Raw genomic sequence first — 57,671 nt, forward strand, 5'->3', positions numbered from 1 at the left:
AACCCAATAAATCCGGATAACGCTTGGATCCTCCGTATTACCGCGGCTGCTGGCACGGAGTTAGCCGATCCTTATTCGTACGATACTTTCAGGCAGATACACGTATCTGCGTTTACCCTCGTACAAAAGCAGTTTACAACTCATAGAGCCGTCTTCCTGCACGCGGCATGGCTGGTTCAGACTTCCGTCCATTGACCAATATTCCTCACTGCTGCCTCCCGTAGGAGTTTGGTCCGTGTCTCAGTACCAATGTGGGGGGTTAACCTCTCAGTCCCCCTATGTATCGTCGCCTTGGTAAGCCGTTACCTTACCAACTAGCTAATACAACGCATGCCCATCCTTTACCACCAAAGCTTTCAACTCCGAAAGATGCCTCCCGGAATATTATGGGGTATTAGTACCGATTTCTCAGTGTTATCCCCCTGTAAAGGGTAGGTTGCATACGCGTTACGCACCCGTCCGCCGGTCGCCATCAATAGTATTGCTACCATTATGCTGCCCCTCGACTTGCATGTGTTAAGCCTGCCGCTAGCGTTCATCCTGAGCCAGGATCAAACTCTCCATTGTATAATTTAATGTTTTGTTAAATCTTTCGCTCTAATCCCAAAGGTATTGTTTGAAATCACTCATATAGAGTGGATTAAACTTAGCTGCTCAATATTTTCAAAGAACGTCGTTCTATCTTAATCGTTAGAACTTTTCGCGTTCGTCTCTGCTTCATTTTTCGAAGCGGAAAGCGGTTGCAAAGGTAAAACCTTTTTTCGGACTTTCCAAATCTTTTTTCAAAAAAACTTCAAAAGTTTCCAAGACTCTTTCAGAGCGGAAAGTGGTGCAAAGATAACTCATTTTCGCATCCCTTCCAAATCTTTCGGAAGATTTTTTCGAACGAACTTTTTCAGAGAACCTCGTTGCCTTTCAGAATACGTTTCATTTTCTGATTGCGGGTGCAAAGATAAGGCATTCCGTCGGATATTTCCAAACATTTCCTAAACTTTTTTCAATATTAATTTTCATCCTGCCATCACATCGCTATCCGACAAGCAGTTACGATTTTCCATTTCCGGCGGAAATATCCATATATAATAAGGTGAGAGTTTATCGGCCGATTCCGAAACAAAACCGTCGCTGCATACAAACATGCAGCGACGGACTTCGGTTTTATATCCGGACGGCGGGAACGCCTACTCTTTTTCCAGAGAGCGAAGGGCAAACGCATGCGTAATACGATAAATTCCGTAGGCGAAGAAGGCCAGAGAGATCATCGAAACGATGAACAGGCCGTTCCACGCAGGGCTGACGAGAAAGAAAAACGAAAAGATAATCGCCAGCACGGCCAGAATAATCAGCCAACTGCCGTCAGTATAGCGCCGGAACTCATAGGCTTCGCCCAACGCCCAGAAAGCACGGAACAGAATCCAGAAACCGACGACATAGATCAGCGTCCCCACGACCGACCCGATGGGCATGACCATCAGCATAATCGCCAGCAAAAGTTCCATGATTCCCGTCACGAGCATCCAGCCCCAACCGCGCAGCATATCGCTGTTGGAGGCGGCCAGCACGATATCCATAATTCCGTCGACGAGCAGCACGGCGATAAACAGCATCGACAGTGCGACGAGCGTCGCGTCGGGCGTCACCAGACAGAGTACGCCGACCAGGATCGAAAGCAGACCGGCAATCAACGACACCCACCAGTATTTGACATGGCGGCTGTCCCGAACAAAGACATTTGTTTTCATACAAAGAAGGGTTTTGCCCTATCCCGAACAAAAACAATGCCCGGCCGCAACCGCAGCGGGTTGCAGCCGGACGATAACTGCCGGCCGAAGCGGACAATGCGCTACTTGAAAGGCGAATCGGGCTCCTTGGACATATACCAATAGAAGAGCCTGTCGAGCAGCGACGGCCAGAATTTCTTGACGAAATGCGTGGCACGTCCCTGAAATTCCATCAGGCACAAGCGCTTGCGCCGCACGACCGCACGGGCGATGATACGGGCCACCTCTTCGGCCGTCATCATCTTGCCCTCCTCGCGGGGCGTCTCGCCCTGCTGCGAGCCGTCGGCCGTAAGTGCCGAAAAGCGCACGTTCGAAGCCGTAAAGCCCGGACAAGCGATCATCACGTGCACGCCCTTCTTGCGATTCTCGATACGGATCGTCTCCAAAAAGCCCGTCATCGCATACTTCGAAGCCGAGTAACCGGTACGGCCCGGCAGCCCGTGAATCCCGGCAACCGACGACACGCCCACGATCGAACCGCGCACCCTCTGGATATAGGGAAGCGCATACTTCGTACAATTGACGCAGCCCCAGAAATTTACATCCATCAACTTGTGCAACACCGCCAGATCGACCTCGTCGAACAAGGCGCGCATCGAAATGCCGGCATTGCAGATCAACACATCCACCCCGCCGAACGTATCGACCGCCGTGTCGATCAGTCGCTTGCAATCGGCCTCGCGCGTCACGTCGCACACGGCATAGGCGGCGTGTCCGCCCGCCGCACCGATCCGGCCGACAATCTCCCTCAACGCATCTTCATGCCGCGCCCCGAGCACCGCATTGGCGCCCGCAGCAGCGAAATATTCGGCCAGTGCCCGGCCGATTCCCGACGAAGCGCCGGTCACGACCACGGTTTTTCCCTTAAAAAAATCCATATCTTCAAATTATGATTTCCAATCCGTCGTAAGCCAGTTCGACCCCCCGCGGCAGAAGAGCCGTCGTCGCCGCGTGCCGTCCGATCTCGTGCGACACATGCGTGATAAGCGCCCTGCGAGGCGCGACCCGAGCGATGAGTGCCAACGCCTCCCCGACATTGAAATGCGAGGGATGCGGTCGAAAACGCAGGGCGTTGACCACCAGCAGCTCCACTCCGATCAATTTCCCGACCTCCGCGTCGGCGATCGTCTTGAAATCGGTCAGGTAGGCCATGCGGCCGATGCGGTAGCCCGTCACCTCGAAACGCTCGGAGTGGTGCCCCGACACGGGCACGATTCGCTCGCCCGCGATTTCGAGCGGCCGTGCGACGTCGATCTCGTGCAGCCGGATGTCGGGTGCGCCGCGGTACTTCTCCTCCTCGAAGGCATAGTCGTAGTCCTTGCGCACGACACGGGCCGCAGCAGGCGCCGCATAAATGTCCACGGGATGAATCACCGGCGGGTAATCCACGAAATTGAAAGCGCGCACGTCGTCGATACCGCCCGTATGATCCTTGTGCTCGTGCGTCAGCAGGATCGCATCGAGACGGCTTACCCCCGCACGCAACATCTGGCAGCGGAAATCGGGGCCGGCATCGATCACGAAGCGCGCTCCGCCGTCGGTCTCAATCATCGCCGAGGTGCGTAACCGCTTGTCGCGGCTATCGGTCGAAGTGCAGACTTCGCAGCGGCATCCGATCACCGGCACGCCCTGGGAGGTTCCCGAACCAAGAATCGTCAGTTTCATTGGAACAAAGATACGATTTGCATTTAAAAATGGAAAACCAAGAATTAAAAATTCGGATTTATCATCCCGAAGAGGAAGCCTTCGGGAATTCCGACGTGAGAATCAACCATTGCGCACCTGCCGGTCGGAGTTCGCGGAGGACACCGTCGTGCGGGCCTCTGCGGGCGGAGGCGCCGGCCCGTGCGGCGCCGAGATGTCGCAGGGCGTTGGAATACCTGTCTCACCGATTGTTCTGCTGTCTGTCTTATCGGTCAGCTCGCGGCCGGCGGAAGATGCTTTCCGAGCTGCCGAGACGAGGTGCAGCCCTCCGCACCGGGCGGCTGCGGACTGCCGCTCTTCGATCAATGGAATGAATAATCTTCGTTGCGCGCAGCGCACAACAGACTTCGCCTCGCAAAATTCAGATCTTCAACCTCCGCCACCGTCCGCTGCGGATGTAGGCATAGGAGAGCGCCAGCGAGATCAGATAATAGACGTGGTCGGCCGTCCAGCAAAGCGCCACGTCGGCCCGGAGGACATAGACGAGCCACAGCGTATAGAGCGTATAGGCCGTGACGCAGACCAGCGTAATTCCGAGCGCCGTACGCGTATTGCCCGTGCCCGAAACGCTGAACTGATAGATGAAGGCCGGCACGCACGGCACGATCGTCGTGAGCATGACCCAAAGCGACGGCACGGCGGCGGCAATCAACTCCGCATTGCCCGTATAGGCACCCAGCACCACGCGGGGCAAAAGCGCGAAGAGCAGCGATACCGGCAGTACGAAGGCGAAGCAGAGGCGCACCATACGCCGGCACAGCCCCCATACCCGATCCGCCTCGCCAGCTCCGATCAGGTTGCCGACCAGCGAGCTGGCCGTCGAAGCGAAGGCGTTGATGAAGAGGAAGACCACCGACGAGATGCTGCGCACCATATTCGTAACGGCGAGCGGCCGCTCGCCCAGGTTTTCGATCGCCACGAAGAAGATGAACCAACTGATAAAGGCGATCGCCTCCTGCAACATGATCCAGACCGAAACCCCGAACACCTGCCGGAGAATCTTCCACTCGATTCCCCTGAACCGGAACAGGCCGTAGGCCCGCCACGCGACACGACGATAGGTGTAGACGACGAAAAAGACGAGCGACACGGCCTCCGAAATGACCGAAGCGATGGCCGCGCCTGCGATTCCGAGCGGCGGAATCCCCCACCCTCCGAAAATCAGCAGGTAGTTCAGCACCACGTTCGTCAGGACCATGACCACCGAGTTGGCCGTCAGGATACGGGTATTGGTCGTCCCGACGTAGAAGGCACGGAACATCGCCGCGGCGAACGAGAAGAAGAACCCGAACGTACGGTAGCCGAGATACGACTCGGCGGCGGCGCAGATCGCCCGCGACTCGATCAGATATCCCAGCAGCCACGGCGCCAAGGCCCGCGACACCCCGAAAAAGAGAACGGCCATGCCCAGCAGAAACCACATTCCCTGCATGAAGATCGGCCCGATTCCTGCGAGATTGCCTTCGCCGTTGCGGCGCGCGATAAGCACTTGCGCACCGATGCTGAACCCGAACCCCACCATGAAGATCGTCAGGTAGAAGATGCCCGCAATGGCCGACGCACCCAACTCGACCTCGCCCACATGGCCCAGGTAGATCGTGTCGGTCAGCCCGATGAGCTGCTCCATCATCAGGCTCAGCAGCACGGGGAAGGTTATTTTCAGAATTTGTCGATTGGTAAAACGCATCGTCGTCTAAATTTCGGGGATACAAAGATAGGAATAAAGCCGGGAGCGAAAGCAAATTTCGGTTGCATTTTGCCGAGGCGGAGTATCCGAGGCGAAACCAGAGATACGAAAATCGGGAAGAAAAGCCCGGCTTTTCCTCCCGACGGGGTGACGTCCGTCGCGGAACGTCAATACCGGTAATGCTCCGCCTTGTAGGGGCCGTCGACGTCGACGCCGATATAGTCGGCCTGCCGCTGCGAAAGACGGGTCAGTTCGACGCCCAGATTGTCGAGATGCAGCCGTGCGACCTCCTCGTCCAAGTGTTTCGGCAGGCGGTAAACACCTACCGGCATCTCCTTCTGCCACAGCTCGATCTGCGCAAGACACTGATTGGTGAACGAGTTGGACATCACGAACGAAGGATGCCCCGTCGCACAGCCGAGGTTCACCAGCCGTCCTTCGGCCAGCACGAAGATCGAATGGCCGTCGGGGAAGGTGTATTTATCGACCTGCGGCTTGATCGTCGTCTTCACCGCAGACGAAGCGTCGAGCCGCGCCATCTGGATCTCGTTGTCGAAATGGCCGATGTTGCAGACGATCGCCTGGTCGCGCATCCGTTCCATGTGTTCGAGGGTGATGATGTCGCAGTTGCCCGTGCAGGTGATGAAGATGTTACCCTCGGCCAGCGCGCTCTCGACGGTCTTCACCTCGAAGCCCTCCATCGCGGCCTGCAACGCACAGATCGGATCGATCTCGGTGACGATCACCCGCGCGCCGTAGGCCTTCATCGAGCGGGCGCAGCCCTTGCCCACGTCGCCGTAGCCGCAGACGACCGCCACCTTGCCGGCGATCATCACGTCCGTGGCCCGCTTGATGCCGTCGGCCAGCGATTCGCGGCAGCCGTAGAGATTGTCGAACTTCGATTTGGTACACGAGTCGTTGACGTTGATCGCAGGCACGAGCAGTTCGCCCGCCGCCTCCATCTGGTAGAGCCGGTGTACGCCCGTGGTCGTCTCCTCGCTTACGCCGCGCCATTCGGCCACCGTACGGTGCCACTTCGAAGCATCTTCGGCAAGGATCGAACGCAGCGTTCCGAGGATCACGGCCTCCTCGTGCGACGAGGGGGCGTAATCGAGCGTCGAGGCGTCGTTCTCGGCCTTGTAGCCCTTGTGAATCAACAAAGTCGCATCGCCGCCGTCGTCGACGATCAGGTTGGGCCCCTTGCCGCCCGGGAACGAGAGCGCCATGGCCGTGCACCACCAATATTCTTCCAGCGTCTCGCCCTTCCACGCGAAGACCGGCACGCCGGCTTCGGCGATGGCTGCCGCAGCGTGATCCTGCGTCGAGAAGATGTTGCACGAGCACCAGCGCACGTCAGCACCCAATTCGACGAGCGTCTCGATGAGCACCGCCGTCTGGATCGTCATGTGCAGCGACCCCATCACCCGCACCCCGCGAAGCGGTTTCTGCGGGCCGTATTTGCGGCGCACCGCCATCAGGCCGGGCATTTCGTGCTCCGAGACCTCGATCTCCTTACGTCCCCATTCGGCCAACGACAGGTCGGCGACCTTGTAGGGAATCGATTCATCCAAATACATCGTATTCTCGTTTTTAGTTTGATTCAGCGGTGCAAAGATACGAATAAGCGAGGGCAATGTCAAATTTATTTGAACATTGCCGAGCGGGAGTATCTTCGGCGAAGCCAAAGTACGGAAAGTCGAAAGCAGAAGCAAACATTCATGTCTGATTATGCAGAGATGGAGTATTTTTGGCTTCGCCTTAGATACGGATTTTCGCACGCATCCCCAACGAGTCGCGCAGACTTCCGTCCGCACCGTCCCGCCGCCCGTTCAGAGCATCTCGGCCTGCCGCAAAGCCTGCCCCACCAACGCGTCGGGACGCAGCCACTCACGGTAATAGGCCGCATTGGCCTCCTTCATGCGCTGCACGGCGTCGGGACAGCGCATCAGCAAATCGACCTGCGCCACGCACTCCTCGGCCGAGGCATAACCCAGGTAGTTCACACCCTCGCGGAAACCGCCCGGCACCTCGTAGACGAAACGTTCGTTGACGACGGCACGGGCCGCAGCCACGTATTCGCCCGTCTTCCAGCCGATCGAGTCCCACAAACCCGTAGAGCCGATGCAGATGTCGCTGCGGCGCATCAGGCGCAGGTAACGGGCGCGATCGGTGTACTTCTCCGCGACGATCAGTTCGGGACAAAGGGCTCGTGCCAGGGGCGTATCCGTCACCCCGCCCGTAAAGTTCCGGGGATAACGTTCACCGAGCGCCCGCACGATAGCGATTCGCATCGCATTGATCGCCCGGTTCTGCTCGCCCTCCCACAGCCGCGTGAGAAAAAGGATCTTCAATCTCTTCGCCGCAACCCTGCGTCCCGCTCCGCATTCGAACTTTTCCACCGTAAAATACTCTCCCTCCTCCGCAGGACGCGGACGCAACAGGGCGATCAGCCGTTTCCGCAACGATTTGATTTCGACGGGAACCGGATTGATCGGATTCTCCGGACAGGTCACATGGTAGTTGAAGCCCAGCGGGCGGATCTTGGCGCGAACCTCCGCCGGAAAGACTCCGTTGCGGAACGTCGAACAGCTGCGTTTGAAATAGAGGTCTACCCCGCGGATGTAAGCCGCCGCGGCCACGACGTCGAAATTGTAGCCGTCGAGCATGTCGAACGCGATCCGGCGGCCGCCGACGAACGCTTCGACCAGATGCGGATGTGGATACTCCTCCCGCCGGTGGCCGGCGTCTTCGATCGTCAGTGCGATCCGACGCCGGCGTGCCAGCATCAGAAACCCCGTCACGACCTGGCTCGTATGCGCACTGCGCGACACGAGCCGCAACCGGACATCGGGGTATCCGGCGAAGAGAGATTCAACGGAACCGGCGTCCATACCTCATTGCGGATCAAGCGGTTCTCCTCCTCCGCCGCAGACCTCGCGGCGGTCGTCCCCGATCTGGCGGAACAGCTCCTCCACCGAACCGAACCGCCGTTCCGGACGGATGAAGCGCAGCAGCTCCACCCGCAGCCGACGACCGTAGAGGTCGCCCTCGAAGCCGAAGATATTGGTCTCCAACAGACGGCGCCGGCCGTCGACGGTCGGCTTGTAGCCCAGATTCGACATGGCGTCGTACATGCGTCCGTCCACCTCCACGCGCGAGGCATAGACTCCGTCGCGCGCATCCAGCGCCGCGTCCGCCTCGATATTGGCCGTAGGGAAGCCCATGCGGCCTCCGAGACTGTTCCCGTGGACGACGATCCCTTCGATTATCATACGATTCAGATTTTCTCCGTGAGTTTCTGTACCAGCCGGAACTGCGAGAAGAACTCCTTGGCGAAGACGCGCAGCACGGTGTACGACGGGATCGCCAGCAGCATTCCCACGATTCCCGCCAGCGATCCGGCGATCAGGATAACGATGAATATTTCGAGCGGATGCGCCTTCACCCGTTCCGAATAGAGCGTGGGTTGCAGCACGAAGTCGTCGAACCCCTTGATGATGAGCAGCGATCCGGCGATAACGAACATCGTGTGCCCTGTGGTCATCCCCTCGATCGGCGTCACCACGCCCATGAAGACCGACATCACGCCGCCGATGAGCGGGCCGGCGTAGGGCACGACGTTCATCACGCCCATGATGAGCCCGATGAAGAAGGCGTCCTGCGTCCGCATACCGAAGAAGATCATCGTGACCGAAATCACGATCATCAGGATGCAGCTTTCGCTCAGGATTCCTGTAAAGTAGCGCATCAGCAACTGCGAGACGGAGGACATCGCCCGCTCGATATTGCCGTGTACACGCTCCGGAAAGGGTGCTTTGAGCATCGACAGGAATAACTCGTCGTCTTTGAGGAAGAAAAAGGTGATGAACGAGATCGAAAAGAAGGCGATCACGGCCGAGAGCGTCAGACTGACGATCGACGAAAAGGCCGTATTGATCGTATCGTAATCGAAGATGCTCTTGAACCACTGGATCAGCGAATCGGTCAGCGAAAAACGTTCGTCGGGCAGGGCGAACAGATCGTGGAGATACTCCTGCATACGGGCGATCGGCTCCTCGACGGAACGGAGCACCGAACCGAAGTCGAGCGTAGCGAACTGGTAGAGTTTGTCGAAGACCAGCGGGACGAAGAGCGTACACGCCACGACGAAGAGCACCCAGATCAGGATCAGCGTCGCCAGCGCCGCCGCCCAGCGGGGAAGGTGCCAGCCCCGTATCCGCAGCCGCGCCAGACGGCCGACCAGCGGTTTGAAGATGATCGCCAGCAGCGCCGACACCAGAATATAGACGACGATCGAACGGAAATACCACATCAGGAACGCCACCGCAACGGCAATCAACAGGCCGACGGTGTAGCGTGCGAGTGTGGGAGGCGTAAGCAACATGTTCGTTCGTTAAGTTTGTCTCGTCTTGCGGAATCATCCGGCTCCGACCGTCCGGCGCTTCGAGTTCTCCGTATCCCTCCCGCGCCGTTACACGGTCGAGGAAGCGAAACAGGCCGGCGGCGACAGATGCGGCGTTCTATTTCGTCTGCGGTTTCAGCCGCGCGATCGGCGTCTGCGAGCCGACGACGGGATCGCCGATCTCGACCAACACTTCGCTGTCTTTGGGCAGCAGAACGTCGATGCGCGAACCGAACTTGATGAACCCGCACACGTCGTTCTGCTTGACCCGCTCGCCGACCTTCATGTAGGAGACGATACGCCGTGCGATGAGTCCGGCGATCTGACGGAACAGCACGTGACGGCCGTCGTCCAGGCGCACGACGGTCGTCGTCCGCTCATTCTCGGTCGAGGACTTGGGGTGCCACGCCACGAGGAACCGGCCCGGATGATACTTGAAATACTCGACCACGCCGCCCACCGGAAGCCAGTTCATGTGGACGTTGGTGATCGACATGAAGATCGATATCTGCATCATCTCCCGATCGAGATACTCGCTCTCGTGTACCGGTTCGGTCACGACCACACGGCCGTCGCAGGGGGAGAAGACCAGATCGGCGTCATGTATTTTCACGCGGCGCGGCTCGCGGAAGAACGCCACGATGAAAAACCAGAAAAGCAGCATCAGTACGACCAGCACCCACACGAGCGTACCGTTGTCGTGGCTGCTCAGCAGGCGATAGATCCCCGTACCGAGCAGCAGACAGATCAGGCCGGTGATACCGATGATTTTGTAACCTTCCTTATTGATTTTCATTGTCAGTAAAGATTAGTCGTTATACGAACCTGCCGACCAGCAGCAGGTAAAGGAAGACATAGGGCGCCGAAAGCAGCAGCGCGTCGAAGCGGTCCAGCACACCGCCGTGACCGGGGATCACCTGCCCCGAATCCTTGACCCCAGCCTCCCGCTTGAACATCGACTCCACCAGATCGCCCGCTACGCCAGAGAGCGAGGCGACGAGCGCCAGGCCGCCCCAGACCCAATAATTCGTATCAAGCGCATACGCGGCGGCGAGTCCCGTCGCCACGGCGCCCGCGAGGCCGCCGAAGAATCCCTCCCACGACTTCTTGGGCGAAAGGCGTTCGCACAGGCGGTGCCGCCCGAAGGTCATCCCCACCAAATAGGCGAAGACGTCGTTGGCCCAGATGATGAAGATATAGCACAGCACCGTTTCGGGACGCCACACGCCGTCGCCGGCGAGCACCGGAACGTAGAGCAGCAGCGACAGCGGCACAGCGACGTACAGCACGCCCAGCAGCGTCGCCCCCAGATTGGCCAGCGGCGTGGCGCTGCGACGGAACAGTTCGCAGACGAAGAGCGTCGGCAGCAACAGCCCGATGTAGAGCAACAGGTACAGCACGGCTCCGCCGGCCTCGTCCGTCACCGACCGGCTGAATTGCCGGAAAACGATGAAATTCAATGCGAACAGCAGCACGCCGACCGCCAGTCCCATCCATCGCTGGGGCGAAAGCCCTGTCTCGCGGGCCAATTTGTAAAACTCCGTCTGACCGCCCACGAGAATCAGCAACAGCAACGCGCCGAAGCTCCATTGCGATCCCAAAACAGCGCCGACGAAGACGGCGACCAGCACAAGACCGCTGAGCGTCCGCACCATCAGGTTCTTCATTTTCATCCGTTCTTTAAGCTTCGGTTAATTCATCGGCCGCGGCCTTGCCTCCGGCACCCTCCTCCGGTTTCGTCCCGGCAGCGGCGGCACGCTTGGCCGACTGCGCCGAAGGACCCAGAATCCGTTCGATATCTTCGGCATAGATCGTCTCCTTTTCGAGCAGCAGGTCGGCCATCGCATTGATCCGGTCGTTCTTCTGCTCGATGATCTTCCGTGCACAGGCATAGGCATCCTCCAACATGCGGCGCACCTCGCAATCGATGTCGCGGGCGGTCTCCTCGCTGAAAGGTTTGGTGAAGGTATCGCGCGTACCCGTCGAATCGTAGTAGCTGATCGGGCCGATCTTCTTGCTCATACCGTAGTAAGCCACCATCGCGTAGGCGGTTTTCGTCGCCCGTTCCAGATCGCTCAATGCACCCGCTCCGAGCGTCCCGTAGTTGACCTCCTCGGCGATCCGGCCGCCCAACAGACCCGCCAACTGCTCTTCGAGCGCTTCGTTGGTGACGTGCACCCGCTCCTCGTCGGGCACCGACCACGTGGCACCGAGACTCTTGCCGCGCGGCACGACGGTCACTTTCAGCACCGGATCGCACTCCGCGAGCGACCACATCACCGTCGCGTGACCCGCCTCATGGATCGCCGTGGCGCGACGTTCGGAGGCCGTCATCGGCATGTTCCGTTTTTCGAGTCCGCCGACGATACGGTCGATCGCCGACATGAAATCGTCGCGCCCGATGCTCTTCTTGTCGTGCCGGGCGGCGATGAGCGCTGCTTCGTTGCAGACGTTGGCGATGTCGGCACCCGAAAAACCGGGCGTCTGACGCGCCAGAAAATCGCGGTCGATCTCCTTGTCCAGTTTCAGGTTACGCATGTGAACGGCGAAAATCTCGGCCCGTTCGTGCACGTCGGGCAGGCCGACGTCGATCTGGCGGTCGAAACGGCCGGCACGCATGAGCGCCTTGTCCAGAATATCGACGCGGTTGGTGGCCGCCAGCACGATCACGCCCGAATTGGTCTGGAAGCCGTCCATCTCGGTAAGCAGCTGGTTGAGCGTGTTCTCCCGTTCGTCATTGCCCGAAAATCCGGCGTTCTTGCCGCGGGCGCGACCGATCGCGTCGATCTCGTCGATGAAGACGATGCAGGGCGCCTTCTGCTTGGCCTGCTCGAACAGATCGCGCACGCGCGAAGCACCCACGCCGACGAACATCTCCACGAAGTCCGAACCCGAAATCGAAAGGAACGGCACGTTGGCCTCGCCGGCCACGGCCTTCGCCAGCAGCGTCTTGCCCGTTCCCGGAGGGCCGACGAGCAGCGCCCCCTTCGGAATCTTGGCACCCAGATCGCGGTATTTTTCCGGCTTGCGCAGGAAATCGACGATCTCCATTACCTCGACCTTGGCCTCCTCCAATCCGGCCACGTCCTTGAACGTCACACGCTTGGGCGCATCCTTGTCGTATACCTGCGCCTTGGCCTTGCCGACGTTCATCAGCCCGCCGCCCGCAGCGCCTCCGCCGCGCGACATGCCGCGCATGATGAAGAACCACACGCCGATGATGAGCACCCACGGCAGAAAATTGACGAGCAGGTTCATCCAGCCGTTCTCCTTGTTCTCGTAACGCACCGGAACGCTCTGTCCCGACTGCTGCTCGGCGGCTTTCAAATCCTCGCGGAAGGCATCCACCGAACCGATGTTGAATACCAGCTGCACCCCCTCGTCGGGCAGCCGTTTGAACTGGGGCTGCGTCGAATCGGTACGGTACTTCTCGACCGCATCCTTTTTCAGGAACACCTCGGCCACGTCGCGGTTCACCACCTCGATCCTCTCCACGTCGCCGCTGCGAACCATCCCTTCGACCGTATTCCAGTCGCTGCGGACAGGCTCCGTATTCTCCGCACCGTAAAGCGAATAGCCGATGATGAAGGCCGCCACCAGCACGTAAATCCACATATAGGAGGGACGCGGCATGATCGGGTTGCGCTGGCCGCCGTCCTTTTTCTTCTTTGCTGTCATAAAATCTCTTTACTCCTCGTAATCATAACGTTTGAGCGGCGCATCGGCCCACAGCTCCTCCAATTTGTAGAAGGAACGCAACTCGGTCGTGAAGATATGTACCACGACGTCCATGTAGTCCATCGCCACCCACAGACCCGTCTGCTTGCCTTCGACGCGCCATACCTTTTCGCCGAGCTTCTCCTCGACGGCCTCCTCCACGCCGTCGGCGATCGCCGCGACCTGCATGGTCGAATCGGCGTTGCAAACGACGAAATGCGAACAGATGGCGCCGTCGAATCCCGAAAGGTCCAACGATACAATATCCTTACCTTTTTTATCCTGAATCGCACCGACTATCGTCTCAATCAATTTTTCCATATTCCAATATTCCGTAATAGCCCGCTATATCCGTGCAAAGATAGTAAATAAATCGGAAATCGACGAAAAACGGCGACGGAATGAGCGGATTGCCCCGGTGCACGGACCGTACCGCAGAAAGAAAGCCCCCTCCTGCATAACGAGCGCCTTCCCCGCGCAACGCCTATTTGCGGTAGGTGCGGATCGATTCGGCGAGCGCCTTGATAATCGAAGATTTGACGAACGTGCGCCGCACGGCGATGGCGATCTTGCGCGACGTGGCGCCTTTGGCCAATGTCTTGACGCGGTCGCGGTGCTCCTTGGGCACATATTCGACGGCCATTTCGGGGATGATCGTCACGCACTGCGTGCAGTCGACGATACGCATGAGCGTATCGAGCGAACCCGACTCGAAATAGTAGTGCGACGGCACGCCCCGCTTGGCCTGACACAGTTCGATGACCTGGTCGCGCATGCAGTTGCCGTCCGAGAGCAGGATCAGATCGCGCAGGTCGATGTCTTCGATGCGAACGTTCGAACGTTCGTAGAGGGGGTTGTCGGGCGAAACGTAGATGAAGAAACGGTCGTCGAAAAGCTCCTGCTCCTGAATTCCGTCGCCGCAGGTGCCGCCGGCCACCAGCGCGGCGTCGATGCGGTCGTGCTTCATCGCATCGACGATGTCGCGCGTCATCAACTCCTTGACCTCCAACTCCACATGGGGATAGTCGTGCACGAATCCCGGCAGGAACTTGTGCAGCAGGTAGGGCGCGACGGTCGGGATGACGCCCAGACGCAGCCGCCCCGCTATTTCGCCCTTCAACTCGGCGACCGATTCGCGGATATTGTCGTAGGCCCGCAGCGTCTCGCGGGCCCGTTCCAGCACCACCTCGCCCGCCTCGGTGGCGATCACGGGTTTCTTCGAACGGTCGAGCAGGACGACGCCCAGCTCCTCTTCGAGCGATTTGATCTGCATACTCAGCGACGGCTGCGTCACGAAACAGTGTTCGGCGGCCAACGAAAAACTCCCGCAATTGGCTACTGCCAGCAGGTATTCCAATTGAATGATGGTCATAGACGAAGGGACTTATTCTGTCGCGCAAATATATAAAAAAAACTTATATCCGTCAAGACACCCGGCGAAGAACCCGCTCTTTTCCCGCATCTTCCGCTCCGAACCGGCAGCGACGAAACCCTTGCGCACCGCACCCGTTCCGGCGGAGAACTCCGTATCCTACGGGCTGCAGCGCTTGTCTCCGCCGCGATTTATTCCCGACGGACATATTCCATGCGATACAGGTCGAATCCTTCGGCCCAATAGTCCTTTTCGATCCCTTTGAGCTCGAACCCCCGCTTTTCGTAAAACCCGAAGGCCAGCTGCGACGTTCTGACGGTGATTCGGCGGACGCTGCGCATCGCTTCGAGTTTTTCGATCCGATGCCGCAGCAACCGCGTTCCCAGCGATTTTCCCCGATACTGCGGATGCACCATGTCCCAGCTGATTTTCCCGACCGTCCCGCCGTCCGCAAAATTGATTCCGCCGCAACCAACGATCCTCTCCTCGTGAAGCAGGACATAATAGAGTTCCCGCTCGCGTTCCAGATAGGCGTCCAAATCGGCCGCCTCCTCCGGCGCGAAATATCGGGGCGTATTCAACCGAAGCAGCTCCATCACGGCCTCCTTGTCGGCCGGTTCGTATTCCCTGATTACAATCTTCCCGTCCATATTCTATAAATTACTTCCGCCCGACGGCGGACACTCCGCACAAAGATAGCCAATCTCCCGGAATCCGCGGCCTTCACCGCCCCGAAAATCCGTCGGCCGAAGCCTGCCTGAGGCCGAGAAGCGGTACGGCGGCGGGACGCTCCGTCCCGCAAGCCGATGCAGCCGGAAAACCTGCGAAGAAAAAGCGGAAAGAGGTTTGTCTTTTCCGTATAGAATCCCTACCTTTGCCCAAACGATCGGGGCATCGGCCGTCCGGCGCCGGAAACGGCTTGGTCGGGACGTATGCTCCGAATTTCAAAATCCGAAAAAATTCATCCCGCGATCGGGTCGGTCGACCCGGCAAAAACCAGAAATACAAAAACGACATACGCTGTTATGGGAAAAATCATCCTGACCGGAGACCGGCCGACCGGCAAACTGCACCTCGGCCACTATGTAGGTTCGCTGCGCCGCCGCGTGGAGTTGCAGAACTCCGGAGAGTTCGAGAAGATCTTCATCATGATCGCCGACGCGCAGGCGCTCACCGACAACGCCGACAACCCCGAAAAGGTGCGCCAGAACATCATCGAGGTGGCGCTCGACTACCTGGCCTGCGGCCTCGACCCCGAACGGTCGACGCTCTTCATCCAGTCGCAGATCCCCGAACTGTGCGAACTGGCGTTCTACTACATGAACCTCGTCACCGTGGCCCGTCTGCAACGCAACCCGACCGTGAAGGCCGAAATCCAGTTGCGCGGCTTCTCGGAGAACAACGCGGAGAACGACCTGCAACGGCAGGGCATTCCCGTCGGGTTCTTCACCTACCCCATTTCGCAGGCGTCGGACATCACCGCTTTCCGCGCCACGACCGTCCCCGCCGGCGAGGATCAGGAGCCGATGCTCGAACAGACGCGCGAGATCGTCCACAAGTTCAACGCGGTCTACGGCCCCACGCTCGTCGAGCCGGAAATCCTGCTGCCCCAGAACGCCGCCTGCATGCGCCTGCCCGGCACCGACGGCAAGGCCAAGATGTCCAAGTCGCTGGGCAACTGCATCTACCTGAGCGATTCGGCCGAGGAGGTACGCAAGAAGGTGATGGGCATGTACACCGATCCCGACCACCTGCGCGTGGAGGACCCGGGCAAGGTCGAGGGCAACACTGTCTTCACCTACCTCGACGCCTTCTGCCGCCCCGAGCATTTCGCCGCCTACCTCCCCGACTACCCGTCGCTCGACGAGTTGAAGGCGCACTACCGCCGCGGCGGTCTGGGCGACGTGAAGGTCAAGAAATTTCTGATCGCCGTGCTCAACGAGACGCTCGACCCAATCCGCGAACGCCGCCGCTACTACGAGGAGCGCATCGAATGGGTCTACGACGTGCTGCACAAAGGTTCCGAGACTGCCCGCGAGGAGGCCGCACGGACGCTTCACGACGTGCGCGAAGCCATGAAGATCAACTACTTCGAGGACCGCGACCTGATCGCCTCGCAGGCGGCGCTCTACCGAGAGAAACTCGGATAACGCCTTCGGGAAGCCGACCATGAGACTCAGGGATTTCCGATACGAGCGCATCTTCGCCCTCTTCTACCGCCTGACGCGCCGGTTGAGCAACCGCCAGATCATGATGCTGCTGGCCATGATCGTCGGACTGCTGGCCGGACTGGGCACCTATGTCTTCGAAATCCTGCTCTATGCGATCAAGAGCTGCCTGGTCAACTGGTTTCCCGTCGGGAGCGCACATTTCCTGCTGCTGATCTACCCTGCGATAGGCATCGTCCTGGCGACGCTCTTCGTCAAATACATCGTGCGCGACAACATCTCGGAAGGGGTCACGCGCGTGTTGTACGCCATGTCGCGCCGCGATTCGCGCATCCTGCCCCACAACTGCTGGACTTCGATCGTGGGCGGCGCCACCACGATCGGCTTCGGCGGTTCGGTCGGCCCCGAGGCGCCGATCGTACTGACGGGCGCCGCCATCGGCTCGAACGTGGGAAGACTCGCACGCCTCAACTACCGCAATACGACGCTGATGCTCTGCTGCGGCGCCGGGGCGGCGATCGCTGCGATCTTCAAGGCCCCGATCACGGGCGTGGTCTTCGTGCTGGAGATCCTGATGCTCGACATCACCGCCTCGTCGGTCATCCCGCTGCTCATCGCCTCGATCACGGCCACCACGATCGCCTTCGTCTTCCGCGGCTTCGATCCGATCATCGCCGTCACGCTCACGGCGGCCGACGCCTTCGAACTGCGGCAGATCCCGATGTTCATCCTGCTGGGCGTATTGTGCGGAGGGATGTCCTATTATTTCACCACGGTCAACTCACGCATCGGCGCCTTCTACAAACGACTTCCGTCGCAGGGCCGCAAATGGCTCTACGCCGGCATCACGCTGGGCGTCCTGCTCTTCGTCTTCCCGCCGCTCTACGGCGAGGGCTACGAGGGCTTCACCTCGCTCATGCACGGCGATACCCGATCGCTGTTCAACACCTCGCTCTTCTACCGTTTCAGCGACATCGACTGGGTGGTGATCCTCTACGTCGCCGCGATCATGTTCTTCAAGGTGGTGGCCATGTCCTCGACCAACGCCGCGGGCGGCGTGGGCGGAACCTTCGCGCCGTCGCTTTTCGTAGGCGCTTTTTCGGGCGCCATCGTGGCGCTGCTCTTCAACGCGCTGTTCGGCTGGCACCTCTCGATCGCCTCGTTCACGCTGGTGGGCATGGCGGGGGTCATGTCGGGCGTGATGAAGGCGCCGCTGACATCGATCTTCCTGATCGCCGAGCTGTCGAGCGGCTACGGGCTCTTCATCCCGCTGATGATCGTCGCCTGCATCTCGTTCGCCGTCGACTACTACCTCGACCCCGACTCGATCTACACCAAGCAGCTGCGCCTGAGCGGCGATCTGCTGACGCACGACAAGGACCAGTCGGTCTTCGTCTTCCTGAAACTCGAAGAGCTCATGGAGACCGACTTCTACCGCATCCGCGAAACCTTCACGCTGGGCGACATCGTCCACGTCATCTCCCATGCGCGGCGCAACATCTTCCCCGTGATCGACGATTTCGGCCGCCTAATCGGCGTCGTGCAGCTGGACGACCTGCGCGAAGACATGTTCAAGCGCGAGAAATGGGGTACGCCGATCGGCCGTTACATGATCCAGCCGCCCGACCGCATTCTCGAACACGAACAGATCCAGTCCGTGCTGCCCAAGTTCGAGGAGAACCAGACGTGGATGCTGCCCGTCGTCGACAAACAGAACCACTACCTGGGCTTCATCTCCAAGTCGCGTATCCTGAACGCCTACCGCGAGCAGCTGGTCAAGATACAGCAGTAAGCCGGCACTCTCCGAAAAAGGCATCGCCCCGCCGCAGAACGTTGCGGCGGGGCGATACCGTCGAGGACGGCAACGGCCGATCACTCGGGATGCGTCCCGCCCAAAGCACCCGCCAGAATCTCCTTCGCGCTGAAAAACGCCTCCGTATATCCGCGGGCCGCGATCGTCCCGTCGGGTGCGATGAGCACGAAGGCAGGCCACCCCTCGATCGCATACCGCTCCAACATCCGCCCGTTCTCCGGCCGGTCGATCTCGACCTCGATCTCGGGCCACCCGTGCGCCAGCATTCCGGCCAGCGCCGAGCGCATCCCGGCCGCACTCTCGTCGTCGGGCAGCCCCTCGTACACGCGCCGGATCGTATCGACCGACTCGGTCAGCCCCACCATACGCAGCCCCCGATCCTTGTAGGCCGCATAGAGATCGCGCACCTGCCCGTCGATCCAGATCGAACCGGGACACATCCCCCAATGGTAGAACAGCACGTAGCCGCCCGCGAAATCGGCCTTGGAGATCGCCTCGCCCCGCGTTGTCACGAGCGAGAAATCGGGTGCCGGCTGCCCGACGGCGAGGCTCTCCATCCGTTGCAGGAAGTCGGCGTACACACCGCCGAAGTAGCTCGACTTCAACTCCTCTGACAGCGACTCGTAGAATGCGCGCGACTCGGCCAACGGCCGGTAGGCCACCGTGGGAATCCGGTCGACGAGCAGATAAAGCGTCCCCTGCGGGTGCCCTTTCCGATAATTCTCGTTCAATGCGCGTTTGCGTGCGGCGCCCGGATCGTCGGCATAAAACCGATTGAAGAGTTCGTTCCACCTCCGGCCCTCCGCTTGGTCGCCGCGTGCGAAAGCTGCACGCGCATTTTCGCTGTAACCGCTCCGAATCCGACCGAGCGAATCCGCGACGTACAACAGTTCGGAAAGCGCGGGATCGTCGTAGATACCGCCGCCGAGAGTACAGTAATAGATCGCCTCCGCCGTACCGGTCAGCGTGATCCGGTCGCCGCCTGTCACGATCATCGACTTGCCCCGACGATCCGCATCGGCGGCCCTGCCGCTTTTCGGATGATAGGTCATCGAGTAGTAACCGTCGTGCGCCTGCTCGCCCCGATAGGCGAACGCACCCGCCTCCCCGACCACGACGTCGAAGGCCGGTTCGTAGTTCCACTCCGGAAGCAGGACACGTTCGAAACGGAGCGTATCGCCGACTTGCAGGCCGTCGATACGGCCGCTCAGCTCGAAAGATTGCATGCGTGAACAGGAGGCCGCCGCCACGAACAGTGCGGCGGAGAGTCCGAAAATTCCGAAAGACCGGTACATAGGCGTTGACAGATGGTTGAAATTCGTTTCCGCTAAATTAACGATTTTCCGGCGACGCCGAACGTTTTGCTCAAAAAAACCGTCGCCCGACGATCTCTCGTCGGGCGACGGTTCACGGCTGCGGCGGCGCTCACCCCTCCTGCCGCGCCTCCTCGTAGCCCGTATCGACCAGCAGATCGCGCCCGTTGGCCGCCGCCACGGCCATCTGGTCGCAGCGGTTGTTCTCCACTGTCTCGGCATGCCCTTTCACCCAAACGAAACGCACACGGTGATGGCGGTATACGCCGAGAAATCGCCGCCACAGATCGGGATTCTTCTTTCCGGCGAACCCCTTCTTCTCCCAGCCGAAGACCCAGCCCTTCGTGACGGCGTCGACGACGTATTTCGAATCGGAGTAGACCACCACGTCGCTCCCCGCGAATTTCAGCGCTTCGAGCGCGACGCACACGGCCATCAACTCCATACGGTTGTTGGTCGTCAGCCGGAAACCGGCCGACATCTCCTTGCGGAACGGCCCGCTCAGCAGCACCGCCCCGTAACCTCCCGGACCGGGATTTCCCAGTGCCGAACCGTCGGTATAGATCGTAATATCCAAAATAAAAATCTTATTGTACGGCGGCCTTCCCGTCCACTTCGCGGAGCAATTCCTCGGCCCGCCGCCGCTCGTCCACGTCGGGCGAGTCGAGCAACCGCCTCCACCACGTGCGGGCGCTCTCCTTGTCGCCCCGCCGCAGATAGAGGCAACCGGTGTTGCAGATCAGCGTGCCGTCCGAAGAGTCGATCCCCGAAGCACACACGAACCCGTCGAGCGCCTCGTCGACACGCCCTGCACTGCAATCATCGCGGCGGTCAGTTCAACGCCGCCAGCTGTTCGCGGATCGCGGCGATCTTCGCCTCGGCGTCGGCCTTCTTGGCACGCTCCTTCTCGACCACCGCTGCGGGAGCCGACTGCACGAAACGCTCGTTCGAGAGCTTGCGCTCGACGCTTTGCAGGAAACCTTCGTAATAGGTCAGCTCTTCGCCTAACTTGGCGATCTCGGCTTCGCGGTCGATCCGATCGCCCAGCGGCACGAAATACTGCGTGGTCTTCACGATGAAGGCCGCGGCCGCGGCATCCTTCTCCGCCACCCGTTCGATCGCCGACAAGTTGGCCATCTTCGTCAGCACGGGTGCATAGTCGGCCGGATAGTTCGCGTCGGCGATCACTTCGAGCGTCAGCGCCTCGCGCTGCGGCAGATTCTTCTGCTTGCGGATATTGCGCACGGCAGTGATAGTCTCCTTGACCAGTTCGAACCGGGCCAGCAGCGCCTCGTCGGCCTGCCCGTCGGCCTGCGGCTGGCGTGCGACCATGATCGATTCGCCCGCCGCACGCGGAGCCAGATCCTGCCATATCTCCTCGGTGACGAAGGGCATGAAGGGGTGCAGCAGGCGCAGCAGCGCATCGAAGAACCCTTTGGCTTCGTCGACCGTCCGCGGGTCGATCGGCGCCCCGTAAGCAGGCTTTATCATTTCGAGATACCACCCGCTGAAATCGTCCCAGAAGAGTTTGTAGAGCAACATGAAGGCCTCCGAAATGCGGTAGCTGCCGAAATCCCCGTCCAACTCCGCCACGGCGCGGCGCAACGTCTGGCGAAACCATTCGCCCGCCAGGCGGTCGTTGTCGCTCTGGGCGAGCGTCCCGTCCACCGTCCAGCCGTTGACGAGCCGGTAGGCGTTCCATATCTTGTTGCCGAAATTGCGGCCCTGCTCGCACAGTGCCTCGTCGAACATCACGTCGTTGCCGGCCGACGACGAAAGCAGCATCGCCACGCGCATACCGTCGGCGCCGTACTGCGCGATCAGGTCGAGCGGATCGGGCGAGTTGCCCAGCTGCTTGGACATCTTGCGTCCGATCTTGTCGCGCACGATGCCGGTGAAATAGACGTTGCCGAAGGGCTTCTCGCCGCGATATTCGTAACCGGCCATGATCATGCGCGCCACCCAGAAGAAGATGATGTCGGGGCCCGTCACCAGATCGGCCGTCGGGTAGTAGTAGCGAATCTCCTCGTTGTCGGGGTTGCGGATGCCGTCGAAGACCGAAATCGGCCACAGCCACGACGAGAACCACGTGTCGAGCACGTCCTCGTCCTGCCGCAGGTCGCCGAGCTGCAACGCGGCGTCACCCGTCTTCTCGCGGGCCAGCGCCAGCGCCTCCTCGGCCGTTTCGGCCACCACGTAACCGCCCTTGGGCAGGTAGTAGGCGGGAATGCGCTGCCCCCACCACAACTGGCGCGAGATGCACCAGTCCTTGATGTTCTCCATCCAGTGACGGTAGATATTCTTGTATTTTTCGGGGACGAAACGGATTTCGTCCTCCATGACGGCGCGCGTGGCGGGCTTCGCCAGCTCCTCCATCGAAAGGAACCACTGCATCGAAAGCTTCGGCTCGATGGCCACGCCCGTGCGCTCGGAGTAGCCCACGTTGTTCGTGTACTCCTCGGTCTTTTCGAGCAGGCCGGCATGTTGCAGGTCGCCCTCGATCACGCGGCGCAGCTCGAAGCGATCCATCCCTTCGTAAATACCCACCTTGCCGTTGATCGTCCCGTCGTCGTTGAAGATGTCGATCGTCTCCAACCCGTATTTCTCGCCCAGCATGTAGTCGTTCACGTCGTGCGCCGGCGTCACCTTCAAGGCACCCGTACCGAAGGCGATGTCGACATACGTGTCGCGGATCACCGGAATCGAGCGCCCGACGAGCGGCACCACCACGCGGGCGTCCTGCGACAGCCACTCGTAGCGCTCGTCGTCGGGATTGACGCACAGCGCCGTATCGCCCAGAATGGTCTCGGGGCGCGTCGTAGCCACGACGAGGTACTTGTCCGTCCCCTCGACCGCATAGCGCAGGTAGTAGAGCTTGCCGTGCGACTCCTTGAAGACCACCTCTTCGTCCGACAGCGCGGTCCTGGCCGCGGGATCCCAGTTGACCATGCGCACGCCGCGGTAGATGCGCCCCTTGCGGTAGAGGTCGCAGAAGACCTTGATGACCCCCTCGGTGCGGATGTCGTCCATCGTGAAACAGGTGCGGTCCCAGTCGCACGAAGCCCCCAGCTTGCGCAGCTGCCGCAGAATTACGCCGCCGTACTGCTCCTTCCACTCCCACGCGTATTCGAGGAACTTCTCGCGCGTGAGCGACGACTTCTCGATGCCGCGCTCCTTGAGCTTGGCCACCACCTTCGCCTCGGTAGCGATCGAGGCGTGGTCCATACCCGGCACCCAGCAGGCATTTTTTCCCTGCATGCGGGCGCGGCGGATCAGCACGTCCTGCAACGTATTGTTGAGCATGTGGCCCATGTGGAGCATCCCCGTCACGTTGGGCGGCGGAATGACGACCGTATAGGGTTCGCGCGCATCGGGTTCGGAGTGGAACAGTCCGTGCCGCTCCCAGTAGTCGTACCATTTCTGCTCGATCTCCTGCGGAGCGTATTTGTCGGCAATCTGCATATCGGATAAATTTTATTACGTTGAACTTCTTCGCCCGCTTTCCGCTTCCGCAAACACCGGCTCTACCGGCCTCCGCAGATTCGAAAACGTTTGTCAGGCAAGGTGCAAAGTTATAATTTTTCCGGTAAAAGTACGCTTTTTTCACCGCGTTCCCGCTCTTCGGTCCGATTTTTCGTCCGCCGATGAAAAAAGAGAACCCCGCCGTCCATTTTCCGCCCGCAAAATTTGGAGGGGGGGGGTGATTTGTCCTAAATTTGTCCTCCGCAAACCATTTAACCCAAACTCTATGCAACTCAAAACCCTCCTCGGCGCCGCACTGCTTCTGCTCGCCGGTGCAACACAGGCCCAAACGATTCCCGAAACGACGCCCGAACCCGAATTCATCGGGGAGATCGTGACCGTGCGACCCGACGGCACGGTCGCCAAACTCGAAAAGCAATCCGTCCAGATGCGCACGCGAGCCAATGCGAGCGCCGTCATCTTCGGTATCGGCAAGGCCAAGACGAAACTCATCATCGAAGGGCCGAAAGCCGGCGTGCGCCTGACGGCGGGCCAACCGGCCAGCTTCATCGTGCGCGCCGTCGACAACGCCACCGATCCCATGTCGATCATCAACGTCTTCCGCTTCGAAGCCAAGAAAGACAAGCGCATGGCCGAAATGGCCTCGGTCAGCAGTTTCGGCAGCGTGAAATCCAACAAGCTGGAACGCCTTTCGTTCACAGGCCGCAAATTCGGAGAGAGCTCCTACCTGATCACCCTCGACGAAACTCCCGCCGGCGAATACGGTATCACGGTCTCCAACCCGAACAACCTCGACGAGAAACAGGTCATCGTATCGACCTTTGCGATCGACTGAGCCTCAGCCGGGCCTTCCGACGATCTACGGCAGCGGATTGTCCGCTGCCGTATCTTTTTTCGCCGCACATCCCGCCCGCACCTGCCGAAGCGGCGACCGACTGACACGCTCTCCCCTCGTCGGCAACCGGCTGCCAAAATGACAGACATGTCCCGACGGACCTCCGGATCCTTTTTCATACAACCCCCTCAGTCATCGTCCGATAGTGCATACCGCAGACACCGACAGGCACCGGTCGTCCGCTGCACCGCGGCGCTGCGGCATAAATAGTGTTGATAACTTCTTAACAAGCCAAAGACTTATATAAAATATTATACGGAAAAAAGCGTTATCTTTGCAACTTGATTGAAAGACCATATGAGTAAAAGAGATAAAATCGAACTGAAAGAACTGGAATCGCTGCCCGAAGCGCTCGACGGCAACCACCGCGTCATCCCCATCGTCACCGGCGAGGACGACACGGTCGAAGAGGTCGCCGTCCCCGAAATACTTCCCGTGCTGACGCTGCGCAGCTCGGTGCTGTTTCCGGGCGCCATCACCCCCGTCACGGTGGGCCGCTCGCGGAGCATGACGCTCGTGCGCGACACCAACGCCCGCAACGGGATGCTGGCCGCCGTCCTGCAACGCGACGGCGACGTGGAAGAGCCCAAGGCGGAGGACATGTACCGCATCGGTACGGCCGCCCGCATCATGAAGATATTGGAGATGCCCAACGGCAACCTCACGGTCATTCTCAACGGGTTGGAGAAGGTCGAGATCGGCGAATACGTCTCGTCCGACCCCTATCTGCAAGCCAGGGTGACCCCGTTGAAGGATTCGACGCCCGACGAGAAGAACGTCGAGTTCAACGCACTTGTGGATTCGATCCGCGACGTGGCGCTCAATATCATCAACATCTCGCCCAACATGCCCAAGGAGGCGATTTTCGCCATCAAGAACATCGACTCGCGGCGAGGTATCATCAACTTCATCTGCACCAACCTCGAACTGTCGGACGAAGACCGGCAGTCGCTGCTCGAAGCGCCGGGGCTGCTGGCGCGCGCGCGCAAACTGCTCGAAATCCTGATCCGCGACCAACAGCTCATCGAGTTGAAGAACGAGATCCAGGAGAAGGTCAAGCAGGAGATCGACAAGCAGCAGCGCGACTACTACCTCCAGCAGCAGATGCGCACCATCCAGGACGAACTGGGCGACGGCGCCGACGCCGAACTGGACGAGATGCGCGAAAAGGCCAAGCAGAAGAACTGGCCCAAGGAGGTGGCCGAACTCTTCGAGAAGGAGTTGCAGAAACTCGAACGGCTCAACCCCGCCGTAGCCGAATATTCGGTGCAGGTAACCTACCTGCAACTGTTGCTCGAACTGCCGTGGAACGACTGTACGAAGGACAATCTCGACCTCAAACAGGCGCGCGAGCAGCTCGACCACGACCATTTCGGCCTCGAAGAGGTCAAGGAGCGGTTGCTGGAACACCTGGCGGTCATCAAGTTGAAGGGCGACCTCAAATCGCCGATTCTCTGTCTCTACGGCCCTCCGGGCGTAGGCAAGACCTCGCTGGGCAAATCGGTCGCAGCGGCGCTGGGGCGTAAGTTCGGCCGCATTGCACTGGGCGGCCTGCACGACGAAGCGGAGATTCGCGGCCACCGCCGCACCTACATCGGGGCGATGCCGGGCCGGATCGTACAGACGATCAAGCGGTGCGGCTCGTCGAACCCGGTCATCATCCTCGACGAGGTGGACAAGATCAGCGTGTCGAACCACGGCGATCCGTCGAGCGCACTGCTCGAAGTACTCGATCCCGAACAGAACACCACGTTCCACGACAACTACCTCGATACGGAGTACGACCTCTCGAAGGTGCTCTTCATCGCCACGGCCAACAACGTCGGCAATATCAATCCGGCGCTGCGCGACCGCATGGAGATGATCAACATCCCGGGCTACATCCTCGAAGACAAGATCCAGATCGCCCTGCATCACCTGCTGCCCAAACAGCGCGAGGCGCACGGCATCAAGGAGCAGGAGCTGATCCTCACGCCGCAGATCGTCGAACAGATCATCGCCGGCTACACCCGCGAATCGGGCGTGCGGTCGCTCGACAAGCACATCGCCAAGCTGGCGCGTTCGCGGGCCAAGCAGATCGCCTCGGAGGAGGCTTTCGCACCCGAACTCGGCGCGAAAGAGGTCGAAAAGATCCTCGGCAAACCCAAATTCCTCAACGAGGAGTACGAGGTGGGCGGCATCGTCGGCGTGGTGACGGGCCTCGCCTGGACGGAAGTGGGCGGCGACATCCTCTACATCGAGTCGGTGCTCACGCCCGGCAAGGGCCGCCTGAGCCTCACGGGCAATCTGGGCGACGTGATGAAGGAGTCGGCCACGATCGCCTTCGAATGGGTCAAGGCACATTGTACGGAACTGGGTATCGATCCCGAGAAATTCGAGAAGTACGACCTCAACATCCACGTGCCCGAAGGCGCCATTCCGAAAGACGGCCCGTCGGCCGGCATCACGATGGTCACGTCGATCGTCTCGACCTACACGGGCCGCAAGGTCCGCGACCGCATCGCCATGACGGGCGAAACGACGCTGCGCGGCCGCGTAACCCCCGTGGGCGGCATCAAGGAGAAGATACTGGCCGCCAAGCGCGCCGGCATCACGACGCTGCTGCTGTCGGAGGAGAACCGCAAGGACATCGAGGAGATCAAGCCCGACTACATCAAGGGGCTGACGTTCCACTACGTCCGCACCAACGACGACGTACTGCAACTGGCGCTCGAACCGCAGGCGCAACAATAACGGATCGGAAGGGAGCCGGAAGAGGGGACTGGAATCCCGCTCTTTCGGCTCCTTTCCTTTTTTAACGGATATGGACTCTCTGAAATTTCTGGCCGTCATTCCGGCCCGTTACGCTTCGACACGGTTTCCGGGCAAACCGCTGGCACGGCTCGGCGGCGAACCGGTCATCCGGCACGTCTGGAAGCAGGTGACGCAGGTGTTCGCCGACGCAGCCGTCGCCACCGACGATCCGCGCATCTACGATGCGGTGGAGGCCTTTGGCGGCCGTGCCGTCATGACCTCGCCCGATCATCGCAGCGGCACCGACCGCTGTCGGGAAGCCGTCGACAAACTGGGCGGCGACCCCGACGTCATCGTCAACGTACAGGGCGACGAACCCTTCATCGCCCCCTCGCAGTTGCAGGCGATCGCCCGCTGCTTCGACGATCCGTCGACCGACATCGCCACGCTCGTCAAACCCTTCACCGAGGCCGACGGACTCGACGCACTGGAAAATCCCAATTCGCCGAAAGTCGTGCTCGGCAGCGCGGGCCAGGCACTCTATTTCTCACGCTCGGTGATCCCCTACCTGCGGGGCGTGCCGCGCGAGGAGTGGCTCGCACGCCATACCTTCTACAAACATATCGGCATGTACGCCTTCCGCCGCGAGACGTTGTACAAGGTGACCGCCCTGCCCCAGTCGGCACTCGAACGGGCCGAATCGCTCGAACAGTTGCGGTGGCTGGAAAACGGGTTCCGCATCCGTGCAGGTATCTCCGACGTCGAGACGATCGGCATCGACACGCCGGAGGATTTGGCGAAGGCGGAAGAATTCTTAAAATTAAAAATGAAAAACTAAGGATCGGAAATCAGGGAGGGGGCTTCGGCCGAACGACGGTTGCCCGCAGCCATGCAAAACCCGACCCGGATTTCAATCCTCGGCTTTCAACCGCTAATTCTCGACTTATGAATACCACATTCATCGCGGGGCCGTGCGTGATCGAATCGGCCGAACTTCTCGATACGGTGGCGGCCCGACTGACGGAGATCAACCGCAGACTGGGCGTGCAGATCATCTTCAAAGCGTCGTTCGACAAGGCCAATCGCACGTCGATCCGCTCCTATCGGGGCGTCGGCATGGAGAAGGGATTGCAGATGCTCGCCGACGTGCGGTCGAAATGGGGTCTGCGGCTGCTCACGGACATCCACGAATCATGGCAGGCGGCGCCCGTAGGCGAGGTGGTCGACGTGATTCAGATTCCGGCCTTCCTCTGCCGCCAGACCGACCTTCTGGTCGCCGCAGCGAAGACGGGGCGCACGGTCAACATCAAGAAGGCGCAGTTCCTCTCGGGCGAAGACATGCGCTACCCCTATGAAAAGGCTTGCGACGCCGGTGCGGCCGACGTGTGGCTCACCGAACGCGGCAATTCGTTCGGCTACAACAATCTGGTGGTCGACTTCCGCAACATCCCCGACATGCTGCGCATCGCGCCGACAGTGGTCATGGACTGCACGCACTCGGTGCAGCGTCCGGGCGCCGCAGGCGGCAAAACGGGCGGCAACCGCGAATTCGTGCCGGCAATGGCGCTCGCGGCCAAGGCATTCGGTGCCAACGGCTACTTCTTCGAAGTACACCCCGATCCCGACCACGCGCTGAGCGACGGACCCAACATGTTAAACCTCAACGACCTCGAAGGGGTCGTCAAATCCCTACTCTAATGGAGCAGTCCAAACAAAACGAAATCCTGACGGTAGCCCGCGAGGCGATCCGTACCGAAGCCGACGCGCTCGAAAAAATGGAACGGTCGCTCGACGAGCACTTCGTCGAGGCCATCGAGATGATCCTCCAAAGCCGCGGCAAACTCATCATCACCGGCATGGGCAAGTCGGGGCTGATCGGCCGCAAGATGGCCGCCACCTTCGCATCGACGGGCACGCCGAGCTTCTACCTCCATCCGGGCGAAGCGTTCCACGGCGATCTGGGCATGATCTCGAAAGAGGACATCGTGCTGGCGATCTCCTACTCGGGTGAAACGGACGAGGTACTCAAAATCGTCCCCTTCATCCACAACAACGGCAACCGGCTGATCTCGATGACGGGCAATCCGGCCTCCACGCTCGCCATCCATTCGGACATCCACCTCGACGTCTCGGTCGACCACGAAGCCTGCATCCTGCACCTCGCGCCCACGACCTCGACCACGGCGCAGATCGCCATGGGCGACGCGATGGCCGTCGCCCTGATGAAGATGCGCAACTTTTCGAGCAACGACTTCGCACGGCTCCACCCGGGCGGCAGTCTGGGACGCCGGCTGCTGGCTACGGTCGGCGACGTCATGCGCAGCGACAACCTGCCCGTCGTCGGCCCCGACTGCACGGCCAAGGATATGATCCACACGATCAGCCGTTGCGGACTGGGACTGATCGTCGTCTGCGAAGGCGACCGCATCGAAGGCATCGTCACCGACGGCGACATCCGCCGCGCCATGGAGCGTTCGGGAGCCGATTTCATCAACCTGCGTGCCGCCGACATCCTGACGCGCAACCCCAAACGCATCCACCCCGAAGAGAAACTCATCGAGGCGGAGAAGATGATGACCCGCCACAAGATCACTTCGCTGCTGGTCACCGACCGCGACGAACGCCTGGCAGGTGTCATCCAGATCTACGACATCAAGCTCTGACGGCAGCTCCGCCCGACGGATACCAGCGGGACGGCCTGTGGGCCGTCCCGCTGGCTTTTTAACGATTTTCCCCCCCCCGTCGGCATCGCCCGAGGATGCCGGCAGTTCGCCGCCGCCCCACACGGCGGACTGCTACTCGCTCCGGCTCGTACAGTCTCTGCCGCCGGCGCCGAACCGCCAAGATACGGAGAGCGGCGACCGCCCCGTCGTCGCCCCCGCTCTCCGGCACCGCTTCGTTTTCATCATAAATAGGTATATCGATCCTCCCCTTTTTTTCGTTTCTTTGCTGCGGATCGAACCCCGCCTCCGACCGACAGGCACGGCAGGAACGAATCTTCTCCTTGCGGGAAACGATCGGGGAACGATTTATGCAACAGGATTACGGACATTCATTTTAATCGCACGAAATCATGAACAAGACCGTCGAATTGTTGGGCGACAAGGCCGAATACCTGCTCTCCCACACCTGCAAAACCATTGACAAAAGTACGTTGCACCTTCCCTCCCCGCATACCGTCGAGGAGGTATGGGCAGCCTCCGACCGCAATATCCCGACGTTGAACAGCCTGCAACGTCTGCTGGGACACGGCCGGCTGGGCGGCACGGGCTACGTTTCGATCCTGCCCGTCGACCAGGGCATCGAACACACCGCCGGCGCGTCGTTCGCCCCCAATCCGATCTACTTCGATCCCGAAAATATCGTCCGGCTGGCGATCGAAGGCGGCTGCAACGGCGTAGCCTCGACGCTGGGCGTGCTGGGAGCCGTCGCCCGCCGCTATGCCCACAAGATTCCGTTCGTCGTAAAAATCAACCACAACGAACTGTTGACCTACCCCAACAGTTACGATCAGGTATTGTTCGGTTCGGTCGAACAGGCGTGGGAAATGGGTGCCGTCGCCGTGGGCGCCACGATCTATTTCGGATCGGCCGAAAGCCGCCGTCAGCTCACGGAGATCGCGGCCGCCTTCGAACGTGCCCACGACCTGGGCATGGCGACCATCCTGTGGTGCTATCTGCGCAACAACGCCTTCAAGAAGGACGGTGTCGACTACCACAACGCCGCCGACCTGACGGGACAGGCCGACCACTTGGGCGCGACGATCGGCGCCGATATCGTCAAGCAGAAGCTCCCGACCTGCAACGGCGGGTTCCGGGCCATCGGCTTCGGCAAGACCGACGACAAGATGTACACCGAACTCGCGTCCGACCATCCGATCGACCTGTGCCGCTATCAGGTGGCCAACAGCTACATGGGACGTGTCGGCCTGATAAATTCCGGCGGCGAGTCGCACGGCGCCTCCGACCTGGCCGACGCCGTCGCAACGGCCGTCATCAACAAGCGGGCCGGCGGCATGGGCCTCATCAGCGGCCGCAAGGCGTTCCAAAGGCCGATGAACGAGGGCATCGAACTGCTCCATGCCATCCAAGACGTCTATCTCGATCCTTCAATCACCATCGCATAAACCCGCACCCATGAAACGAATCGTACTGCTCCGCCACGGGCAGAGCACCTGGAACAAGGAGAACCGGTTTACCGGCTGGACGGACGTCGACCTCACGCAAGAGGGTGTCGCCGAAGCCGTGCGGGCCGGAGAGCTGCTCCGCGACGAAGGCTTCACCTTCGGAAAAGCCTATACCTCCTACCTCAAACGGGCGGTCAAGACACTCGACTGCGTGCTGGACAAGCTGGACGAAGCGTGGATTCCGGTCGAAAAGTCATGGCGGCTCAACGAAAAACACTACGGAATGCTGCAAGGGCTCAACAAAAGCGAAACAGCCGAAAAATACGGCGAGGAGCAGGTACACGTCTGGCGACGGAGCTACGACGTGGCCCCCGACCCGCTGCCCGAGGACGACCCGCGCAACCCGCGTTTCGACGTGCGCTACGCCTGCGTTCCCGACGCCGAACTGCCGCGCACCGAATCGCTCGAACAGACGATCGCACGCATCCTGCCCTACTGGCACTGCGTCGTCTTCCCGTCGCTGATGCGGTACGACAGCCTGCTGGTCGTCGCACACGGCAATTCGCTGCGAGGCGTCATCAAGCATCTCAAAGGAATCCCCGACGACCGGATCGCCGCGCTCAACCTGCCGACGGCCGTACCCTACGTCTTCGAATTCGACGACGCGCTGCGTCTCGTACGCGACTACTATCTCGGCGACCCCGAAGAGATCCGCCGCCGAGCCGAGGCCGTCGCCCGACAGGGCAGCGCCCGCTGACGGAGCGAAAAAGAGGGGCCGGATTTCTGCGAAATCCGGCCCCTTCCCGATTTACATACCCTACAACTCGCCGGCGATCCGCCGCACGGCAGCCCCGGCCCGGGCATAGAGCGACGGCAGATCGACCGTCGACAGCCGGCCGCCGTCGACCACCACTTCGCCGTCGACCACCACCGTATCGACATCGGCCGCCTTGGCACAATAGGCCACGTTGGCTACGACGTCGTGCTGCGGATGATAATAAGGCCTCTGCGTCGAGAGCAATACCAGATCGGCCAGCGCACCCTCCTTCACCACGCCCAACTCGCCGGCATGGCCGATGGCGGCCGCACCGCAGACCGTCGCCATGCGGAGCAGTTCGTAGGCCGGCACGGCACAGGGATCCATCGTCGTCACCTTTTGCAGGAACGAAGCGTTGCGCATCTCCTCCCACATGTCCAGATCGTTGTTCGAACTGGGGCCGTCGGTGCCCACCGTACAGTTCACCCCTTCGGTGCGCAGCCGTTCGATCGGCGCGACGCCGCTCGCGATCTTCATGTTGCTCGTCGGACAGTGGGCCACATGTACGCCCCGCTCGCGCAGGATGCGGCGATCCCCGTCAGTCAGGTGCACGCAGTGTGCGGCGATCAGCCCCCCGTCGAGCACTCCCAGCGAATCGAGATACTCCACGGGCGTCGCGCCGTAACGCTCGCGGATCATGCGCACCTCGTCGAGCGTCTCGGCGATGTGCGTCGTCATCGGGATGCCGTAACGACGGCAGGCCTCCATCCCGCGCCGCAGATTCTCCGCCGAACAGGTGTAGGCGGCATGAGGCGCCAGTCCCGCACGGATGCGCGACGATCCCTCGCACTTCTCGACGAGCGCGGGCAGGTCGCTTTCGAAGGCTTCGAGCCGCGTATCGAGGTAGCTCGCACAGAGCAGCGCCCGCATCCCCGCGCGATCGACCGCATCGAAAACCGCCGCCTCCGACCAGTACATGTCCACGACCGACGTCACGCCGCCCAGCAGCATTTCGGCCGCGCCGAGCAGTGCGCCCACGCGGATGTCGTCGTCGGTCTGGCGCGCTTCGAAAGGCCAGATATGGTCGTTGAGCCACTCCATGAGGGCCATATCGTCGGCATAGCTTCGTTGGAGCGTCATGGCCATGTGGCAATGGGTATTCACTAGTCCGGGCATCAGGATTCCGCCCCGGCCGTCGATCTCGCGCGCGCCGGCGTGCGCCGCACGCCACGCTTCGGCCGCAGCCGCATCGGCCGTCACCAGTGCGATGCGGCGTCCCTCGACGCCGACGTACCCGTCGAAACAGTTCGGTTCGCCGGCTGCCGCCGTCATCGGCAGCACCTTGCAGTTTCGGAAAAACAGTGTCATAATTTCTTTACGTCGATCGAATTTCCCCGCACCGTAAGGACATTGCGCCCCTCGATCGAGGTGGAAAAGATTTGAATCACCTTGCTGAAAGCCCCGGGCTCCTTCTTGTGCGGCTCGTAGATCACCTTGACGACGCCGCGCTCGCCCGGTGCTACGGGCCGTTTCGAGAAGGAGGCTTTCGTGCAGGTACACGAAGTCAACACGCGCAGCAGCACCAGCGGTTCCGTCCCGTCGTTCACGAATTCGAACTCACGCACCAGATTACCGCCCTTGCGGGGGATGTCGCCGAAATCGTGCGTCGTCTCGTAGAAATGGAGATGAGCGCCGCCCTGCACGCGGCCGGCGTAGGTCGCGGCGATCGAATCGGCCTTGATACGTGCGGCGCGGCGCTGTGCCGCCGCACCCGCCGACAAAAACAGGCAGAGCGTCAGCAGAAACAGCGCTTTGCCGCCGAACGGGAACGGTGTCCGGCCGTATACGGCGACCGGCGGTCGGGAAGAGACATTTCGCATCGTCAATTCATTTTGAATACATAGGTTATCATACCGCCCTGCACGAAGCTGGCGCTCTCGGTAAAGCGGGCCTTCATCGCCGCACGTTTGGCAGCCTCCACCAGCGTGGCGTTGCTCGTCGTCGATCCCTGCGCGTGAAACTCGGCGCTCGTCACGCGCCCCGCAGCGTCGACCGTCACGTCGATAATCACCTTGCCCGTCACGTTGGCCTTGTAGTCGGGTTTGGGGAGCGCCCCCACCAGCCCGCGCCCTTCGAGCCCCTTGTCGAGGTTCCCGCTCACCGCATCGAGCCCCGAACCGGTTCCGGAAGCCGTGTTCGCCTTCCCCTCCGGCGCTTTGGGATTGCCCGTATCTTCGGGCTCGTCGGGGCCGTCCTTGGCCATCTTGAAGAGTGCCTTGGGATTGACCGTCCGCGTCGCCTCGTCGGAACCTTTGGCCTGATCGAACGACTCCTCGTCGTCGATCTGCGTATGCTCCGGTTCGACGACGGCCGGGCGGGACGGAACGGGCGGATCGGGGACCTTCGGCTCCTCGAACTCGACCAGAATCGCATCGGCCTGCCGTACCGGCAGGCTCGCATCGACCGATACGAACAGAAACGCCGCGGCCAGCAGCGCGCCGTAGAGGCCGGCCGCCAGCCACGCCCACCGGCGCGAAGAGTTGTTATCGGGGTTGTAGTACTGCATGGCGTACCGTTCAGGGTTGCGTGGCCAGAATCAACTTGTAGTTGCGGTCTTTGGCGATGTTCATCACCTTGACCACCTCGTCCACCGCAACGGTCTTGTCGCAATGCAGCGAAACGGTCGGATCCTCCTTCCCGTCGAGCCGCACGCGCAGCGCCTGCTCCACGCCGTCGATCCCGCTGACCTTCTCCAACTCCACATAATAGTTGTACCCGCTGCCGGCCTGCTGGATCGAAACCGTGGTGATCGCCTTGTCTTTAAGCTGGTTGGCGCTCTTGGGAAGCATTAGCTTCAACGCGTTGGGATTGATGAGCGTCGTGGCGATCAGCAGGAACAGCAGCAGCAGGAACATCAGGTCGGTCATCGACGCCGACGAGTAGGACTTGTCTACCTTCGAACCGTGTTTAATAGCCATAACATACTATTTTTGAACGGGTTGATTCAGAATATCCATGAAAGCGATCGAGTTGGCCTCCATCTGGAAGACCAGCTTCTCGATCCGTGCCACGAGGTAGTTGTAGCCGAAATAGGCGGGAATGCCGACGATCAGACCGGCGACCGTCGTCACCATCGCCACGTACATACCGCCCGCCAGCAGCGACATGTCGACCGTACCGCCCGCCGCCGACATGTCCATGAAGGTCTGCACCATACCGAGCACCGTACCCAGAAAACCGATCATCGGCGCGCCGCCGGCGATCGTCGCCAGCGAGGGCAGTCCGTTTTCGAGTTTCGACACTTCGAGATTGGCCACATTCTCGATGGCCGACTGCACGTCGCTCATCGGACGCCCCAGCCGTTCGATGCCCTTCTCGATCATGCGGGCGATCGGCGTGTCGGTCTTGCGGCAGAGATCCACCGCAGCTGCGATCTTGCCGTCGAGGATGAAATCGCGGATGCGGTTCATGAAGTTCATGTCCAGCGTCGAGGCCTTGCGGATCGCCAGAAATCGCTCCACAAAGATGAAGATCGTAACGCCGCCCAGAATCAGCAGCGGCCACATCAGCCAGCCTCCCTTGGTAAACAACTCCCACAAACCCATTCGGGCCTCTTCGGTGGCCGCGACTTCGGCGGCCTGCAAAAATGTAATCATAACGTACGCAAAATTATTTATTTAAGTTCTTGTCTTTTTTCACCGAGGCGGAAGAGACCGTATCGGCCGGCGACGCTCTGCGTACCGAATCGGCCGCACGCCGGCGTTCGACGAGCCGCAGCGAATCGGCGGCCTGCCGGCGTTCGAGCAGCTGCTGTCGCTTGCGGCGGCTGCGGAACTTGTTTTTCAACCGCTCTTTGAGGTCTTTCAGGTTATTGAAATCCTCCTTGTAATAGATGCCGATGCCGGTCTCCTGCAAACCCTGGTTCTCGTCGAAACGGTCGATGGTCTGCGTGAACCCCTTCAATTTGAGCGTTCCGGCACGGTCGATCAGCCACGTGACATAGGCCTCGCCCATGAAGTTGGACATCTGTTTATTGACTGCCTGCGAGTTGTCGAGCATGTAATTGCCCTCCACCTCGACGAACAGACGGTTGTTTATCAAGCTTTTCGAGAACCCAAAATCGACCTCGTCGCCCGACAGCTCCGACTTGGGACGGTAGCGGAAGACGATGTTGTAGTCGTCGGTCGAAAGCCAGTTCGACAACTGGTTCGACAACAGTTCGAAACCGGTCGCGGCCGAAGCCGCAGCGCCGAGGTTGTTTCCGCCGCCCGACGTGTCGGAATGGAAACTGTTGGTAACGAGCAGGAACATGAACTGTTCGGCGATGGCCGACTGCGTGTTGAGCGTATTGGCGATGATCGTCTGGTATTCGGCGTCGGCCGTAGGCACCTTCACGTCGAAGGTGACGGTCGGATGGGTCAGCCGGTCGCTCAGATTGATGATGCACTCGACGGGTACCGCACGGTTGAGATTCATGTCGCCGCCGCCCGACGAGACACTCGTACCGATGAGCGGTTGCAGCGAGGTTTTGAGTTTGTAGACGGCGTTGATATTGAGCCGCGCGTCGAGCGGCTCGCCCGTCCACTGGATCGTCGACCCGTTCTCGATGATGAAACGCTTGTTGATGATGTTCTGGAGCGTGAAGAGATAACTTCCTTCGGTGATCGTATAATCGCCGTACATCTCGAAGACGTTCGAACGGGGATTGATATGCAGATTGAGCGTTCCCTCGCCGCGCCCCTTGATGATGTCGCCCACCGTGGGATCGATCACCAGCTGGAAGTCGGCGTTGGGCCGCACGTTGAGCGTCATGTCGATATCCATCGAATTGCCCTCGATGGCCTGGGGCTTGTGCTTGCGTTCGAACATCAGCTTCTTGCGTTCGAGGATGTTCAGCGTATCGGCCTTCTGCTGCGGCGTCTCGAAGGTGATGAAGTCGGCGCGCGCGACGTTCGACTTGCTCGAAAGCGGCAGGAAGAAGGCCGAATCGTCGTCCGTCGTCGCCACGATGTCCATACGCACGCTCCCCTTGTCGCCCGCGACGGTCGCGCGCCCCGTGGCGAAGACCCTGCCGTAGAAGAGGTCGTTGTCGTTCTCGGTGGTGTTGAGCACCAGCATCCGCCGGGGCTGCATCGTCAGCGAATAGGAGATATTCGACAGATGTTGCAGATTGAGGTCGAAATCCATGATCCCCCGATTGCCCAACTGATCGGCCACCTGCACCTGCTGCATCCGAAGCCGGTTGTTCTCCACCGTGAGCAGCGCTTCGGACACATCGTAACCCACCTGCGTATAATCGACCTTCGTATGGAAATCCCGTATCCGGATCGCACCCGACAACTGCGCCGCACGCCGCTGACCGGTAAGCGTAAGCGCGGCCTCGGCCACTCCCCGCGTATCGGAGATCACCCCTTTGAGCATCGGATCGAGCAGGTTCATGCGGATCCCCGGAAACCGCGCTTCGGCATAGTAACGCACCGTCGCAGGGGCGTAGAATCCGCGTATGAGCGTATCGCGCTTCTCCCGATCGGTCACCGTCAGCCGCGCGCGGTCGTTCTTGAAATCCCACATCGAGGTGAAACGCATCGGCGGCGCCGGGATGTCGTTCACCTCGACGCTGTCCATTCGGATGTCGGCCGTGATCTCGGTACCTCCGAGCGCGGATTTCACCACCGCCTGACCGTTCGTGCGCCCCTCGATGACATAACCCATGTTTTCGACGATCTGGGTGAACGGCGCGAGATCGAAATTCTTCAACCGCAACAGCACCGAATCGCGCCGGTGGCGCGAAGCCACGCCGTCGACCAGCAACTCCTGATCCCTGTTCATCACCAGGAACCGGTCGACCGCTATGCGCGCCGTATCGATCTGAATGTTGCGGGCGAAGATCTGCCACGTCGTCCCCTTGCGGCTGATGTGCGACGGCAGCAGCCGCACGTCGACCGACCGGCCTCGCTGGGGCGACTGCCCGACGAGCGCTTCGAGCCCCAGCAGAGCCGAGACGCGGGCCGTCGTATCGTTGAATCCCGCCGACAGCCGCAGGCGGTCGCTGCGCGCACCGCCCATGACCGACAGCTGCGGCATGTGAAACGTCCCGACGTAGAAATCCTCCGAACGCAGATAGACCGACAGCGAATCGCCGCGGTTCGTCGCATTGAGATTCAGCCGCGTGGCGAGCATCCGCTCGCGTTCGATGTACTCCGAAGTCGCTTTGAGCGACAGTTTGTCGTTGGCGGGATTGAACAACAGCCGCAACTGCGATCCGTCGGCGATTTGCAGGCCGTCGGCCACCGCGTCGGCCACCGGCGTGAAGTGCTTCACGTCGACCGACAGCACCGAATAGTCGTCCACGACGCTCACGGCGCCGGCGGCCCGTTTGCGTGCCTTCCGCTCGTCATAGAGCAGCGGGATGTATTTTTCGAGGCTCGACCGCAGATATTCGAAGACGGTCTTGTAATCGGTCCGGCTGCGGAAGGTCGCGTCGGCGAATTCCGACTGCAACGACAGGTATTTGCTGCCGGCACTGTTCTGTCCGTCCAGCGTAAGCCGCGTCGTGCGGAGCGTATCGGCATTGTAGCGGTAGACCACGTCGCCCACGGTCACCTTGCCGTTCAGGTCGTCCAGCGTCCGTCCCGAAGCGCGCGCCTCGACCAGCGCCGAAAGCACCGAGACGCTGTCGCGGCGGTTGAGATGCATACGGGCAAGGTCGGCGTGGATCAGATCCAGGTCGAAATCGTAGTGCGGCCGTTCGGGATTGAATCCCACCTCGCCCTGAAAATCGAACCGGAGCGCCGGATCGTCGGCCCGGACGTGCCCGTTGAAGGTCTTTTCGGTCAGGCGGCCGCCGAAACGCAGCGAATCGTAGTCATAGCCGTTGAATTCCAGCTGCGAAACGCTGCCGTCGACGCGCGCGTCGATCAGCCCCTTTCCCACGACGCCGTTCAACCCCGCCTCGCAGCTGACGCTTCCCAGATTCGGCTGCTCCAACAGCTCCCCGACGCGGAATCCGGTCACCGCGATACGCCCCTTCACCGGACGCAGACGACGGCGGTCGGCGGGCTGCATCGCCAACTCGGCCTCTGCCGAACCGACGGGTGCCGACAGGGCGAATTTCGAATCGAACGAAGCGAGCGTTCCCTCCACCTCGCCGGTCAGCCGCAACGCACCGGCACGATCCATCATCGCGGACATCTTGGCCGATAACTCCTTACGAGCGACATTGGCGGCGATTTGGCCGAGATCGGCCGCCTCGGTAGTCACGTCGTCGAACGTCAGAGAGAAGTGCGTATCGTCGATCTTCGGCAATCCCGTCACCCGTCCGCGCGCATGCACGCGGCTGCTGCGTCCGAACGAAAGGCTTTTCAGATCGGCGTTGAAATCGGAAACCACGCCGTCGAAGAGCAGGTTGATGTTGCGCAACGTCAGCCGCCAGTCGCGCAACTTGGGCGAGAAGTAGGCTACGTCGTCGCTCGAAAGCATCGAATTGCGCACCTCGACCGTCATGCTCACCCGATCGACATACTCCTTGTATTCGGCCCACGAATCGCCCACGATCGAGACCGCAGGGATCGAGACGTTCGAATGCGGCGTTACCAGCCGCGCGTTTTCCATACCGATACAACCGTTGGCCAGAAAGAATTTCCCGCCGAAATCGTCGATCTCGAACCCGCTCTTCTCGCGTGCGGAAAACCGGCCGATCTCGGCGCCGACAGCGCCGCCGTCGATGGTGAAATTGTCGATCACGGCGTCGATGTCGCGGATGTCCATATCCGAAAAATCGATCCCGTAAACCGGATTGCGATGTTGAAGTTTTTCAAGACGGAATTCGAGGTTCTCGACCGTGAGCGCGGAAATCGAAAGACGGAAATCGCTCTCTTTCTTCTTCTCCTTCCGCCCCATACGCGACACGATCTGCTTGACGTTCATCACGCCGTCGGGCATCTCCCGAAGATAGAACTTCCCGTCGGTCAGCCGGCCGTGACGCAACGTGAACCCGTTGCTGAAAATGCCGAACTGGGTGATGAAGGCGTGCAGCTTACCGACGTAGAGCAGCGTATCGCCGCCGTAATCCTCGACATAAAGTCCTTCGAGCGTGATCCGGTCGAAAATCCCGATATCCACCCGATCGATACGGACGACCGTTTCGAGTTTGCGCGACGCGAACTGCGCGGCCCTGCCCACGACGAAGTTCTGCACGGCGTTGATGCTCAGCAGCAAAGACAATGCAAGCGGAAGTACGATCAGCAACAAAACCGCCGCCGATAACACTTTCCCCAATATTTTCGTAACTTTGCGCATGGCAAAACGCCCGTTTAACTGGCAAATTTAACGATAATTCGTCAAAAAAACGAAAAAACACCGAATATAACTATGGATATAACCATCCTCGGCATCGAGTCTTCGTGCGACGATACGTCGGCGGCCGTCATCCGCAACACGACGCTGCTGTCGAACGTCATCGCTTCGCAGGCCGTGCACATGAAATACGGCGGCGTGATTCCCGAACTGGCCTCGCGCGCCCACCAGCAGAACATCGTCCCCGTGGTCGACACGGCCCTCAAAGAGGCCGGCGTCGCACCCGACGAGCTGGACGCCATCGCCTTCACGCGCGGGCCGGGACTGCTCGGTTCGCTGCTCGTGGGCGTGTCGTTCGCCAAAGGGCTCGCCCTGGCGCACGACATCCCGATGGTCGAGGTGAACCACTTGCAGGGACATATCCTCTCGCATTTCCTCGACCTGCCCGACCGGACGCTGCCCCACCCCGACTTCCCGTTCCTCTGCCTGCTCGTCAGCGGCGGACATACGCAGATCGTGCGGGTGGACTCGCCGCTGGAGATGGAGATCGTCGGCACGACGATCGACGACGCCGCAGGAGAAGCGTTCGACAAGTGTGCCAAAGTGATGGGACTCGGTTATCCGGGCGGGCCGGTGATCGACCGGCTGGCCAGGGAGGGCGACCCCGAAGCCTTCCGCTTCGCGCACCCCCACGTCGACGGATTCGATTTCTCGTTTTCGGGACTGAAAACGTCGTTTCTCTATACGCTGCGCGACGCCGTGGCCGACGACCCCGATTTCATCGACCGTCACAAGGCCGACCTCTGCGCCTCGCTGCAACATACGATCGTCGAGATACTGCTCAAACAGCTCGTCCGCGCGGCCAAGGAGTACGACATCCGCGACATCGCCGTCGCCGGCGGCGTCTCGGCCAATTCGGGCCTGCGCAACGGCGTAGTCGAAGAGGGCCGCCGACGGGGCTGGCGCACCTTCGTGCCGGAGTTCCGCTTCACGACCGACAACGCCGCGATGATCGCCGTGGCGGGTTATTACCACTACCTCCACGGCGACTTCTCCTCGCTCGACGTGTCGCCCGTGGCGCGCATCGAGGAGCTGATGTGACCCCGCCGTCCGGATTACCCGACGGCTTCCGCCGGCCATGCGGAAGCCGCATACGGTCCCGGAAGCAGACGTCGTCCGACGACGAAAATGAGGAATCGCCGGCGCTGCAACAGAGAAAAAGGACATTTTTTCGGAAATTTCATCTAACTTTTTATTACCTTTGCCGGAAATAATTTTGGGCATGGGACGACGGTGTCCGGCGAAACCGAACGTCATGTCGGTTTCGCGCGCGGCGCACAGGCGTTGCCAGCCCGCATGACAAACAGCCCGCAACGGGACGATTCCCCGTTTCGGTCTGCCAAACTTTAACCGATATATCAACAATGATGAAATCACTCAAAATCGGCGATCTGCTGGCTCGCACGCCCATCGTTCAGGGCGGAATGGGCGTCGGCATCTCGCTTTCGGGACTGGCCTCGGCCGTCGCCAACGAAGGCGGCGTGGGCGTTATCTCCTCGGCCGGACTCGGTGTCATTTACCGCGACTATTCGCCCGACTACAACATAGCGAGCATCTGGGGGTTGCGCGAAGAGTTGCGCAAGGCCCGCGAAAAGACGCGCGGCATCATCGGCGTCAACGTCATGGTTGCCATGTCCAACTTCGCCGACATGGTGAAAACCGCCATTCAGGAGAAGGCCGACATCATCTTCTCGGGTGCCGGGCTGCCGTTGAACCTGCCGTCGTTCCTCACCGAGGGCTGCCGCACGAAACTGGCGCCGATCGTCTCGTCGGCCCGTGCCGCGAAACTCCTGTGCGAAAAGTGGCTGGCCAACTACGGCTACATTCCCGACGCGATCGTCGTCGAAGGGCCGAAGGCCGGCGGCCACCTCGGCTACAAGGCCGATCAGATCGAGGACGAGCACTACTCGCTCGAAGAGATCCTGCCCCCGATCGTGGAGGAGGTGCACGCCTTCGAGGCGGCGCACGACTGCCATATCCCGGTCATCGCCGGCGGCGGCGTCTACACGGGCGAGGACATCTACAACATTCTGCAACTGGGGGCCGAGGGGGTGCAGATGGGCACCCGCTTCGTGGCCACCGAAGAGTGCGACGCCGATCCGGCGTTTAAGGAGAGCTACGTGCATGCACGCAAGGAGGATATCGAGATCATCCAGTCGCCGGTCGGTATGCCGGGGCGTGCGATCCACTCGTCGTTTCTGGAAAAAGTGAAGGCGGGGCTGAAACGGCCGAAATCCTGTCCGTTCAACTGTATCAAGACCTGCGACGTTTCGCGCTCGCCCTATTGCATCATGCTGGCGCTCTACAACGCCTTTCGCGGCAGGTTGGAGAACGGCTACGCCTTCTGCGGTGCGAACGCTTGGCGGACGGAGAAGATCCAGAGCGTGCGCGAACTGATCGCTTCGCTGCGGAAAGAGTACGAGAGTTTTTCACTGCGCGACCGACTCTTCCCGAATAAGGGCTGAGCCTCATCCCGAACAGAAATTCGAAAAGAGCGACGAATCGTCGCTCTTTTTTGATGTCGGTTACCCGTCTTTTTCGTACCTTTGCCGCCGTTTATGAATATTCATCTTAAAAATCGACTCATGAAAAAATTTTTCCACTCCATTTCAACCATGATGCTTCTGGTCGCACTGACAGGAATGGGCTTGGCCTCGTGCAGCGAAAGTCCGGAGGCTCCCGAAGATCCGACCGAAAACCCCGACGACGAGGATAAAGGCGACGGCAGCGAGGGTGAAGGCGGCGACGAAAACAAGACCGTCGAACTCAACTACACCGTCGCCGAGGCCGCCTACTGGGGCGACGATTACATGGAAGACGGAACGTCCAACCTGATCGTCTACCTCTACGACTCGCCCCGCGACGAGGACGGCGTCCATACGGGGCCGAAGGATCATTTCAATATCGACATGAACCTTCCCAATTTCAACGGCGGCGAATTGCTGATTCCCGCGAGATCCTATCCGATCGGCGAACCCGAAGTATATGCGCCCAATACGCTCGAACCCGGCTTCGCCGACGAATTCGAGATCGGAGGTGTCCTCTACGGCGACTACTACGGTGTCTTCCACCAGGTCATCGACGCCGAGCAGAACGAAACCTATGAAATGGTCAGCGAAGGCGAGATGACCGTCGGCTATGAGAACGGCGTCTACACGATCGACGCGACCTTCACCACCGAGGAGGGCGTCGTCTACCACGTCACCTACAAAGGAGCCATTACCGTCGACGACGAATCGCTCGGCGAACCGGACGATGAAGATTGGTACAGTACGCTCACCGACGACGTCGAGGTGGACGCCCTTACGCAGGGACAGCTCTATTATATGGGGGCCGACGATAAGTCGTCGCTCTTCGGCATTCTGCTCGGAACCGAAGGCGTTACCCTTTCGAACGGCACCGGCACGGGCGAACTGATGCAGTTTTTCGTCAATGCCGACCCCGATGCCGTCAAGGAACTTCCCGCAGGCAAATACGAGATCGTCCCGCGCAGCGCCCCGATGGAGCCCGAAACGGTAATAGAAGGCTACAAGGAGGGGAATCAGCTCGGCGGATCGTGGTATTTCGAACTAGAAAAGAACTTGACGGTCAATCGCGCCCCCGCCTACGAGGGAACGGTAACGATCGGGCACACCGAGAATACGCTCGACTATACGGTCGATTTCGAGTTCTACGACGACAATCTAGACGAAGGATACATCGTATCGGGGTCCTTCTCCGGCAAAATGGAGTACATCTACGACGCAGGGACGCTTCAAGCCAAAGGCGGACGGGTGACCGCTCCGCGGCGGCCGGCCGACAAGCGTGCGGCACGTATACGCCGATAGACGGCGTGTTTCGAAAGTTACGACAGTCGTCGGATGTACTTTCGGCAAGCGGAACGACAAACGAAGAGGGGCCGGTTATGTCTACCGGCCCCTCCTGTTAAGACGGATTCGAAACGGTTTATTGAAAATAAGGAACCTCGCTCTCGTGCGGCCGGTGCGCGGCCGGTGCGGATTTCAATACGGACAGCGCTCAAGCCGAACGCTGTCCGTCCTTTTCGCGACGAGTCGGCGCGTCGGAGGATTTCTCCGCGTCGCAGTTCTTCCCGCCCACGGCCATACCTGCCATCAACCCGCTCAGATAACTCGACGCCGCGATGCGCAGCAAATAGCGTTCGGCCTCCTTGAAACAGTCGAACTGGCGCAGCGTGTCCGATTCACGCGCAGCGCGCAACGCGGTGAAAAAAAGCGCATCCAACGTGCTGCGAAAATCGTCGGTTCCGGCAATGCGAGTCTTGTAGGTTTCGGTCATCTGCTGCAACAGATCCCGAGAACAGGTTTTCATCATCGTGCATTTTGTCCCGCTGTGCCGTGCGGAAAATTAATTGCCAGAAATACGAGGGCGGCACAGATTCGGCCTTCCCGCGATCCGGTAAACTGTCCCGCGTCGATCATGCGCACGCCGCCGGCGTGCAGACATAACGTGTGATAAAATTCATCAGATGCTGTGAACGACCGCAACTCTCGTCTGGAAACTTCCTTACTATCTAAGAACGAACGGACACCTTCCTGTCGGTGTTTGTGCTGGCAAAGTTATGTTTTTTTTCCGGATACCAACTGTCGGTAGTCGAATTATGCCCTATTCACCTATTTTTCGACCCAACGCGACTACCGGTTGACTTACAATGAAATAAGAACGTCTGATTCAAATATGAACTGAACCGTTTCGAGTAGTTCGAACGGTCGTTCGGGCAATTCGGAAAACTGCGGTGGGATCGAACGGGAACGACCGGTCGCAGGACTCCGGCCGTTTCCGTTACCCGTGGCGGGCCGCACGGAACGCCACCGCCGGAAGGATACTCCCGGACGGATGCGTGCAACAGGTCGGCAACAGTCGTTACCGCTCCTTCTGCCGCCTTTTAATCATCGTTTCAACCTCGCGGATCTTGCCCAACGTACCGCGATTGGCACGATACACCTCGATCACGGCGTCGCCGCCGGCTCGCGCTACGGCCGCAGCATCCCTTCCGTTGCCTCCGCCGAGCGCATATTCCGCACCGCCGGCCAGGTAGGCCGAGAAGAGCAGACTCATCTTCTCCACGCCCAGGTCGGCGCCCAGAACCGGCGCCGTCTCTTCGCTGATCTCATACATCACTTCGTCCGTTCCGGCCGACCATCGGGTGAGAAAGCCGGCGACGCGCAGCCATTCGTCGGATTTGGTCGGGTCGTAAGGCGTCGTGCGCAGCCACTCGGCGCAGCGCAGTACGTCGTCGTTGTAGCGGGCGCAGTCGGCCGCGGTTTCGATTTCATACTTGTCGGGTACGGGAGCGGTCTGCGCGGATACACTCCATGTCGCTGCGAGGCAGAACATGAAGATCGTCAACATGCGATACATAATTTTAAGGTTTTAGGTTTGTCGCCCGAAATTAACGATTTTTCCGCCGAAATGCAACATTTCCGCGACAAAAAACGGCTGCCGGCGGGAGAATTTCCCCGCCGGCAGCCGAACCGTTCGTTCGGGCCGCTCACTCCACAGTCACCGACTTGGCCAGATTGCGCGGCTGGTCGACGTTGCGGCCCTTGTTGACGGCCACGTAGTAGGCCAGCAGCTGCAACGGCACCGACGTAAGGATCGGCGAAAGGCATTCGCATACCTCCGGAATCTCGATCACGTAGTCGGCGATCTTCGCCGCCACCTCGTCACCGCGCGTGACGAGGGCGATGATGCGGCCGTTGCGTGCCTTGATCTGCTGGATGTTGCTCACCGTCTTGTCGTAGATCTTGTCGCGCGGAGCGATCACCACCGTGGGCATGTCGTCGTCGATCAGGGCGATCGTGCCGTGCTTCATCTCGGCGGCGGGACACCCTTCGGCATGGATATACGAAATCTCTTTGAGTTTGAGCGCCCCTTCGAGTGCGGCCGGGTAATTGTAGCCGCGCCCCAGATAGAGGAAATTCTTGGCGTAGGTGAATATTTTGGAGAGGTCTTTCACCCGCGTGTCGAGTTCGAGCACCTCCTGCAACAACTCCGGCAACCGGTGCAGGTCGCGCGTGACCCGTTCGAACGCCTCATCGGCGATCGTGCCCTTCATGCGGCCGAGCATCAGCGCCATCATCGCCAGCACGGTCACCTGTCCGGTGAAGGCCTTGGTCGAGGCGACGCCGATTTCGGGTCCGACGTGGATGTAACACCCCGAATCGGTGGCGCGCGGAATCGACGAACCGATGACGTTGCAGATACCGAAGACGAAGGCGCCCTGCTCCTTGGCCAGTTCCAGTGCGGCGAGCGTGTCGGCCGTCTCGCCCGACTGCGACATGGCAATCAGCACGTCCTTGTCGCTCACGACCGGATTGCGGTAGCGGAATTCGCTGGCGTACTCCACCTCGACCGGTATGCGGCACATGTCCTCGAAGAGATGCTTGCCGATCAGCGCGGCGTGCCACGACGTGCCGCACGCCACGATGAGGATGCGGTGGGCGTCGAGGAAGCGCTCCTTGTTGTCGAGTACGCCCGACAGCACGACGTGCTTGCCGTCGGCGCTCACGCGGCCGCGGATGCAGTCGCGCAGCGTGCGGGGCTGCTCGAAGATCTCTTTGAGCATGAAGTGGGGATAGCCCCCCTTTTCCAGCTCCGAGATGCTCATCCGGAGTTTCTGGATGTTGACCTTCGACTCCTTGTTGTCCATGTTGAAGACGTGGAGCGACTCGCCCCGGTTGATGACGGCGATCTCGTCGTCGTTGAGATAGACCACGCGGTTCGTGTATTCGACGATCGGCGTTGCATCCGACGCGATGAAATACTCGCCGTCGCCTACGCCGATCACCAGCGGGCTGCTCTTGCGCGCCACGACGATCTGGTTGGGATTGCGGCGGTCGATCACCGCGATGGCATAAGCGCCGACGATCTGGTGGCACGCCTCGCGCACCGCTTCGAAGAGCGTGCAGCCCGTGTCGGTACGGATGTAGTCGATCAGCTGGACGACCACCTCCGTATCGGTCTCGCTGCGGAACGCGTAGCCGTGCTGTTCGAGCGCCTTCTTGACCACCGTATAGTTCTCGATCGTCCCGTTGTGCACGATGGCCAGATCACCCGACTGCGAAGCGTGGGGATGGGCGTTCGTGTCGTTGGGTTCGCCGTGCGTCGCCCAGCGCGTGTGAGCGATGCCGACCGTGCCGCTGCGGTCTTTCGACTCGGCGAAATGTTCCAGCGCCGCGACCTTTCCTTTGGCCTTATAGATGTTGAGTTTTCCTTCGTCCGAAATCATGGCTACGCCCGAAGAGTCGTAACCCCGATATTCCAGCCTGTGAAGTCCTTTGATCAGTACGGGATAAGCCTCCTTGCTCCCGATATATCCGACGATACCGCACATAAATGATAAGTTCTGTTTTTAGTGAATCCGATGACTGCGTTTCCGGCCGAACCGAATGCCGTGCGAACCGGACAAGCGCCGCAAAGATACGGATAAGCGAGGGCAATGTCAAATTTATTTGAACATTGCCGAGCGGGAGTATCTTCGGCGGGCCAAAGATACGAAAAGTCGAGTGCAGAAGCAAACACCAGCCTGATTGTGCCGAGACGGAGTATCTAAGGCGCAAGCCGAAGATAGAAAAACGGTACCGAAAATTTACGGACGACCGGAAATTTTTCGTTATTTTTGTCCTCGCATTCGATTCTTAAAACAAAAATTACGATGAAAAAAGAGTGGAACGATGTCCGGGAATTTCACGAGAAATTCGGTCATCCCGTCGCCCCGCAGCCGCGTATGATGGAGCGCGGACGCGCCCTGAGCCGCGGGAAGTGGATGAATGAAGAGGTGGCCGAATTTCTTGTAGCACAGGATATTTACGAACAGGCCGACGCCATGATCGATCTGATCTATTTCGCGTTGGGTACGCTGGTGGAGATGGGGCTCGAAGCCGACGAGTTGTTCGACATCGTGCAGAAGGCCAACATGGCCAAACTGTGGCCCGACGGCAAACCGCACTACAACCCCAAGGACGGCAAGGTCATCAAGCCCGACGGGTGGGAAGATCCCGCCCCGAAAATCAAGGCCTATATCGATGCGGTCATCGCCCGCAAGGCGCAGAAATAACGCATCCGAATCCCGAACGCCGGGCGATGCCCGGCGTTTTTGTTGCGAGGAAAGGGGTGTCGGGGTTTCGGATTTTCCGACTTAATCCAATGGATACCGCTCAGACAGGCGGCGCCTCGGCAAAACCCAAATAAATTTGGTTCTGCACTCGGCTTGCACACTTTGCGGAAGACGAGCTTCCGCTTAGATAGGCGGCGCCTCGGCAAAATGCAAACAAGTTTGCTTTTGCACTCGGCTTGCACTATCTTTGTCCGCATGGAGATCAAACGCGCCACCTTCAAATGCAGCTCGCAGCAATTGTCGCAGATTCCGCGCGACACATTGCCCGACATCGCCTTCATCGGGCGGAGCAACGTCGGCAAGTCGTCGCTCATCAACCTGCTCACCGGCCACGGTTCGCTGGCCAAAGTATCGGGAACGCCGGGTAAGACACGGCTCATCAACCATTTCCTGATCGACGACCGCTGGTATCTGGTCGACCTGCCGGGCTACGGCTACGCCCGCGTCTCGAAGAGCGAACGGGGCGAATTCTCGAAACTCATCACCGACTACGTGTTCCGGTCGGAGAAGATGCACTTCCTCTTCGTGCTGGTCGACTCGCGGCTCGAACCGCAGGCGATCGATCTGCGGTTCATCCGGCTGCTGGGCGAACACGGCATTCCGTTCGGCATCGTCTTCACCAAGACGGACAAGCTCTCGCGCAACCAGCTCGAAAGCAGTGCCGCCCGCTATAAAAAGCAACTGCTGACCGAGTGGGAGGAGCTGCCGCCGCTCTTCTTCGCTTCGAGCGCCAAACGCACGGGGCGCGAGGAGATTCTCGCCTTCATCGACAAATGTTTGAAGGATTCTTAAAAAAAAGCGGGAATCGTTTGCCGCCTTTTCGCAGGATGCTTATATTTGCACCGTCAAATCCCTTCAAACTGTTATGGCCATTCATAAAATCAAGTTCTTTGCCGGCCGCGGTTCCCGCTACCTGGCAGAGAAAATCGTAGCCAGCTACGGCACGAAACTCGGAGAGTCCGAGGTACTGAATTTCAGCGACGGCGAGTTTCAGCCCTGTTTCCTGGAATCGATCCGCGGATGCACGGTCTTCGTCATCCAGTCGACGTTCCCTCCGACGGACAATCTGATGGAGTTGCTCATGATGATCGATGCGGCCAAACGCGCTTCGGCGCATCAGGTGATCGCCGTGATGCCCTATTTCGGCTGGGCGCGCCAGGACCGCAAGGACCGTCCCCGCGTGCCGATCGGTGCCAAGCTGGTGGCCAACCTGCTCGTCGCGGCCGGTGTCGACCGCATCATGACGATGGACCTGCACGCCGATCAGATTCAGGGATTTTTCGACGTCCCCGTCGATGCGCTCTATGCCAGCGGCATCTTCGTTCCCTACATCCAGAGCCTCAATATCGAAGACCTGTCGATCGCTGCGCCCGACATGGGCGGAGCCAAACGCGCCAACACCTATGCCAAATACCTTCATACGCCGATCATCATTTCGCACAAGGAGCGTGCGAAGGCCAACGTCGTAGGCAAGATGACGGCCATCGGCGACGTCGAGGGGCGTAACATCATCATCGTCGACGACATGATCGACACGGCCGGCACGATCTGCATGGCCGCCGACATGCTCATGAAGAAGGGGGCCAAGAGCGTCCGCGCCGCCATTACCCACCCCGTGCTGTCGGGCAGCGCCTACGACAAGATCAACGACAGTGCACTTCAAGAAGTGATCGTCACCGACACCATTCCGCTGCGCGAGGGCGAAGACCTCCGCAAGTTTACCGTCCTGTCGGTGGCCGACATCTTCGCCGACGTGGTCGAGCGGGTACACAACTACAAGGAGATCTCTTCGATCTTCTTCAAATAGCCGATCCTCCACGACCGGCAGAACCGGCACGCCGCACAATGTGCGGCGTGCCGGTTTTTCATTCCGCAGGCTGCCTGTCCGACGAACGCCGCCGCACGGCCGGAGGCATCAGCCATCGGTCCGGAAACAGCGATTCCTCCCGACGAAAACGATCCGCGGATGTTCCGCTCAAAAGAAAGGCACACCGCCCGTAATAGGACAAATACTTTTTTTATTATCTTTGTTCGTCAGCAAAACAGCGAGAAACAAAACGAACAAAATTACAATCGCGCACAAAAATGAAACACACCACACTTTTCCGCAGCATCCTGCCGCTCTGCATCGCAGGAACGGCGCTGTTCTTCGCAGCCTGCGACGACAACGAAGAGACGGAGGAGATCGGCTCGCTCCTCTTCGAGAGCAAAAACGTAACGCTGGCACTCGACGAAACGGTGCAGCTCCGTGTCCGCCTATACCGGCCCGGTTCGACCGAAAATACATGGTACGACACGACCGCCAACCCCTACAACCTGCAATGGAGCAGCGGCGATCCCTCCGTCGCCAGCGTCGACGCACAGGGACGCCTCACGGGACACGCCATCGGATCGACGGTGATCCGCTGCGCGATGCCCGACAACAGCGTCCACGCCACGACGCGCGTCACCGTGCACGACGGAACCGGCGAATCGCTGGCTGCCGAACTATCCCGGCCTTTCGACGACGCGCTCGTATACAGCCGGTCGGTCTACCTGCAACGCAACACCATCATGCAGAGTTTCGACGTCGAGACCGACGGCACGCTCTGGTATCTCCAATTAGGCGGCAACGACCCCGAACTGCTCTACGTCTTACGCGGCGCCCCCAACGAATCGCCCAAAGACTACATGATGCTGCGCTGGTTCGGTCACGGCACCAATTTCGCAGTCGAGGAACAGGGCGCGGAACGTTACATCTGGATCGGCAGCAACGGCAACAAACTCTCCGACGGTTCTTACAGCCAGAGCAACACCGTCTCCCGACTGAAATACTCCCCTGACAAAAACCGGAAACTCGATCTGTGCGGCGGCGACACCTTCTTCATCAAGGACAAGTGGAACGTTCATCCGGCTATCGACACGGACAACGACATCCTCTGCATCACCGCTTCGACGACCGGCGTCCGCGATTTTATCTTCTACCGGCTGAGCGACGCATTGGCGACACCCCTGAGCAAGGTGACGCTACGCACCCAGACATACGGCGGCGAGGATGCCGATTCCCCGCAGAAAACCGAGACTCGCACCATCGAGGCGCACGACCTCACATCGATCGCACCGCTCGGTTCGTTCACGATATCGGTACCGGGCAAAGACAATCTGAGTCAATACGATTTCCAAGGATTCGACGTACAGGACGGTCTGCTCTATTTCTACGAAGGCGAAGCAGCCGGAAAACAGCCCAAGTCGATCGCATTCGTCACGGTGCTCGATATATCAGGCAACATCGTCGTTCCCCGCACGCAGGTCGGAGCGATCAACGACGTGAACGCGCTGGTGGAGGCGGGCATTTGCAGCAGCGACTCCAACGGATACATCGAGGCCGAAGGCATCAAGATGAAGCACGACCGGCTCTACATCGGATTCGCCACGCACGGCCCCGGAGCCAAACGCTGGGCCAACGTTTTCCGCTACTGATCCGCATACGGCGGAGAGGCGGCGGCGCCTCTCCGCCGATAAAGCCGCTCGGGATTCGGAAATGCGAATCCCGAGCGGCTTTTTCCGATCGACGCACGTTTCGGCTACCGACCGTTCCCGTGCATTCTCCGTCAGGCGATCCGCTCCACCAGGATGCGCGGGTCCTGCTGCAACAACTCGACGAAAGCATCGCCCTTGCGGCTCTTGCGCGCCTGCAACAACAAATTGGCCCGATAGATGATCCCCGACGCGGTACGCTCGCTCTCCAACTCATAAGAGACGATGCCGTAACCGCGCGTCCGCAACAGTTCCAGCGCCTCCTGAATCGCCTCGCGCTCCACGGCAGAGAAGACGAGCGCCGTACGGTGCGCCCCCAACCCGCCGAAGATCAGGTTGAGCACCTCCAACCCCACGAGCGTCAGCACCGTGGCTGCCGCCGCGACGCCGTACATCCCCGCCCCCGTAGCCATGCCTACGCCGGCGATGGCCCACAGACTCGCCGCCGTGGTCAGGCCGCGCACGATCTGGCGGTGGAAGATGATCGCGCCGGCCCCGATGAAACCGATGCCGCTGACGACCTGCGCCGCCACGCGGCTCGGATCGAGCCGCAATCCGTCATGATACGCGAGGAACTCCTCGAAGCCCCATTGCGACACGATCATGAAGAGCGCACTGCCCAGCGAAACGAGAAAGTGGGTGCGGAATCCCGCCTCCTTGACGCGCCACTCGCGCTCGATGCCTACCACCGTACCCAGCAAACCGGCCACCACCAGCCGAAAGATAAAAACCCAAGTCATAACCTAACCCTATAAGATGGTTCCGGCCTGCGGCCGGAACGCTATTCCTTCTTCTCGAATATGACGCCTACGACGTAATAGTGCGGCGACAATCCGACCAGTTCGTCCGTCAACGCAGGATCGATTTCGGAAACGCCGCAACTGCGCACGACGCCCGCCTTCGGATCGTACCAGCCCGAACTGTAAAACGCCAACGGAATCTCTTCGCTTCCGGCTTCGACCGCCGAGAGCTTGAACGGCCGCAAGCTGTAAAAATAGCGAGGTTCGCCGCCCGCCCCGCTGTCGCGTAATTCGAGCGGCAGACTGAACCGCATCATTCCGGGGATATGCACCGTCAGCAGCTTCGTCGAATCGTTCTTCTGCGAAAAAATCAGCGTCAGCGAACGTCCCCGCACATACTCGGTCGTCGTTTCGGGCAGGTGGAGCTCCTTCCTGAACCCCCTTCGCACCTCTTCGGGCATTCGTGTCAACTGCTGCCGCGTACCGCCTGCACGCACGGTATACAACCGTTCGGTTCCCGTGCTGTCCGCCTCGTCGAGATAGACGGCCACATCGTAGTTCTCACGTGTGAAATCGCTGAAATCGAAGCGCAGCACATCGACGCCCAACGCCCCGAGCGCCGCCACGACATCCTCCTGCTGCACCTCGGCCGGGCGCACGCGCAACTGCTCCTGTGCCGAAACCGTGCCGAAACACAGGCAGGCGGCAACGGCAATCCTCATCGTTTTTCCTTTCATGGTTGACGGCGTCTGATATGAAGGACAAGATAAGAAAAGCCGCTGACAAAAGCAAATCTTATTTGCAGTTCGCCGAGGCTGAGTATCCGAAGCGATGCCGAAATACGAAAAGACGCATGCAAAAGCGAACTTCGGTTCGCTCTTGAAAATGAAGGATCAAACATTCCGTTCCGTCATCCGGAAGAAGAACCTGAAAGAATTCCGACGTGAGGATCGATTGCCGGAGTATTTGCGGGCCGAAGACTGCGAAGTACACCCTTATAGCGGGTCTCCGCGGCGCACTCTTCGACCCGGGCGACACAACGTATCGCCCGCGAAATCGGGCACCCGCACCCCGCGATAGCGATCGCAGCGGAAAGGCCCGACCGGCGGCGTGCCGTAAAAAAACGGCGCCGAGCGAAGAATCTCCGAAATAATTCGTATCTTTGCACGCTATGTTTAACTAAATTACTTTTACGACAATGCCAAAAATGAAAACTAATGCCGCTGCAAAGAAGCGTTTTACTTTCACCGGCACAGGTAAGATCAAGCGCAAACACGCTTATCACAGTCACATCCTGACCAAAAAGACGACGAAACAAAAGCGCAACCTCTGCTATTCGGGCACGGTTTCGCAGGCCGACGAGGCCAAGATCAAGAACCTGCTGGTGAAATAATCCGGCCGGAGTTCGCACTTTTTATTAACACGGAGCGAATCAGCCCCGAAGAACGTGAGAGAATCACGTCGCTGACAGCTCTATCAAAAACTTTTAAGTATGCCACGTTCAGTCAACGCTGTTGCGTCACGCGCAAGAAGAAAAAAGGTTTTGAAGCTTGCCAAGGGTAACTTTGGTTCAAGGGGAAATGTATGGACCGTCGCCAAAAACACGGTCGAGAAGGGTTTGCAGTATGCCTACGCACACCGCCAGCTCAAGAAGCGGACGTTCCGTTCGCTGTGGATCACGCGTATCAACGCCGCCGTCCGCGCCTACGGGATGACCTATTCGGAGTTCATCGGCAAAGTCAACGCCAAAGGTATCGCCATCAACCGCAAGGTCATGGCCGATCTGGCGATGAACGAGCCGAAAGCATTCGAGGCAATCGTAAAAGCAGTTAAATAGCCGGTCGGCGGCATCCGCAGGCGCTGCCGCCGGATGTCGGGATCGTGCGGTCGGGTTGCAGTCCGGTTCGTCCGGAGCAGCCGAACCGCGACATCGAGCGGGGTTTTGGTCGTTTGGCCGACACCCCGCTCAATCTTTTCCGCCCGAAATCCGAACGAAGCGACAAGGTGTGCCGAATGTTTCCCGACCGAAGGCAAGCGTACCGACACAACCGGTAACGAACTTTCGCCCCTGCTTTTCCGACCGCTTGCAAACGCTCCTGTCCTTATTCTCGATTTTCATCCGCCTGCAAGCGGGATTCCATTCACTCCGTAATGATCTTCACTGTACGAACGATTTTCCCCGTCTGCGTGATGCCCTCGATCGTAATGTCGTAATTGACCGGTGCGTCGGAGGTGTAGAACTCGACGATGGCCTGTCCCGTATCGTCGAGCTTGACGGTCGGATTCCAGTAAAGCGTCGTGCGGTAATCGGGAACCATCGAGCGACGGGCCTTCTCCGTTGCGTATGCCGGAGCGTAGAATTCCGCAGGGGTTTGATAGCCCAAAGGAGAGACGAATTCCACATCGCGGGCGGGAAGCGTGCGGGTCGCATCGTCCAAATCTTTTCCTTTCTTTGTCGTAATCGAAATGATTCCAACTTGTCTCCAAGAAGTTGCACCCCACAATACCATGTTACTGCTTTCGATCAGATCAATTCGTTCGACAATATTCAACGGATACCAGAGGAATGAAGGAAGTTCATCATAATCCTCTCGATAATCAACATTTCTTTTCGACTCTTCTTTTGGGGATTCATCCAATGGATTATAAAATTCCTGAGCACTCATTCCTTGAGTCTTAAGCCGTTTTAGAGATCTCTCTCCCGTACCATGATATAACGAATATTCAAGCGGCTCCTCAATCAAACCATCAAGCATAAATTGAACTTTTTCCCGTCGGTAAAGAATATTCGTTCCTCGCATCAATATTCCCGGCATCCTTGCGATGAAGTCGAGGATGGTTCCGGCCCCTGCCTCCTTGATCTGCTCGGCCGTCCACGTGCGTGCGGCCAGCCGATGCTCGGGCCGTGTGGATTCGAGGCGTTTGTGATGCGTGACATACACCGTGTCGATGAGGATGTTGCGCATATCGGTCTGCCCTCGCTGCTCGATGTAGTACCGTGCCTGGGCAATGTAGGGCTTCTTCTGCTCCTGCGCAGGCACGCGGGGCAGCGTCCCCACCTCGGGAAACGAATCGCGCGCGACCTTCACCGTCGCCTCCGGCATCGACCCCCGCACCGCCGCGGGCCGCAGCACGTAGAGCGTGCTGTCGGGGAAGTCGAAACCGTTGAGCGCGAACGCTCCGGTGTCGTCGACGGCGCATTTCGTCACATAATGCAGCGAGGGTACGATCATCCGCATCTCGTAGCGGTCGAGCTTCTTCCTCCTGTTCCACAGTCCGCCCTTGTTGATCCGCCCCGCGATCTCCTGCCCGACCTCCAACGGATACTGCGGTTCCACGTACTCCTTTTTCATCAGCTCCGGCACGTCGTAGCGCCGCCATCCCTGCGTGAGCAGCAGTGCGTCGAGCGCCGCGACCCGTGCGGCGTCCCGCCCCTCGAAGTACCAGTCGGGCGTCTCGATCGTACCCCGCAGTTCGGAAGTGAGCAGCAGCGTCGAATAGATGCTGCCCGACATCGCCGAGGGCACCGCCGCACGATCCGTCACCGCGATCGAGAAGTCGCCCGCGGCAGGACCTCCGTCGGGATCGGTCGCCGAGACGGCGAGCGTGACCTTCGTCCGCTGTTTCAACGAACCCCGCACCTGCATGTCGGTCGTCGCAAGTTCTTCGCCCCGATTGAAGACCAGACGCTCGGAGAGCGCGTTGCCCGCCTTGTCCAGCAGCAGAATTTGCAGCACCCCGCCCGGCAGCTTGTCGCGCTTGAAGATCAGCGACGGAAGATCGTCGTTCCACTCTCGGAAGTAGCACAGATTGCCGCGGCAATGGACGAGCAGCCGCAACCCCTTCGGCAGGGGACGGCCCGACTGCACCATCACCGTAAAGTCCCGTTCGGTATGCAACACGCGAAGCACGCAGGCGAGATTGTTCGATGCAGGCAAGTCGAAGCGTTCGGTCTTTCCGCCCTCCATCGTGCATTCGGCGTAGTAGCGTTCGCCCGTATGGGGCGTGAAGCGCAGACAGCCCATGCCGCCGTGAAGCGTGCGAAGCGTGTCGACCACCTCCTCGCGGTCGTTCTTCAACACACCCGTGACCTCGACCGACCCGCCGTCGTCTCCCAGTGCCTTGAAGGCCACGCAGCAGTCATAGCCGTCGATCAGGTAGCCCCCTTCGGGGAAGAACGAGACGTCGAAGTCCGAGACTTTACGCACCGAGGTGTTGCGCTGCGTCCTGCGGCTCTCCTGATAGGGCCAGATCGTGAGTGGCTTCTTGAAGAAGTACTCCGGCCCCGGATTGCGCATGTAGAGCGTGTAGGCCGTAAGCGAGTAGTCCCCGAAGCGTTCCAATGACTGCGTGGGAAGGTAGCCGCTGTACACGCTGTCGCGCGACAGGAGCTTGATGCGCCGCACCAGTGCTCTGCGGTCGTCGCGAAGCTCCACGTAGACGTAGCGGCTCGCGGCAACGGGACGGTGCGTCGCTGCGTCCGCGCAGTGAGCGCGAAGCCAGATCGTATCTCCCGCGATGTACGAATCCTTGTCCGTCGATACATGAAGCTTCTCCTGCGGGTAATGCTCGATCTGCTCAATGAACGGGTTCGCATAGAGCGACGACGAATACGAAAAATTCTCAGAATGCGTATAGGGGGGGGGTAGTTCGGAATTGACCGAACACATTCAGCGGAAAAACCAATGCCACGGAAAGAACGGCTATCCGGGAGCAATCTCTCATAACTCGATCGATTTGGGGTTTCGTAAATTTAGTGATTTTTCACCAATTCCTCAAAAATATCGGAAGAAAAAGTCCAATACACAAATATGGCTATCGGAAGATCATTCTTTTTTCCATACCTTTGACTCAAAATCCGGATCAATGAAAACCGTCACCGAACACCTTCTCGCACTGGCCGACGCCGGCAACGCAGCCTTTACGGCCCGCCTCGCGCCGGGCGTCGACCCCGACCGGATGCTGGGCTGCC

The 57,671-nt window shown here is 59.9% G+C and carries 49 protein-coding genes and 1 rRNA gene (2 of these 50 cut by a window edge); 19 read left to right on the top strand and 31 right to left on the bottom strand.

Annotated elements, in window-relative coordinates:
* The 15 genes from FMF02_RS00745 to FMF02_RS00815 form a co-directional block, all read right to left on the bottom strand.
* Nucleotides 1-567 (bottom strand): 16S ribosomal RNA (locus FMF02_RS00745) (it extends 975 nt beyond the left edge of the window).
* Nucleotides 568-1,181: 614 nt separating this feature from the next.
* Entirely contained in the window at nucleotides 1,182-1,742 is a 561-nt protein-coding gene (locus FMF02_RS00750) for an HdeD family acid-resistance protein (protein ID WP_026075004.1), read from the bottom strand.
* A gap of 101 nt (nucleotides 1,743-1,843) precedes the next feature.
* Nucleotides 1,844-2,659, bottom strand: a complete 816-nt coding sequence (locus FMF02_RS00755) for an SDR family oxidoreductase (protein ID WP_141411874.1) — start codon at nucleotides 2,657-2,659, stop codon at nucleotides 1,844-1,846.
* A gap of 4 nt (nucleotides 2,660-2,663) precedes the next feature.
* A complete protein-coding gene (locus FMF02_RS00760) occupies nucleotides 2,664-3,446 on the bottom strand; it encodes an MBL fold metallo-hydrolase (protein WP_141411875.1) in 783 nt (260 codons plus the stop codon).
* 400 nt (nucleotides 3,447-3,846) lie between these two features.
* A complete protein-coding gene (locus FMF02_RS00765) occupies nucleotides 3,847-5,172 on the bottom strand; it encodes an MATE family efflux transporter (RefSeq protein ID WP_141411876.1) in 1,326 nt (441 codons plus the stop codon).
* Nucleotides 5,173-5,339: 167 nt separating this feature from the next.
* Entirely contained in the window at nucleotides 5,340-6,749 is a 1,410-nt protein-coding gene (gene ahcY, locus FMF02_RS00770) for an adenosylhomocysteinase (RefSeq protein WP_141411877.1), read from the bottom strand.
* Between the two features lie 252 nt (nucleotides 6,750-7,001).
* Nucleotides 7,002-8,063 (bottom strand): glycosyltransferase family protein, encoded by a 1,062-nt coding sequence (locus FMF02_RS00775; RefSeq protein WP_141411878.1) that lies wholly within the window; start codon nucleotides 8,061-8,063, stop codon nucleotides 7,002-7,004.
* 3 nt (nucleotides 8,064-8,066) lie between these two features.
* Nucleotides 8,067-8,444 carry a riboflavin kinase gene (locus tag FMF02_RS00780; RefSeq protein ID WP_019130960.1) on the bottom strand — a complete coding sequence of 126 codons (378 nt, stop codon included), beginning with the start codon at nucleotides 8,442-8,444 and terminating at the stop codon, nucleotides 8,067-8,069.
* Nucleotides 8,445-8,449: 5 nt separating this feature from the next.
* Nucleotides 8,450-9,556 carry an AI-2E family transporter gene (locus FMF02_RS00785; RefSeq protein WP_019130961.1) on the bottom strand — a complete coding sequence of 369 codons (1,107 nt, stop codon included), beginning with the start codon at nucleotides 9,554-9,556 and terminating at the stop codon, nucleotides 8,450-8,452.
* Between the two features lie 136 nt (nucleotides 9,557-9,692).
* Nucleotides 9,693-10,370, bottom strand: a complete 678-nt coding sequence (locus FMF02_RS00790; protein ID WP_019130962.1) for a phosphatidylserine decarboxylase family protein — start codon at nucleotides 10,368-10,370, stop codon at nucleotides 9,693-9,695.
* Between the two features lie 19 nt (nucleotides 10,371-10,389).
* Entirely contained in the window at nucleotides 10,390-11,247 is an 858-nt protein-coding gene (locus FMF02_RS00795) for a phosphatidate cytidylyltransferase (protein WP_141411879.1), read from the bottom strand.
* Nucleotides 11,248-11,254: 7 nt separating this feature from the next.
* On the bottom strand, nucleotides 11,255-13,252 hold the full coding sequence (ftsH, locus tag FMF02_RS00800; protein WP_019130964.1) for an ATP-dependent zinc metalloprotease FtsH: 1,998 nt from the start codon (nucleotides 13,250-13,252) through the stop codon (nucleotides 11,255-11,257).
* A 9-nt stretch (nucleotides 13,253-13,261) separates the two neighbouring features.
* A complete protein-coding gene (rsfS, locus tag FMF02_RS00805) occupies nucleotides 13,262-13,612 on the bottom strand; it encodes a ribosome silencing factor (protein ID WP_141411880.1) in 351 nt (116 codons plus the stop codon).
* A gap of 163 nt (nucleotides 13,613-13,775) precedes the next feature.
* Nucleotides 13,776-14,663 carry a hydrogen peroxide-inducible genes activator gene (locus FMF02_RS00810; protein WP_019130966.1) on the bottom strand — a complete coding sequence of 296 codons (888 nt, stop codon included), beginning with the start codon at nucleotides 14,661-14,663 and terminating at the stop codon, nucleotides 13,776-13,778.
* A 191-nt stretch (nucleotides 14,664-14,854) separates the two neighbouring features.
* On the bottom strand, nucleotides 14,855-15,313 hold the full coding sequence (locus FMF02_RS00815) for a GNAT family N-acetyltransferase (protein ID WP_019130967.1): 459 nt from the start codon (nucleotides 15,311-15,313) through the stop codon (nucleotides 14,855-14,857).
* A 375-nt stretch (nucleotides 15,314-15,688) separates the two neighbouring features.
* Between FMF02_RS00815 and trpS the strand changes: the two genes are divergently transcribed.
* On the top strand, nucleotides 15,689-16,813 hold the full coding sequence (gene trpS, locus FMF02_RS00820; protein WP_019130968.1) for a tryptophan--tRNA ligase: 1,125 nt from the start codon (nucleotides 15,689-15,691) through the stop codon (nucleotides 16,811-16,813).
* A gap of 19 nt (nucleotides 16,814-16,832) precedes the next feature.
* The gene (locus FMF02_RS00825; protein ID WP_141411881.1) at nucleotides 16,833-18,623 is read left to right on the top strand and encodes a chloride channel protein; all 1,791 of its coding nucleotides are present in this window, start codon (nucleotides 16,833-16,835) and stop codon (nucleotides 18,621-18,623) included.
* Nucleotides 18,624-18,703: 80 nt separating this feature from the next.
* Here the strand turns inward: FMF02_RS00825 and FMF02_RS00830 are convergent, their stop codons facing one another.
* The 4 genes from FMF02_RS00830 to FMF02_RS00845 all read right to left on the bottom strand — a co-directional run bounded on the left by FMF02_RS00830 (nucleotide 18,704) and on the right by FMF02_RS00845 (nucleotide 23,419).
* Nucleotides 18,704-19,939, bottom strand: a complete 1,236-nt coding sequence (locus tag FMF02_RS00830) for a peroxiredoxin family protein (protein WP_141411882.1) — start codon at nucleotides 19,937-19,939, stop codon at nucleotides 18,704-18,706.
* 130 nt (nucleotides 19,940-20,069) lie between these two features.
* Nucleotides 20,070-20,537 carry a ribonuclease HI gene (rnhA, locus tag FMF02_RS00835; protein WP_141411883.1) on the bottom strand — a complete coding sequence of 156 codons (468 nt, stop codon included), beginning with the start codon at nucleotides 20,535-20,537 and terminating at the stop codon, nucleotides 20,070-20,072.
* Between the two features lie 7 nt (nucleotides 20,538-20,544).
* Complete coding sequence (locus tag FMF02_RS00840; RefSeq protein WP_141411884.1) at nucleotides 20,545-20,736, bottom strand: hypothetical protein; 192 nt, start codon at nucleotides 20,734-20,736, stop codon at nucleotides 20,545-20,547.
* A gap of 52 nt (nucleotides 20,737-20,788) precedes the next feature.
* Nucleotides 20,789-23,419, bottom strand: a complete 2,631-nt coding sequence (locus tag FMF02_RS00845) for a valine--tRNA ligase (RefSeq protein WP_141411885.1) — start codon at nucleotides 23,417-23,419, stop codon at nucleotides 20,789-20,791.
* A 286-nt stretch (nucleotides 23,420-23,705) separates the two neighbouring features.
* Here FMF02_RS00845 and FMF02_RS00850 point away from each other — a divergent pair, with 286 nt between their 5' ends.
* The 7 genes from FMF02_RS00850 to gpmA all read left to right on the top strand — a co-directional run bounded on the left by FMF02_RS00850 (nucleotide 23,706) and on the right by gpmA (nucleotide 31,951).
* The gene (locus FMF02_RS00850) at nucleotides 23,706-24,275 is read left to right on the top strand and encodes a hypothetical protein (RefSeq protein WP_141411886.1); all 570 of its coding nucleotides are present in this window, start codon (nucleotides 23,706-23,708) and stop codon (nucleotides 24,273-24,275) included.
* A gap of 357 nt (nucleotides 24,276-24,632) precedes the next feature.
* Nucleotides 24,633-27,068, top strand: coding sequence for an endopeptidase La (lon, locus tag FMF02_RS00855; protein ID WP_019130976.1), 2,436 nt, complete (start codon nucleotides 24,633-24,635; stop codon nucleotides 27,066-27,068).
* A 79-nt stretch (nucleotides 27,069-27,147) separates the two neighbouring features.
* On the top strand, nucleotides 27,148-27,906 hold the full coding sequence (gene kdsB / locus FMF02_RS00860) for a 3-deoxy-manno-octulosonate cytidylyltransferase (protein WP_141413524.1): 759 nt from the start codon (nucleotides 27,148-27,150) through the stop codon (nucleotides 27,904-27,906).
* A gap of 107 nt (nucleotides 27,907-28,013) precedes the next feature.
* Nucleotides 28,014-28,766 (top strand): 3-deoxy-8-phosphooctulonate synthase, encoded by a 753-nt coding sequence (kdsA, locus tag FMF02_RS00865; RefSeq protein ID WP_019130978.1) that lies wholly within the window; start codon nucleotides 28,014-28,016, stop codon nucleotides 28,764-28,766.
* On the top strand, nucleotides 28,766-29,731 hold the full coding sequence (locus FMF02_RS00870) for a KpsF/GutQ family sugar-phosphate isomerase (protein WP_141411887.1): 966 nt from the start codon (nucleotides 28,766-28,768) through the stop codon (nucleotides 29,729-29,731). The genes kdsA and FMF02_RS00870 overlap by 1 nt, the downstream gene beginning before the upstream one ends.
* Nucleotides 29,732-30,141: 410 nt before the next feature.
* Nucleotides 30,142-31,194 carry a class I fructose-bisphosphate aldolase gene (locus FMF02_RS00875; protein WP_141411888.1) on the top strand — a complete coding sequence of 351 codons (1,053 nt, stop codon included), beginning with the start codon at nucleotides 30,142-30,144 and terminating at the stop codon, nucleotides 31,192-31,194.
* A gap of 10 nt (nucleotides 31,195-31,204) precedes the next feature.
* The gene (gene gpmA / locus FMF02_RS00880) at nucleotides 31,205-31,951 is read left to right on the top strand and encodes a 2,3-diphosphoglycerate-dependent phosphoglycerate mutase (RefSeq protein ID WP_141411889.1); all 747 of its coding nucleotides are present in this window, start codon (nucleotides 31,205-31,207) and stop codon (nucleotides 31,949-31,951) included.
* 60 nt (nucleotides 31,952-32,011) lie between these two features.
* On the opposite strand, the gene FMF02_RS00885 is transcribed toward gpmA, so the two are convergent.
* From FMF02_RS00885 to FMF02_RS00910, 6 genes are read right to left on the bottom strand one after another with little or no spacing between them, the layout of a single operon-like run.
* Nucleotides 32,012-33,319, bottom strand: a complete 1,308-nt coding sequence (locus FMF02_RS00885; RefSeq protein ID WP_141411890.1) for an amidohydrolase — start codon at nucleotides 33,317-33,319, stop codon at nucleotides 32,012-32,014.
* Entirely contained in the window at nucleotides 33,316-33,831 is a 516-nt protein-coding gene (locus tag FMF02_RS00890) for a DUF1573 domain-containing protein (RefSeq protein ID WP_081584295.1), read from the bottom strand. The genes FMF02_RS00885 and FMF02_RS00890 overlap by 4 nt, the downstream gene beginning before the upstream one ends.
* A gap of 2 nt (nucleotides 33,832-33,833) precedes the next feature.
* Entirely contained in the window at nucleotides 33,834-34,517 is a 684-nt protein-coding gene (locus FMF02_RS00895; RefSeq protein WP_141411891.1) for a TonB family protein, read from the bottom strand.
* Nucleotides 34,518-34,527: 10 nt separating this feature from the next.
* A complete protein-coding gene (locus tag FMF02_RS00900) occupies nucleotides 34,528-34,929 on the bottom strand; it encodes an ExbD/TolR family protein (RefSeq protein ID WP_019130985.1) in 402 nt (133 codons plus the stop codon).
* Nucleotides 34,930-34,935: 6 nt separating this feature from the next.
* Nucleotides 34,936-35,607: a MotA/TolQ/ExbB proton channel family protein gene (locus FMF02_RS00905; protein WP_141411892.1), complete on the bottom strand. Its 672-nt coding sequence runs from the start codon at nucleotides 35,605-35,607 to the stop codon at nucleotides 34,936-34,938.
* A 13-nt stretch (nucleotides 35,608-35,620) separates the two neighbouring features.
* Complete coding sequence (locus FMF02_RS00910; protein ID WP_141411893.1) at nucleotides 35,621-40,201, bottom strand: translocation/assembly module TamB domain-containing protein; 4,581 nt, start codon at nucleotides 40,199-40,201, stop codon at nucleotides 35,621-35,623.
* A gap of 120 nt (nucleotides 40,202-40,321) precedes the next feature.
* Between FMF02_RS00910 and tsaD the strand changes: the two genes are divergently transcribed.
* From tsaD to FMF02_RS00925, 3 genes are all read left to right on the top strand, one after another.
* Nucleotides 40,322-41,347 carry a tRNA (adenosine(37)-N6)-threonylcarbamoyltransferase complex transferase subunit TsaD gene (gene tsaD, locus FMF02_RS00915; RefSeq protein WP_141411894.1) on the top strand — a complete coding sequence of 342 codons (1,026 nt, stop codon included), beginning with the start codon at nucleotides 40,322-40,324 and terminating at the stop codon, nucleotides 41,345-41,347.
* A gap of 326 nt (nucleotides 41,348-41,673) precedes the next feature.
* On the top strand, nucleotides 41,674-42,771 hold the full coding sequence (locus FMF02_RS00920) for an NAD(P)H-dependent flavin oxidoreductase (protein ID WP_019130989.1): 1,098 nt from the start codon (nucleotides 41,674-41,676) through the stop codon (nucleotides 42,769-42,771).
* A 120-nt stretch (nucleotides 42,772-42,891) separates the two neighbouring features.
* Nucleotides 42,892-44,133: a hypothetical protein gene (locus tag FMF02_RS00925; protein ID WP_141411895.1), complete on the top strand. Its 1,242-nt coding sequence runs from the start codon at nucleotides 42,892-42,894 to the stop codon at nucleotides 44,131-44,133.
* A gap of 190 nt (nucleotides 44,134-44,323) precedes the next feature.
* Here the strand turns inward: FMF02_RS00925 and FMF02_RS00930 are convergent, their stop codons facing one another.
* The 3 genes from FMF02_RS00930 to glmS form a co-directional block, all read right to left on the bottom strand.
* Nucleotides 44,324-44,635 (bottom strand): hypothetical protein, encoded by a 312-nt coding sequence (locus FMF02_RS00930; RefSeq protein WP_141411896.1) that lies wholly within the window; start codon nucleotides 44,633-44,635, stop codon nucleotides 44,324-44,326.
* Nucleotides 44,636-45,187: 552 nt separating this feature from the next.
* Nucleotides 45,188-45,685, bottom strand: coding sequence for a hypothetical protein (locus tag FMF02_RS00935; RefSeq protein ID WP_141411897.1), 498 nt, complete (start codon nucleotides 45,683-45,685; stop codon nucleotides 45,188-45,190).
* A gap of 130 nt (nucleotides 45,686-45,815) precedes the next feature.
* Nucleotides 45,816-47,660, bottom strand: a complete 1,845-nt coding sequence (gene glmS / locus FMF02_RS00940; RefSeq protein ID WP_019130992.1) for a glutamine--fructose-6-phosphate transaminase (isomerizing) — start codon at nucleotides 47,658-47,660, stop codon at nucleotides 45,816-45,818.
* A gap of 321 nt (nucleotides 47,661-47,981) precedes the next feature.
* Between glmS and FMF02_RS00945 the strand changes: the two genes are divergently transcribed.
* The 4 genes from FMF02_RS00945 (at nucleotide 47,982) to FMF02_RS00960 (ending at nucleotide 51,902) form a co-directional block, all read left to right on the top strand.
* Nucleotides 47,982-48,383, top strand: a complete 402-nt coding sequence (locus tag FMF02_RS00945) for a pyrophosphohydrolase domain-containing protein (RefSeq protein ID WP_179952774.1) — start codon at nucleotides 47,982-47,984, stop codon at nucleotides 48,381-48,383.
* Between the two features lie 255 nt (nucleotides 48,384-48,638).
* Nucleotides 48,639-49,235 (top strand): ribosome biogenesis GTP-binding protein YihA/YsxC, encoded by a 597-nt coding sequence (gene yihA, locus FMF02_RS00950; RefSeq protein ID WP_026075009.1) that lies wholly within the window; start codon nucleotides 48,639-48,641, stop codon nucleotides 49,233-49,235.
* Between the two features lie 73 nt (nucleotides 49,236-49,308).
* A complete protein-coding gene (locus tag FMF02_RS00955; protein ID WP_019130995.1) occupies nucleotides 49,309-50,250 on the top strand; it encodes a ribose-phosphate diphosphokinase in 942 nt (313 codons plus the stop codon).
* Between the two features lie 278 nt (nucleotides 50,251-50,528).
* Entirely contained in the window at nucleotides 50,529-51,902 is a 1,374-nt protein-coding gene (locus tag FMF02_RS00960) for an Ig-like domain-containing protein (RefSeq protein ID WP_141411898.1), read from the top strand.
* A gap of 131 nt (nucleotides 51,903-52,033) precedes the next feature.
* Here FMF02_RS00960 and FMF02_RS00965 read toward each other — a convergent pair whose 3' ends face one another.
* Both FMF02_RS00965 and FMF02_RS00970 read right to left on the bottom strand, forming a co-directional pair.
* A complete protein-coding gene (locus FMF02_RS00965) occupies nucleotides 52,034-52,699 on the bottom strand; it encodes an MgtC/SapB family protein (RefSeq protein WP_019131042.1) in 666 nt (221 codons plus the stop codon).
* Nucleotides 52,700-52,740: 41 nt separating this feature from the next.
* Complete coding sequence (locus tag FMF02_RS00970; protein WP_162502252.1) at nucleotides 52,741-53,421, bottom strand: DUF5041 domain-containing protein; 681 nt, start codon at nucleotides 53,419-53,421, stop codon at nucleotides 52,741-52,743.
* Nucleotides 53,422-53,897: 476 nt separating this feature from the next.
* Here FMF02_RS00970 and rpmI point away from each other — a divergent pair, with 476 nt between their 5' ends.
* Both rpmI and rplT read left to right on the top strand, forming a co-directional pair.
* On the top strand, nucleotides 53,898-54,092 hold the full coding sequence (rpmI, locus tag FMF02_RS00975) for a 50S ribosomal protein L35 (RefSeq protein WP_026075011.1): 195 nt from the start codon (nucleotides 53,898-53,900) through the stop codon (nucleotides 54,090-54,092).
* Between the two features lie 99 nt (nucleotides 54,093-54,191).
* Complete coding sequence (gene rplT / locus FMF02_RS00980) at nucleotides 54,192-54,536, top strand: 50S ribosomal protein L20 (protein ID WP_026075012.1); 345 nt, start codon at nucleotides 54,192-54,194, stop codon at nucleotides 54,534-54,536.
* Nucleotides 54,537-54,840: 304 nt separating this feature from the next.
* Here the strand turns inward: rplT and FMF02_RS00985 are convergent, their stop codons facing one another.
* Nucleotides 54,841-57,369 carry a hypothetical protein gene (locus FMF02_RS00985; protein WP_141411900.1) on the bottom strand — a complete coding sequence of 843 codons (2,529 nt, stop codon included), beginning with the start codon at nucleotides 57,367-57,369 and terminating at the stop codon, nucleotides 54,841-54,843.
* A gap of 196 nt (nucleotides 57,370-57,565) precedes the next feature.
* Between FMF02_RS00985 and FMF02_RS00990 the strand changes: the two genes are divergently transcribed.
* Nucleotides 57,566-57,671, top strand: partial view of a DNA alkylation repair protein gene (locus tag FMF02_RS00990; protein WP_141411901.1) — the start only. The gene runs 578 nt beyond the window's last position; the window shows 106 of its 684 coding nt (coding positions 1-106); it begins with the start codon at nucleotides 57,566-57,568; its stop codon lies off the right edge, out of view.

The organism is Alistipes communis (assembly GCF_006542665.1).
GTDB lineage: Bacteria > Bacteroidota > Bacteroidia > Bacteroidales > Rikenellaceae > Alistipes > Alistipes communis.

Bases quoted from the DNA above. Each gene is read 5' to 3' on its own strand.
- FMF02_RS00750 (WP_026075004.1), bottom strand. From the start codon at position 1,742: ATGAAAACAAATGTCTTTGTTCGGGACAGCCGCCATGTCAAATACTGG.
- FMF02_RS00755 (WP_141411874.1), bottom strand. From the start codon at position 2,659: ATGGATTTTTTTAAGGGAAAAACCGTGGTCGTGACCGGCGCTTCGTCG.
- FMF02_RS00760 (WP_141411875.1), bottom strand. From the start codon at position 3,446: ATGAAACTGACGATTCTTGGTTCGGGAACCTCCCAGGGCGTGCCGGTG.
- FMF02_RS00765 (WP_141411876.1), bottom strand. From the start codon at position 5,172: ATGCGTTTTACCAATCGACAAATTCTGAAAATAACCTTCCCCGTGCTG.
- ahcY (WP_141411877.1), bottom strand. From the start codon at position 6,749: ATGTATTTGGATGAATCGATTCCCTACAAGGTCGCCGACCTGTCGTTG.
- FMF02_RS00775 (WP_141411878.1), bottom strand. From the start codon at position 8,063: ATGGACGCCGGTTCCGTTGAATCTCTCTTCGCCGGATACCCCGATGTC.
- FMF02_RS00780 (WP_019130960.1), bottom strand. From the start codon at position 8,444: ATGATAATCGAAGGGATCGTCGTCCACGGGAACAGTCTCGGAGGCCGC.
- FMF02_RS00785 (WP_019130961.1), bottom strand. From the start codon at position 9,556: ATGTTGCTTACGCCTCCCACACTCGCACGCTACACCGTCGGCCTGTTG.
- FMF02_RS00790 (WP_019130962.1), bottom strand. From the start codon at position 10,370: ATGAAAATCAATAAGGAAGGTTACAAAATCATCGGTATCACCGGCCTG.
- FMF02_RS00795 (WP_141411879.1), bottom strand. From the start codon at position 11,247: ATGAAAATGAAGAACCTGATGGTGCGGACGCTCAGCGGTCTTGTGCTG.
- ftsH (WP_019130964.1), bottom strand. From the start codon at position 13,252: ATGACAGCAAAGAAGAAAAAGGACGGCGGCCAGCGCAACCCGATCATG.
- rsfS (WP_141411880.1), bottom strand. From the start codon at position 13,612: ATGGAAAAATTGATTGAGACGATAGTCGGTGCGATTCAGGATAAAAAA.
- FMF02_RS00810 (WP_019130966.1), bottom strand. From the start codon at position 14,663: ATGACCATCATTCAATTGGAATACCTGCTGGCAGTAGCCAATTGCGGG.
- FMF02_RS00815 (WP_019130967.1), bottom strand. From the start codon at position 15,313: ATGGACGGGAAGATTGTAATCAGGGAATACGAACCGGCCGACAAGGAG.
- trpS (WP_019130968.1), top strand. From the start codon at position 15,689: ATGGGAAAAATCATCCTGACCGGAGACCGGCCGACCGGCAAACTGCAC.
- FMF02_RS00825 (WP_141411881.1), top strand. From the start codon at position 16,833: ATGAGACTCAGGGATTTCCGATACGAGCGCATCTTCGCCCTCTTCTAC.
- FMF02_RS00830 (WP_141411882.1), bottom strand. From the start codon at position 19,939: ATGTACCGGTCTTTCGGAATTTTCGGACTCTCCGCCGCACTGTTCGTG.
- FMF02_RS00845 (WP_141411885.1), bottom strand. From the start codon at position 23,419: ATGCAGATTGCCGACAAATACGCTCCGCAGGAGATCGAGCAGAAATGG.
- FMF02_RS00850 (WP_141411886.1), top strand. From the start codon at position 23,706: ATGCAACTCAAAACCCTCCTCGGCGCCGCACTGCTTCTGCTCGCCGGT.
- lon (WP_019130976.1), top strand. From the start codon at position 24,633: ATGAGTAAAAGAGATAAAATCGAACTGAAAGAACTGGAATCGCTGCCC.
- kdsA (WP_019130978.1), top strand. From the start codon at position 28,014: ATGAATACCACATTCATCGCGGGGCCGTGCGTGATCGAATCGGCCGAA.
- FMF02_RS00870 (WP_141411887.1), top strand. From the start codon at position 28,766: ATGGAGCAGTCCAAACAAAACGAAATCCTGACGGTAGCCCGCGAGGCG.
- FMF02_RS00875 (WP_141411888.1), top strand. From the start codon at position 30,142: ATGAACAAGACCGTCGAATTGTTGGGCGACAAGGCCGAATACCTGCTC.
- gpmA (WP_141411889.1), top strand. From the start codon at position 31,205: ATGAAACGAATCGTACTGCTCCGCCACGGGCAGAGCACCTGGAACAAG.
- FMF02_RS00885 (WP_141411890.1), bottom strand. From the start codon at position 33,319: ATGACACTGTTTTTCCGAAACTGCAAGGTGCTGCCGATGACGGCGGCA.
- FMF02_RS00890 (WP_081584295.1), bottom strand. From the start codon at position 33,831: ATGCGAAATGTCTCTTCCCGACCGCCGGTCGCCGTATACGGCCGGACA.
- FMF02_RS00895 (WP_141411891.1), bottom strand. From the start codon at position 34,517: ATGCAGTACTACAACCCCGATAACAACTCTTCGCGCCGGTGGGCGTGG.
- FMF02_RS00900 (WP_019130985.1), bottom strand. From the start codon at position 34,929: ATGGCTATTAAACACGGTTCGAAGGTAGACAAGTCCTACTCGTCGGCG.
- FMF02_RS00905 (WP_141411892.1), bottom strand. From the start codon at position 35,607: ATGATTACATTTTTGCAGGCCGCCGAAGTCGCGGCCACCGAAGAGGCC.
- tsaD (WP_141411894.1), top strand. From the start codon at position 40,322: ATGGATATAACCATCCTCGGCATCGAGTCTTCGTGCGACGATACGTCG.
- FMF02_RS00920 (WP_019130989.1), top strand. From the start codon at position 41,674: ATGAAATCACTCAAAATCGGCGATCTGCTGGCTCGCACGCCCATCGTT.
- FMF02_RS00925 (WP_141411895.1), top strand. From the start codon at position 42,892: ATGAAAAAATTTTTCCACTCCATTTCAACCATGATGCTTCTGGTCGCA.
- FMF02_RS00930 (WP_141411896.1), bottom strand. From the start codon at position 44,635: ATGAAAACCTGTTCTCGGGATCTGTTGCAGCAGATGACCGAAACCTAC.
- FMF02_RS00935 (WP_141411897.1), bottom strand. From the start codon at position 45,685: ATGTATCGCATGTTGACGATCTTCATGTTCTGCCTCGCAGCGACATGG.
- glmS (WP_019130992.1), bottom strand. From the start codon at position 47,660: ATGTGCGGTATCGTCGGATATATCGGGAGCAAGGAGGCTTATCCCGTA.
- FMF02_RS00945 (WP_179952774.1), top strand. From the start codon at position 47,982: ATGAAAAAAGAGTGGAACGATGTCCGGGAATTTCACGAGAAATTCGGT.
- yihA (WP_026075009.1), top strand. From the start codon at position 48,639: ATGGAGATCAAACGCGCCACCTTCAAATGCAGCTCGCAGCAATTGTCG.
- FMF02_RS00955 (WP_019130995.1), top strand. From the start codon at position 49,309: ATGGCCATTCATAAAATCAAGTTCTTTGCCGGCCGCGGTTCCCGCTAC.
- FMF02_RS00960 (WP_141411898.1), top strand. From the start codon at position 50,529: ATGAAACACACCACACTTTTCCGCAGCATCCTGCCGCTCTGCATCGCA.
- FMF02_RS00965 (WP_019131042.1), bottom strand. From the start codon at position 52,699: ATGACTTGGGTTTTTATCTTTCGGCTGGTGGTGGCCGGTTTGCTGGGT.
- FMF02_RS00970 (WP_162502252.1), bottom strand. From the start codon at position 53,421: ATGAGGATTGCCGTTGCCGCCTGCCTGTGTTTCGGCACGGTTTCGGCA.
- rpmI (WP_026075011.1), top strand. From the start codon at position 53,898: ATGCCAAAAATGAAAACTAATGCCGCTGCAAAGAAGCGTTTTACTTTC.
- rplT (WP_026075012.1), top strand. From the start codon at position 54,192: ATGCCACGTTCAGTCAACGCTGTTGCGTCACGCGCAAGAAGAAAAAAG.
- FMF02_RS00985 (WP_141411900.1), bottom strand. From the start codon at position 57,369: ATGTGTTCGGTCAATTCCGAACTACCCCCCCCCTATACGCATTCTGAG.